The 51,160-nt window shown below is 59.5% G+C and carries 76 protein-coding genes and 2 pseudogenes (2 of these 78 cut by a window edge); 44 read left to right on the top strand and 34 right to left on the bottom strand.

Annotation, left to right across the window (positions count from 1 at the left end):
* From ACQKEK_RS02190 to ACQKEK_RS02200, 3 genes are all read right to left on the bottom strand, one after another.
* A protein-coding gene (locus tag ACQKEK_RS02190; protein ID WP_064481891.1) for an SIR2 family protein crosses the window boundary here: on the bottom strand, positions 1-309 show its beginning. 483 nt of this gene lie to the left of the window's left edge; the window shows 309 of its 792 coding nt (coding positions 1-309); its start codon is at positions 307-309; its stop codon lies beyond the left edge, outside the window.
* Positions 310-317: 8 nt separating this feature from the next.
* Positions 318-866, bottom strand: coding sequence for a non-canonical purine NTP pyrophosphatase (locus tag ACQKEK_RS02195; protein WP_045428952.1), 549 nt, complete (start codon positions 864-866; stop codon positions 318-320).
* A 127-nt stretch (positions 867-993) separates the two neighbouring features.
* On the bottom strand, positions 994-1,437 hold the full coding sequence (locus ACQKEK_RS02200) for a group II truncated hemoglobin (protein ID WP_499140928.1): 444 nt from the start codon (positions 1,435-1,437) through the stop codon (positions 994-996).
* 121 nt (positions 1,438-1,558) lie between these two features.
* On the opposite strand from ACQKEK_RS02200, the gene ACQKEK_RS02205 reads away from it, so the two are divergent.
* Positions 1,559-1,990 (top strand): universal stress protein, encoded by a 432-nt coding sequence (locus ACQKEK_RS02205; protein WP_045428948.1) that lies wholly within the window; start codon positions 1,559-1,561, stop codon positions 1,988-1,990.
* Positions 1,991-2,011: 21 nt separating this feature from the next.
* Here ACQKEK_RS02205 and ACQKEK_RS02210 read toward each other — a convergent pair whose 3' ends face one another.
* Together ACQKEK_RS02210 and ACQKEK_RS02215 are read right to left on the bottom strand one after the other, a co-directional pair.
* Positions 2,012-2,356 carry a YajD family HNH nuclease gene (locus ACQKEK_RS02210; protein WP_064481893.1) on the bottom strand — a complete coding sequence of 115 codons (345 nt, stop codon included), beginning with the start codon at positions 2,354-2,356 and terminating at the stop codon, positions 2,012-2,014.
* Positions 2,357-2,388: 32 nt separating this feature from the next.
* Positions 2,389-3,093 carry a YebC/PmpR family DNA-binding transcriptional regulator gene (locus tag ACQKEK_RS02215; RefSeq protein WP_127838774.1) on the bottom strand — a complete coding sequence of 235 codons (705 nt, stop codon included), beginning with the start codon at positions 3,091-3,093 and terminating at the stop codon, positions 2,389-2,391.
* A gap of 215 nt (positions 3,094-3,308) precedes the next feature.
* On the opposite strand from ACQKEK_RS02215, the gene ACQKEK_RS02220 reads away from it, so the two are divergent.
* Positions 3,309-4,205 carry an EamA family transporter gene (locus ACQKEK_RS02220; protein ID WP_127838775.1) on the top strand — a complete coding sequence of 299 codons (897 nt, stop codon included), beginning with the start codon at positions 3,309-3,311 and terminating at the stop codon, positions 4,203-4,205.
* A 364-nt stretch (positions 4,206-4,569) separates the two neighbouring features.
* Here the strand turns inward: ACQKEK_RS02220 and ACQKEK_RS02225 are convergent, their stop codons facing one another.
* The 5 genes and pseudogenes from ACQKEK_RS02225 to ACQKEK_RS02245 form a co-directional block, all read right to left on the bottom strand.
* Positions 4,570-5,283 carry a methyl-accepting chemotaxis protein gene (locus ACQKEK_RS02225; RefSeq protein WP_486052051.1) on the bottom strand — a complete coding sequence of 238 codons (714 nt, stop codon included), beginning with the start codon at positions 5,281-5,283 and terminating at the stop codon, positions 4,570-4,572.
* Positions 5,284-5,427: 144 nt separating this feature from the next.
* A pseudogene (locus tag ACQKEK_RS02230) lies at positions 5,428-6,492 on the bottom strand (methyl-accepting chemotaxis protein); the annotation flags it as partial.
* 124 nt (positions 6,493-6,616) lie between these two features.
* Positions 6,617-6,937, bottom strand: a complete 321-nt coding sequence (locus ACQKEK_RS02235) for a DUF2025 family protein (RefSeq protein ID WP_128119448.1) — start codon at positions 6,935-6,937, stop codon at positions 6,617-6,619.
* A 145-nt stretch (positions 6,938-7,082) separates the two neighbouring features.
* A complete protein-coding gene (locus ACQKEK_RS02240; RefSeq protein ID WP_499140929.1) occupies positions 7,083-7,760 on the bottom strand; it encodes an MOSC domain-containing protein in 678 nt (225 codons plus the stop codon).
* Between the two features lie 38 nt (positions 7,761-7,798).
* Positions 7,799-7,987, bottom strand: coding sequence for a hypothetical protein (locus ACQKEK_RS02245; protein ID WP_128119446.1), 189 nt, complete (start codon positions 7,985-7,987; stop codon positions 7,799-7,801).
* Between the two features lie 119 nt (positions 7,988-8,106).
* On the opposite strand from ACQKEK_RS02245, the gene dgt reads away from it, so the two are divergent.
* Complete coding sequence (dgt, locus tag ACQKEK_RS02250) at positions 8,107-9,603, top strand: dGTPase (protein ID WP_499140930.1); 1,497 nt, start codon at positions 8,107-8,109, stop codon at positions 9,601-9,603.
* A gap of 345 nt (positions 9,604-9,948) precedes the next feature.
* A complete protein-coding gene (locus ACQKEK_RS02255; protein WP_499140931.1) occupies positions 9,949-11,157 on the top strand; it encodes an ammonium transporter in 1,209 nt (402 codons plus the stop codon).
* A 69-nt stretch (positions 11,158-11,226) separates the two neighbouring features.
* On the opposite strand, the gene ACQKEK_RS02260 is transcribed toward ACQKEK_RS02255, so the two are convergent.
* The 24 genes from ACQKEK_RS02260 to ACQKEK_RS02375 form a co-directional block, all read right to left on the bottom strand.
* The gene (locus ACQKEK_RS02260) at positions 11,227-11,892 is read right to left on the bottom strand and encodes a TetR/AcrR family transcriptional regulator (RefSeq protein WP_499140932.1); all 666 of its coding nucleotides are present in this window, start codon (positions 11,890-11,892) and stop codon (positions 11,227-11,229) included.
* A gap of 132 nt (positions 11,893-12,024) precedes the next feature.
* Positions 12,025-13,161 (bottom strand): tyrosine-type recombinase/integrase, encoded by a 1,137-nt coding sequence (locus ACQKEK_RS02265; protein WP_392853337.1) that lies wholly within the window; start codon positions 13,159-13,161, stop codon positions 12,025-12,027.
* Positions 13,162-13,355: 194 nt separating this feature from the next.
* A complete protein-coding gene (locus ACQKEK_RS02270) occupies positions 13,356-13,577 on the bottom strand; it encodes a hypothetical protein (protein WP_392853336.1) in 222 nt (73 codons plus the stop codon).
* Positions 13,578-13,602: 25 nt separating this feature from the next.
* Positions 13,603-13,842 (bottom strand): hypothetical protein, encoded by a 240-nt coding sequence (locus ACQKEK_RS02275; protein WP_392853335.1) that lies wholly within the window; start codon positions 13,840-13,842, stop codon positions 13,603-13,605.
* A gap of 270 nt (positions 13,843-14,112) precedes the next feature.
* The gene (locus tag ACQKEK_RS02280; protein ID WP_392853334.1) at positions 14,113-14,289 is read right to left on the bottom strand and encodes a hypothetical protein; all 177 of its coding nucleotides are present in this window, start codon (positions 14,287-14,289) and stop codon (positions 14,113-14,115) included.
* Between the two features lie 167 nt (positions 14,290-14,456).
* Entirely contained in the window at positions 14,457-15,191 is a 735-nt protein-coding gene (locus ACQKEK_RS02285; RefSeq protein ID WP_392853333.1) for a hypothetical protein, read from the bottom strand.
* Positions 15,188-15,598, bottom strand: coding sequence for a hypothetical protein (locus ACQKEK_RS02290; RefSeq protein WP_392853332.1), 411 nt, complete (start codon positions 15,596-15,598; stop codon positions 15,188-15,190). Before ACQKEK_RS02290 ends, ACQKEK_RS02285 begins: the two co-directional genes overlap by 4 nt.
* Positions 15,595-15,837 carry a hypothetical protein gene (locus tag ACQKEK_RS02295; protein WP_392853331.1) on the bottom strand — a complete coding sequence of 81 codons (243 nt, stop codon included), beginning with the start codon at positions 15,835-15,837 and terminating at the stop codon, positions 15,595-15,597. Before ACQKEK_RS02295 ends, ACQKEK_RS02290 begins: the two co-directional genes overlap by 4 nt.
* On the bottom strand, positions 15,821-16,468 hold the full coding sequence (locus ACQKEK_RS02300; RefSeq protein ID WP_392853330.1) for an HNH endonuclease signature motif containing protein: 648 nt from the start codon (positions 16,466-16,468) through the stop codon (positions 15,821-15,823). Before ACQKEK_RS02300 ends, ACQKEK_RS02295 begins: the two co-directional genes overlap by 17 nt.
* A gap of 467 nt (positions 16,469-16,935) precedes the next feature.
* Positions 16,936-17,274 (bottom strand): hypothetical protein, encoded by a 339-nt coding sequence (locus ACQKEK_RS02305; protein ID WP_392853329.1) that lies wholly within the window; start codon positions 17,272-17,274, stop codon positions 16,936-16,938.
* Positions 17,274-18,116 carry a recombination protein RecT gene (gene recT, locus ACQKEK_RS02310; protein ID WP_392853328.1) on the bottom strand — a complete coding sequence of 281 codons (843 nt, stop codon included), beginning with the start codon at positions 18,114-18,116 and terminating at the stop codon, positions 17,274-17,276. The genes ACQKEK_RS02305 and recT overlap by 1 nt, the downstream gene beginning before the upstream one ends.
* Positions 18,113-18,946: a PD-(D/E)XK nuclease-like domain-containing protein gene (locus ACQKEK_RS02315; RefSeq protein ID WP_392853327.1), complete on the bottom strand. Its 834-nt coding sequence runs from the start codon at positions 18,944-18,946 to the stop codon at positions 18,113-18,115. Before ACQKEK_RS02315 ends, recT begins: the two co-directional genes overlap by 4 nt.
* Before the next feature lie 2 nt (positions 18,947-18,948).
* A complete protein-coding gene (locus tag ACQKEK_RS02320) occupies positions 18,949-19,119 on the bottom strand; it encodes a hypothetical protein (RefSeq protein WP_392853326.1) in 171 nt (56 codons plus the stop codon).
* Positions 19,116-19,667, bottom strand: coding sequence for a hypothetical protein (locus ACQKEK_RS02325; protein ID WP_392853325.1), 552 nt, complete (start codon positions 19,665-19,667; stop codon positions 19,116-19,118). Before ACQKEK_RS02325 ends, ACQKEK_RS02320 begins: the two co-directional genes overlap by 4 nt.
* Positions 19,668-19,806: 139 nt before the next feature.
* Entirely contained in the window at positions 19,807-20,127 is a 321-nt protein-coding gene (locus tag ACQKEK_RS02330; protein ID WP_392853324.1) for a hypothetical protein, read from the bottom strand.
* 79 nt (positions 20,128-20,206) lie between these two features.
* Positions 20,207-20,512, bottom strand: coding sequence for a hypothetical protein (locus ACQKEK_RS02335; protein ID WP_392853323.1), 306 nt, complete (start codon positions 20,510-20,512; stop codon positions 20,207-20,209).
* Positions 20,509-20,874 (bottom strand): hypothetical protein, encoded by a 366-nt coding sequence (locus tag ACQKEK_RS02340; RefSeq protein WP_392853322.1) that lies wholly within the window; start codon positions 20,872-20,874, stop codon positions 20,509-20,511. Before ACQKEK_RS02340 ends, ACQKEK_RS02335 begins: the two co-directional genes overlap by 4 nt.
* 828 nt (positions 20,875-21,702) lie before the next feature.
* Entirely contained in the window at positions 21,703-22,122 is a 420-nt protein-coding gene (locus ACQKEK_RS02345; protein WP_392853321.1) for a DUF551 domain-containing protein, read from the bottom strand.
* 59 nt (positions 22,123-22,181) lie between these two features.
* Positions 22,182-22,442 carry a hypothetical protein gene (locus ACQKEK_RS02350; protein WP_392853320.1) on the bottom strand — a complete coding sequence of 87 codons (261 nt, stop codon included), beginning with the start codon at positions 22,440-22,442 and terminating at the stop codon, positions 22,182-22,184.
* Positions 22,443-22,547: 105 nt separating this feature from the next.
* On the bottom strand, positions 22,548-22,721 hold the full coding sequence (locus tag ACQKEK_RS02355) for a hypothetical protein (protein WP_392853319.1): 174 nt from the start codon (positions 22,719-22,721) through the stop codon (positions 22,548-22,550).
* Entirely contained in the window at positions 22,718-23,080 is a 363-nt protein-coding gene (locus ACQKEK_RS02360; RefSeq protein WP_499167505.1) for a helix-turn-helix domain-containing protein, read from the bottom strand. The genes ACQKEK_RS02355 and ACQKEK_RS02360 overlap by 4 nt, the downstream gene beginning before the upstream one ends.
* A gap of 149 nt (positions 23,081-23,229) precedes the next feature.
* The gene (locus ACQKEK_RS02365; RefSeq protein ID WP_499167507.1) at positions 23,230-23,469 is read right to left on the bottom strand and encodes a hypothetical protein; all 240 of its coding nucleotides are present in this window, start codon (positions 23,467-23,469) and stop codon (positions 23,230-23,232) included.
* An 89-nt stretch (positions 23,470-23,558) separates the two neighbouring features.
* Positions 23,559-23,924, bottom strand: a complete 366-nt coding sequence (locus ACQKEK_RS02370; protein ID WP_392853317.1) for a hypothetical protein — start codon at positions 23,922-23,924, stop codon at positions 23,559-23,561.
* Between the two features lie 239 nt (positions 23,925-24,163).
* Positions 24,164-25,264, bottom strand: a complete 1,101-nt coding sequence (locus ACQKEK_RS02375) for a S24 family peptidase (protein WP_456155085.1) — start codon at positions 25,262-25,264, stop codon at positions 24,164-24,166.
* 145 nt (positions 25,265-25,409) lie between these two features.
* On the opposite strand from ACQKEK_RS02375, the gene ACQKEK_RS02380 reads away from it, so the two are divergent.
* From ACQKEK_RS02380 to ACQKEK_RS02575, 40 genes and pseudogenes are all read left to right on the top strand, one after another.
* The gene (locus ACQKEK_RS02380) at positions 25,410-26,321 is read left to right on the top strand and encodes a helix-turn-helix domain-containing protein (RefSeq protein WP_499167510.1); all 912 of its coding nucleotides are present in this window, start codon (positions 25,410-25,412) and stop codon (positions 26,319-26,321) included.
* Complete coding sequence (locus ACQKEK_RS02385; protein WP_499167511.1) at positions 26,308-27,099, top strand: hypothetical protein; 792 nt, start codon at positions 26,308-26,310, stop codon at positions 27,097-27,099. Before ACQKEK_RS02380 ends, ACQKEK_RS02385 begins: the two co-directional genes overlap by 14 nt.
* A gap of 169 nt (positions 27,100-27,268) precedes the next feature.
* Complete coding sequence (locus ACQKEK_RS02390; RefSeq protein WP_392853313.1) at positions 27,269-27,805, top strand: ead/Ea22-like family protein; 537 nt, start codon at positions 27,269-27,271, stop codon at positions 27,803-27,805.
* Entirely contained in the window at positions 27,802-28,056 is a 255-nt protein-coding gene (locus tag ACQKEK_RS02395) for a TraR/DksA C4-type zinc finger protein (RefSeq protein WP_392853312.1), read from the top strand. The genes ACQKEK_RS02390 and ACQKEK_RS02395 overlap by 4 nt, the downstream gene beginning before the upstream one ends.
* The gene (locus ACQKEK_RS02400; protein WP_392853311.1) at positions 28,049-28,387 is read left to right on the top strand and encodes a hypothetical protein; all 339 of its coding nucleotides are present in this window, start codon (positions 28,049-28,051) and stop codon (positions 28,385-28,387) included. The genes ACQKEK_RS02395 and ACQKEK_RS02400 overlap by 8 nt, the downstream gene beginning before the upstream one ends.
* Complete coding sequence (locus ACQKEK_RS02405) at positions 28,384-28,581, top strand: hypothetical protein (protein ID WP_392853310.1); 198 nt, start codon at positions 28,384-28,386, stop codon at positions 28,579-28,581. The genes ACQKEK_RS02400 and ACQKEK_RS02405 overlap by 4 nt, the downstream gene beginning before the upstream one ends.
* A complete protein-coding gene (locus ACQKEK_RS02410; protein WP_392853309.1) occupies positions 28,578-28,880 on the top strand; it encodes a Ref family recombination enhancement nuclease in 303 nt (100 codons plus the stop codon). The genes ACQKEK_RS02405 and ACQKEK_RS02410 overlap by 4 nt, the downstream gene beginning before the upstream one ends.
* Complete coding sequence (locus ACQKEK_RS02415; protein WP_392853308.1) at positions 28,877-29,224, top strand: hypothetical protein; 348 nt, start codon at positions 28,877-28,879, stop codon at positions 29,222-29,224. Before ACQKEK_RS02410 ends, ACQKEK_RS02415 begins: the two co-directional genes overlap by 4 nt.
* Complete coding sequence (locus tag ACQKEK_RS02420; protein WP_392853307.1) at positions 29,221-29,448, top strand: hypothetical protein; 228 nt, start codon at positions 29,221-29,223, stop codon at positions 29,446-29,448. Before ACQKEK_RS02415 ends, ACQKEK_RS02420 begins: the two co-directional genes overlap by 4 nt.
* Before the next feature lie 47 nt (positions 29,449-29,495).
* On the top strand, positions 29,496-29,804 hold the full coding sequence (locus ACQKEK_RS02425) for a DUF1064 domain-containing protein (protein WP_499167515.1): 309 nt from the start codon (positions 29,496-29,498) through the stop codon (positions 29,802-29,804).
* Positions 29,805-30,483: 679 nt separating this feature from the next.
* Positions 30,484-31,995 (top strand): hypothetical protein, encoded by a 1,512-nt coding sequence (locus ACQKEK_RS02430; protein WP_499167517.1) that lies wholly within the window; start codon positions 30,484-30,486, stop codon positions 31,993-31,995.
* Complete coding sequence (locus ACQKEK_RS02435) at positions 31,992-32,534, top strand: hypothetical protein (RefSeq protein ID WP_392853303.1); 543 nt, start codon at positions 31,992-31,994, stop codon at positions 32,532-32,534. Before ACQKEK_RS02430 ends, ACQKEK_RS02435 begins: the two co-directional genes overlap by 4 nt.
* Positions 32,535-32,635: 101 nt before the next feature.
* The gene (locus ACQKEK_RS02440; protein ID WP_313284617.1) at positions 32,636-33,127 is read left to right on the top strand and encodes an HNH endonuclease; all 492 of its coding nucleotides are present in this window, start codon (positions 32,636-32,638) and stop codon (positions 33,125-33,127) included.
* 550 nt (positions 33,128-33,677) lie between these two features.
* The gene (locus ACQKEK_RS02445) at positions 33,678-33,992 is read left to right on the top strand and encodes a hypothetical protein (protein WP_392853302.1); all 315 of its coding nucleotides are present in this window, start codon (positions 33,678-33,680) and stop codon (positions 33,990-33,992) included.
* A complete protein-coding gene (locus ACQKEK_RS02450; protein ID WP_392853301.1) occupies positions 33,989-34,198 on the top strand; it encodes a DUF7940 domain-containing protein in 210 nt (69 codons plus the stop codon). The genes ACQKEK_RS02445 and ACQKEK_RS02450 overlap by 4 nt, the downstream gene beginning before the upstream one ends.
* Positions 34,199-34,564: 366 nt before the next feature.
* A pseudogene (locus ACQKEK_RS02455) lies at positions 34,565-34,654 on the top strand (HGGxSTG domain-containing protein); the annotation flags it as partial.
* Positions 34,655-34,771: 117 nt separating this feature from the next.
* The gene (locus ACQKEK_RS02460; RefSeq protein WP_392853339.1) at positions 34,772-35,089 is read left to right on the top strand and encodes a hypothetical protein; all 318 of its coding nucleotides are present in this window, start codon (positions 34,772-34,774) and stop codon (positions 35,087-35,089) included.
* The gene (locus ACQKEK_RS02465; protein ID WP_499167520.1) at positions 35,055-36,320 is read left to right on the top strand and encodes a phage terminase large subunit family protein; all 1,266 of its coding nucleotides are present in this window, start codon (positions 35,055-35,057) and stop codon (positions 36,318-36,320) included. The genes ACQKEK_RS02460 and ACQKEK_RS02465 overlap by 35 nt, the downstream gene beginning before the upstream one ends.
* Positions 36,320-37,771, top strand: coding sequence for a DUF4055 domain-containing protein (locus ACQKEK_RS02470; protein ID WP_392853299.1), 1,452 nt, complete (start codon positions 36,320-36,322; stop codon positions 37,769-37,771). Before ACQKEK_RS02465 ends, ACQKEK_RS02470 begins: the two co-directional genes overlap by 1 nt.
* Positions 37,731-38,798 (top strand): minor capsid protein, encoded by a 1,068-nt coding sequence (locus ACQKEK_RS02475; protein ID WP_392853298.1) that lies wholly within the window; start codon positions 37,731-37,733, stop codon positions 38,796-38,798. Before ACQKEK_RS02470 ends, ACQKEK_RS02475 begins: the two co-directional genes overlap by 41 nt.
* A gap of 92 nt (positions 38,799-38,890) precedes the next feature.
* Entirely contained in the window at positions 38,891-39,235 is a 345-nt protein-coding gene (locus tag ACQKEK_RS02480) for a hypothetical protein (RefSeq protein WP_392853297.1), read from the top strand.
* Positions 39,232-39,612 (top strand): hypothetical protein, encoded by a 381-nt coding sequence (locus tag ACQKEK_RS02485; RefSeq protein ID WP_392853296.1) that lies wholly within the window; start codon positions 39,232-39,234, stop codon positions 39,610-39,612. The genes ACQKEK_RS02480 and ACQKEK_RS02485 overlap by 4 nt, the downstream gene beginning before the upstream one ends.
* 90 nt (positions 39,613-39,702) lie before the next feature.
* Positions 39,703-40,416: a hypothetical protein gene (locus ACQKEK_RS02490; protein WP_392853295.1), complete on the top strand. Its 714-nt coding sequence runs from the start codon at positions 39,703-39,705 to the stop codon at positions 40,414-40,416.
* On the top strand, positions 40,409-41,569 hold the full coding sequence (locus ACQKEK_RS02495) for an SU10 major capsid protein (RefSeq protein WP_392853294.1): 1,161 nt from the start codon (positions 40,409-40,411) through the stop codon (positions 41,567-41,569). Before ACQKEK_RS02490 ends, ACQKEK_RS02495 begins: the two co-directional genes overlap by 8 nt.
* Positions 41,570-41,580: 11 nt before the next feature.
* The gene (locus tag ACQKEK_RS02500; protein ID WP_392853292.1) at positions 41,581-41,745 is read left to right on the top strand and encodes a hypothetical protein; all 165 of its coding nucleotides are present in this window, start codon (positions 41,581-41,583) and stop codon (positions 41,743-41,745) included.
* Positions 41,746-41,748: 3 nt separating this feature from the next.
* Positions 41,749-42,246, top strand: a complete 498-nt coding sequence (locus ACQKEK_RS02505) for a DnaT-like ssDNA-binding protein (protein ID WP_392853290.1) — start codon at positions 41,749-41,751, stop codon at positions 42,244-42,246.
* Position 42,247: 1 nt separating this feature from the next.
* On the top strand, positions 42,248-42,535 hold the full coding sequence (locus ACQKEK_RS02510) for a hypothetical protein (RefSeq protein WP_499167525.1): 288 nt from the start codon (positions 42,248-42,250) through the stop codon (positions 42,533-42,535).
* A 59-nt stretch (positions 42,536-42,594) separates the two neighbouring features.
* Positions 42,595-43,014, top strand: coding sequence for a hypothetical protein (locus ACQKEK_RS02515; RefSeq protein ID WP_392853286.1), 420 nt, complete (start codon positions 42,595-42,597; stop codon positions 43,012-43,014).
* The gene (locus tag ACQKEK_RS02520; RefSeq protein WP_392853284.1) at positions 43,014-43,409 is read left to right on the top strand and encodes a hypothetical protein; all 396 of its coding nucleotides are present in this window, start codon (positions 43,014-43,016) and stop codon (positions 43,407-43,409) included. Before ACQKEK_RS02515 ends, ACQKEK_RS02520 begins: the two co-directional genes overlap by 1 nt.
* 2 nt (positions 43,410-43,411) lie before the next feature.
* Positions 43,412-43,828, top strand: a complete 417-nt coding sequence (locus ACQKEK_RS02525; RefSeq protein WP_392853282.1) for a phage tail terminator-like protein — start codon at positions 43,412-43,414, stop codon at positions 43,826-43,828.
* Between the two features lie 61 nt (positions 43,829-43,889).
* The gene (locus ACQKEK_RS02530) at positions 43,890-44,798 is read left to right on the top strand and encodes a phage tail tube protein (protein WP_392853280.1); all 909 of its coding nucleotides are present in this window, start codon (positions 43,890-43,892) and stop codon (positions 44,796-44,798) included.
* Between the two features lie 9 nt (positions 44,799-44,807).
* Entirely contained in the window at positions 44,808-45,200 is a 393-nt protein-coding gene (locus ACQKEK_RS02535; RefSeq protein WP_392853278.1) for a hypothetical protein, read from the top strand.
* 29 nt (positions 45,201-45,229) lie between these two features.
* Positions 45,230-45,520 carry a phage tail assembly chaperone gene (locus ACQKEK_RS02540; protein ID WP_392853277.1) on the top strand — a complete coding sequence of 97 codons (291 nt, stop codon included), beginning with the start codon at positions 45,230-45,232 and terminating at the stop codon, positions 45,518-45,520.
* Complete coding sequence (locus ACQKEK_RS02545; RefSeq protein ID WP_392853275.1) at positions 45,517-45,882, top strand: hypothetical protein; 366 nt, start codon at positions 45,517-45,519, stop codon at positions 45,880-45,882. The genes ACQKEK_RS02540 and ACQKEK_RS02545 overlap by 4 nt, the downstream gene beginning before the upstream one ends.
* On the top strand, positions 45,879-48,263 hold the full coding sequence (locus tag ACQKEK_RS02550) for a tape measure protein (RefSeq protein ID WP_392853273.1): 2,385 nt from the start codon (positions 45,879-45,881) through the stop codon (positions 48,261-48,263). Before ACQKEK_RS02545 ends, ACQKEK_RS02550 begins: the two co-directional genes overlap by 4 nt.
* Positions 48,260-48,946, top strand: coding sequence for a hypothetical protein (locus ACQKEK_RS02555; RefSeq protein WP_392853271.1), 687 nt, complete (start codon positions 48,260-48,262; stop codon positions 48,944-48,946). Before ACQKEK_RS02550 ends, ACQKEK_RS02555 begins: the two co-directional genes overlap by 4 nt.
* The gene (locus ACQKEK_RS02560; RefSeq protein ID WP_392853269.1) at positions 48,934-50,118 is read left to right on the top strand and encodes a phage head spike fiber domain-containing protein; all 1,185 of its coding nucleotides are present in this window, start codon (positions 48,934-48,936) and stop codon (positions 50,116-50,118) included. The genes ACQKEK_RS02555 and ACQKEK_RS02560 overlap by 13 nt, the downstream gene beginning before the upstream one ends.
* Positions 50,115-50,390 (top strand): hypothetical protein, encoded by a 276-nt coding sequence (locus tag ACQKEK_RS02565; RefSeq protein ID WP_392853267.1) that lies wholly within the window; start codon positions 50,115-50,117, stop codon positions 50,388-50,390. The genes ACQKEK_RS02560 and ACQKEK_RS02565 overlap by 4 nt, the downstream gene beginning before the upstream one ends.
* Positions 50,391-50,438: 48 nt before the next feature.
* A complete protein-coding gene (locus ACQKEK_RS02570) occupies positions 50,439-50,921 on the top strand; it encodes a DUF1833 family protein (protein WP_392853266.1) in 483 nt (160 codons plus the stop codon).
* 46 nt (positions 50,922-50,967) lie between these two features.
* Positions 50,968-51,160, top strand: partial view of a hypothetical protein gene (locus ACQKEK_RS02575; protein WP_392853264.1) — the 5' portion only. 152 nt of this gene lie beyond the right edge of the window; only the first 193 of its 345 coding nucleotides appear in the window; the start codon lies at positions 50,968-50,970; the stop codon falls past the right edge of the window.

A 51,160-nucleotide genomic window follows, 5' to 3' on the forward strand; every position in this document is an offset into this window, starting at 1 on the left:
GTAAATGGCAGGAAACCGGCCCTGGACGATCAACCGGTGAATTTCCGAGTCGCGAATATCGATGTTCTTGTGCCATTCACGGTCCATCCAGCTGCGCAGCGGCCCGATATTCCCTTTCTTGATGCGGTAGTACTCGGCAAGCGAAAGGAAGTTTCCGTAGGTATCGAATACGTCGGGATCGTACTCGAGCTGAGCGGCGATCTCATCGATAAGCTCGCGCCATGGCGGCAGCCCGATGTTGGCGGACACCCCCGAGCCAACAAAGAGAATCAGGCGGTTATTTCTGTATGCCTCCAGAAGCTTTTGCATCAACTACCTCAGCCCCGTCGCAAGTGCGTGATGAAGGCATCCAGAGCGCGCCTGCGCATCGAAAGGTCGTTATGTACACCGCCCAGTTCTGCGAAGGTGCACGAATAGCCGTCGGGCACGAATACGTTGTCCCATTCGAAACCCTGGTCGCCGGCAGGAGTGCGGGAGATCTTGCCGGTGACCTCGCCCTTGAAGAAGTGCCGCTTGCGGCCGTCGCAGTAGCCGATCAACGTCCGTGCTACGGCCGATGGGTCGTCGAGGCTGCCAATCAGATCGGAAAAACGTACGGCGTGCAGACGATCCCAAAAGGTCTGTGTAAGGCCGCCAGGAAAACCGTTCAGGCTGTTGATGAACAGGCCGGAATGCTCGACGAACACCGGCTTGCCAATTAGCTTGAATGCGTCCAACAGCTTGTCACTGACCAGTTGGTTCAGGTCCTCGGTCTGTGTTTCAACGATGCGCACCGGGAACTTGACGATCTCGATACCGCTTTTGCCTAGAAATTCTTCTGCATCGCGAATCTTCTGCTCGTTCACCGAGGCAAAGCGGATCTTCATGGAATTCCCTGGTTGCGTGATTCAGTGTCGCCGTGTTGGCAACGGCCTCACAAGGTATGACGCAGCTATGTGCAAGGGGTTCGGCGGCGTGCAGACGCCAGGCTACTCGAGCCGAGGTACAGCGAGGTTACAGTGGAGCCGACTGCTGGGGGCAGGTGTGCTGGCCTGCTTGGAGAATACGCTCTGCAGGAATTTGCAACTGGGCCAGCAGGTAATCGGCGAAGTCTGCGGAGTATCCCTGCTTGGCGATCGCCAGAGCCATGCATCCGAGCCAGGCATCGCGCTCGGCTTCGCCGACCTTCCAGCGGGTGTGAAATTGCGGAATGTTGATGCTGCCGTAGTGTTCCGCGTAGCGACGTGGGCCGCCCAACCAGCCGCAAAGGAAGGCTGCGAGCCGCTTGCGCGATTCGATCAGGTCGCGTGGATACAGGCGGCGGACGCAGATCGCGTCTTCGCGCTCGTCCATGATCTGGTAGAACGCTTCGACCAGGCGGGTCAGCCCAGACTCGCCACCCGCTGCCTGGAACGAAGCATCGCCTACGCCAAACGGAACGCTGAGAGTTGTACTCATGGTAAGGCCTCGAAATGGCGACAACCGTGGAGATTGATCCAGAGCAACGGATGCGATTTTGGCAGTCGGGCGCGCCGGGATGATGGTCTATGCTGTCGACAAAACTGGTTGGAGACTCGCTATGCGCAACATTCTTCTCGCTTATGACGGTTCGGACAACGCCAAACGGGCTTTGCAATACATCATCGATTTCGCCACCGACGCGCCTAAGCCGCCCGAGGTGCACGTGCTGAACGTGCAGCAGGAGCCGGTGCTCTACGGCGAGTTCGTCACTGCGGGTACGGTTGATGAGTTGAACAAGAGTTTTATCGACAAGTCGAACCGAACCCTTGCAGAAGCCGCTGCGGCACTCAAGACTGCGGGAATTGCGCACCAGACTCACGCCATCCTGGGCAACGTGGCGGAGCAGGTGAACGATGCCGTGCAACGGTTTGGTTGCGACACCGTAGTGATGGGCACCCGCGGCCTTGGCAGCTTTACTGGCATGCTGATGGGCTCGGTCGCCAATCGTGTGGTTCATGAGGTCTCGGTGCCGGTCCTTCTGGTGAAGTGACCGACACCTGTTTTGTCATCCTCAGTCCGGCTTGCGCTTGAGCAAGTCGGCCAGATTGGCAAAAGCCTTGAACGTCTCTTTCGGCCCCAGGTCGCTCCCCGGCCGGGCTTCGGCGTGATACTGGTTGTCGGTATAGCGCGAGTGCTCGTTGTCGTGGCAGTACAGGCAGAGCAACTCCCAGTTGGAACCATCTTCCGGGTTGTTGTCGTGGTTGTGGTCCTTGTGATGGACCGTCAACTCGCTCAGTCGCTTGCCGGAAAACTCCCGCGCACAGCGCCCACAGACCCACGGGTACATCTTCAGGGCCTTTTCACGATAACCCTGTTCGCGCTGGGCATAGGGGGTGTTGGGTTTGTTCGTACTCATCGCTGTGCCTCTAGCTCAACGGTTGATATGCGTTAGCCGGCCAGGCCGACGTAGACATTTTGCACATCGTCATGGGCGTCGATGGCGCTGAGGAAGGCTTCGACTTCCTCAAGCTCGGCTTCGGACAGCGTCGTCACGGGATTCTTCGGGCGGTAGCCGAGCTGTGCCGACTGTACGGTGAAGCCTTGCTCCGGCAGGGCGCGGCAGACCACGTCCATGTCCGTGGCGTCGCTGATGAACAGCGTGGCACCATCCTCAGCAGCTTCGAAATCCTGCGCGCCGGCTTCGATGGCGGCCAGTTCGGGATCGGCATCGGCAGTCGCCGGCGCGGCTTCGATCATGCCGCAGTGATCGAAGTCCCAGGCGACCGAGCCGGAGGCGCCGAGCTGGCCCTTGCGAAACAGCACTCGGATCTCTGCCACGGTGCGGTTGACGTTGTCGGTCAGGCACTCGACGATCACCGGAACCTGATGCGGCGCGAAGCCTTCATAGGTGGTGCGCTCGTAGTTGACGCTCTCACCTAGCAGCCCTGCACCTTTCTTGATGGCGCGCTCGAGGGTCTCGCGGGGCATCGAGGCCTTCTTGGCCTGCTCCACCACCAGGCGTAAGCGAGGATTCATGTCCGGGTCGGCGCCGCTGCGCGCCGCGATCATGATTTCTTTCGACAGTTTGCCGAAGGTACGACCTTTGGCGTTGGCTGCCGCTTCCTTATGTTTCGCTTTCCACTGTGCGCCCATGAATGCTCTCGTGATGGCTGAGGTTGTTGAAGATCGACTGACCGCGATTCTAGCCGTTGCTGCGGCAGCAGGCACGGGCTGTGCGTAACTCGAGCGCCGCGGCAGGACGTATGGCGGGTAAGCCTGTCGACTGTAACGCCCAAATGCCTCCCTGCTGTATGAGTACCGGGTCGCTGCAGGCAGCTTTAATGCGTTTTTGTCTGGGGAACTGTGCCATGGCACCGAAGGACCTGATGCTGGCCCTGGTTGTGATTGTCGTCTGGGGTATGAATTTCGTCGTGATCAAGGTCGGCCTGGATGACATCCCGCCGATGCTGTTGGGGTCGCTGCGCTTTCTGCTCGCGGCATTTCCGGCGGTGTTGTTTATCAAGCGGCCACAGATGCCGCTGCGCTGGTTGTTGGCTTATGGCGGGACCATCTCGCTCGGTCAGTTCGCCTTTCTCTTCTCCGCGATGAAGGTCGGCATGCCCGCTGGCCTGGCCTCGTTGGTGCTGCAGTCGCAGGCGTTCTTCACGCTGTTCTTCGCCGTGCTATTTCTTGGCGAACGGCTCCGTGCAAGCAATCTGGTCGGGCTGATGATTGCCGCTGGCGGTTTGCTGCTGATCGGCATGCAAGGCGACCGCAGCATGACGCTGGCAGGCTTCCTGCTGACCATCTGCGCGGCATCCATGTGGGCACTGGGCAATATCGTTACCCGCAAGGTGGGCAAGGTGAATCTGGTCGGGCTGGTAGTGTGGGGCAGCCTAATTCCACCGATTCCGTTCTTCGCGCTGTCGTGGGTGCTGGAGGGGCCGGAAGCGATCGGGGGTGCATTGCGTGGTTTCGGGATGGATTCAGCGCTGGTGCTGATCTACTTAGCGTTCGGCGCGACCATTCTTGGCTACGGGCTCTGGAGTCGTCTGTTGTCGCGCTATCCGGCCAATACCGTTGCGCCGTTCTCGCTGCTCGTACCCGTCGTTGGGCTGACCTCTGCCGCGGTACTGCTGGACGAGCACCTGGGCCTGCTCCAAGCGGTTGGCGCGCTGCTGGTCATGCTGGGTCTGGTGATCAACGTAGGCGGGGGATGGGTGGTTGGCCGACTGCGCACGGCTTTCGGCAGTCCAGCGGCTTGACAGCAAAGCGCCCCGCGACGGTGTCCGGGCGGGGCGCTCTACCAGCGTTGTGATCTAGCGAGCGGCGTGACTGCCCAACAAAGGTGCGGGTCCGCTGGCTTTATCCCGTTTGGCCGCGCGCTTTTCCTGCGCAGTCTTGAGGGGTTTCTTTTTCGCATTCTTCTTTGTATCCATACCTTTGCTCATGATGTCGCCTCGCTGATGGGTGGCTTAGTGATGCATCCGTGCGTGGGTCTGCTCTGTGGCCAGTGCACCTCGGCGTGAGCGTGAAGATTGAATTAGTCTGGCAGAGCCTACGCCTGCCATGCAGGAATGGATAGCGACATCTAGCGGCGTGGCTAACCAAACCCTTGTGAGCGAAAAATCAGATCTTGAACCGGCCGATCAGCGTCTGCAGCTCACCGCCCAGCTGGGCGAGGCGGGCGGTAGAGGTGGCCGTCTCCCGAGCCGCTTCGGCGGATTGGTCGGCGACGTCGCGCACGCTGAGCACGCTGCGATTGATTTCTTCGGCCACCGAACTCTGCTGTTCGGCGGCGGTGGCGATCTGCTGGTTCATCGCCTGGATGACCGAGACAGTTTCGGTAATGGCTTGCAGCTCCGTGCCCACTTCTCGAGCGAGGGTGACGGTATCGCGAGCCAGGGTGCTGCTGCTGTCCATCATTCCGGATGCCGTGCGGGCGCCTTTCTGTAGGTTGGCGATCAGGGCTTCGATCTGCGCCGTGGATTGCTGCGTGCGTTGGGCAAGTCCCCGTACCTCATCGGCAACCACTGCGAAACCGCGACCGGCTTCACCCGCCCGGGCAGCCTCGATGGCGGCGTTCAGTGCAAGCAGGTTGGTCTGTTCGGCGATGCCGTTGATCACGGTAAGCACGGTGCTGATGCCGTCAGTTTCCTGGTTTAGCTGGGTCATGGCCTCAGCCGAAAGCGTGACTTCGCTGGAGAGCCGATCGATCTGCGACAGGGCGCGCTGGACCACGGTATTGCCTTTGGCGGCCTGTTGATCGGCGCGTTGGGCTGCGCTCGACGCTTCTTCGGCATTGCGCGCGACCTCTTGCACCGTCGCGGTCATCTCATGCATGGCCGTGGCGACCTGATCGGTTTCCTGGCGCTGGCTGCTGACGCCAGCACTGGTCTGCTCGGTCACCGCAGATAATTCCTCCGAGGCAGTGGCCAGCTGCGTGGTGATGCCGCCGATATGCCCGATCAGCGTTTGCAGGTTACCGCGCGTTTTGCTCAGTGCCTGAAGCAATTGGCCGAACTCGTCATGGCGCGGCTCCGGAGCCTGACCGGTCATGTCGCCAGCGCCGATGCGCTCGGCGATCTGCACTGCCTGGTTGAGTGGCTGCGTAATCTGACGGACGATCAGCCAGCCGATCAGGACGCCCAGGACAACCGCCGCCAAGGTGATGCCGATGACCTGAATCTTCTTCGTCTGGGCATCATTGGCGCTTTTCTCCGTCTGGCTGGAGATGATGCTGCGGGCCTGGTCGTAGAGCTTGGCAAAAATGGCCTCCATGTCCTGACGCGCCTGTTGTTGGCTGGCTACGATGGGCGGCAGCTTCTTCACCAGATCGACGTACTCGGTAGCGCTGGCCTTGAGCGTTTTCAGGCTTTCGGCTTGAGGGCCGATCAGCTCTTCTTCCAGCGGTGAAATGGCCGCGTTTAACGCCTCGAATTGCTGGCTCAAGGTCTGTAGGGCGGCTTCGGATTCTTCCATCAGATAACCGCGCACGGTGAAGCGCAGCAGGCGGTTCTGCTTGGAAAGCTCGGTGGTCATCAGGGCAATGTTGGCGATATCACTGGTCGGGTGCAGGACCGGGTTCCCCTGGACGCCGTTCCAGCGTTGTTCCAGATTGGCAATCAGCTTGTCGGTGGTGTTGCCAGCATCGACCCAGTTGGCACGCGTCTGCTTTTTCAGTGCATGCAGCGCGACGAGGTTCTCAAATGCTGCCTGGTAGTCCCGAGCCTGGTTGACGATGGCTTGCAGATACTCGCGGTCCTGCGGCTCCGAAAAGCTGGCCTTTTTCTGCTCTACAAGCTGAGCGATTTTAGCCACCGAGTCGGTGACCTGAGCGACGTACTTCTGGTCGCCACGCTCTTCGAAGCGCACCTGCGCATAGCGGATCTGATTGGCCTCGTTGAGCAGGTTTTCAGCGGTTTGCGCTTTATCGCTTCGTGAAATCAGGGCGTCCATGCTGAGCACGCCGATAGCGGCAACGCAGATGGTGAGCAGCAATACCGCAGCGAAGCCCAGCGCCAGCTTGTAGCTGACTTTGAGATTTTTCATTGTTGTTCCTCAGGCTGGCAGTGCCGATGACGATGGGTCGTACAATGACATCGGCCCGATCTGCCAATACTTGAGGCGGTTGTCTGATGACTTGACTCCGTTTTCGCTCGTTAGTGGCTGTGCATCATTGCCTGACACGTTGCGCCTGGATCTCGGGCAGATCCCGCCTGCGCATATACGCCAGTAACGGCTCTGTGACAGCCAACCGATCATTGATGTTCTGGTCCAGCAGCAACTGGATCAGCTCGCGCTTGAGGATCATCAACTCGTTGTCGACGGTCTGCCAGACGAATTCGCTCGCCGGTGTGATGCTGGTATCGGCGACATCCATGCCGAACGAGTCTTCGCTGAACCGGACGATGTGCTTGCCGCTTTTGCCGTTGAAACCCACAAAACCTTGCAGGCAGTCGGCGGCCTGGCAGATGTCGGCGGAAGTGATGCTCATGTAAACCTCGGTATCGATTCGGGTGGTTTACACGCAGGGCAGGCGTTTGATGTGCTTGGCGACCTTACTTTTGCGGTCGCTCGATGGAAGGCATTGTCGCGGTCAGCGTTGCGTCTGAACAGCGGCACGACGCCGCTTGCCGTCATCAGAACAACGCACCCTGATCCTGTTGCCTGCGTCGACTGTCCAGGCGTTGACGAAAGCGCGTGCGGTATTCGCTTGCAAGCGGCGACAGACCGGCCAGCCAGGCGAGTTCGGTATCGCTGATGTCCTCATTCATGAATCCGCGCCAGACGCGCAAGACGCTGGCGGTCGGGCTCGGCCTGTCGATCAAATGCAGATCAGCTCCAGGGCGAACAGCGCCGGCTTCCAGGGTTCGGTAGAGCCATCCGGTTCTGCCGCTTTTGGCCAGTTGCCGGGCTAGGCCTCGGGCGTCATGTCGTCGGTCCAGGTTGCTGCAAGGCGAGCGGGGCTGACTGACTTCGATCAGGGCGTCACCCCAGCGAAAGCGGTCCCCGATGCAGACCTGGCGTTCATCCAGGCCCAACGTTGAAAGATTCTCGCCAAACGCGGCTGGGCCGATCGCTTGCAAGTGGGGGTAAAGCTTGCACCAATGCCGGTAGTGATCGGCCGGGTAATGGCAAAGGCTGCGATCCGGCCCGCCATGGAAACGGTGATCGGCGACACGGTCACCTTGCAGCCCGTTGAGATCGAGCCAGACGTCATTCGTGGCGCGTTGCTTGTCTATGCCCGAAAGCTTCTCGGTGCCCGGCAGCCGCAGCAGTAGGTCGCGTAGGAAGGGGCCTTCAACCGGCCATTGCATGACGGTGCTCTGATTGGATGAACAAGGGCAAGGGCTTTTCAAGCTTCGTTGAGTCGGGCCAGCTCTCGGCGCACCATGGCGGCAAACTCTGGCGGCTTCAACTGATACAGCTCGGTGGCGACCCAGGCCAGCCAGCGCGGACCCACTATCTCTCGGTGCTCCAATAGCCGTCGCGCTTCGGCTGTTGCCCGCTCGGCATGTTGCTGATGAAACTCCGACCGGCTCATGTCTGCTCCTTTAGCTGAGCGGGCGATTCTAAACGACGAGCCCCGTTGTCGCCCGATTGCTTGGTAAAGCCTCCGAGCCGCGCTAGGCTCGCGGTTCTGTCGTCAATCGAGTTCGAATCATGCCGCGGTCCATCAACTTCAAGGACAAGATTTCCCGCCAGCGACCTTATGGACGCGTCGAATCGGGTCTCAAAGCCTCAGAGGGTGAGCTGTCACTGATCATTGATCAGTTCGAAAGCGATCGCGGCCGTATCATCAACTCCGCAGCGGTGCGCCGGCTGCAGCAGAAGACTCAAGTCTTTCCGCTGGAGCGCAATGCGGCGGTGCGCAGTCGTTTGACGCATTCCCTTGAGGTCCAGCAGACGGGCCGTTTCATCGTGCGCACCTTGTACAAGCAGCTTAATGAGCGAGCAGCGCATTACGGCCTGGATGGGCTGGAAGGCGCATTGGAAAGCCTGGTGGAAATGACGTGTCTGATGCACGACATCGGCAATCCACCGTTCGGGCACTTTGGCGAGTTCGCCATTGGCGAGTGGTTTAAGCGGCACCTGGAAAAACTGTTCGACGCGGCGGTGCCGGACGAGCAGGGCAACAACGGATTGCGCAGCCGCATGCTGATCGATCTCGAACAGTTCGAAGGCAATGCACAAGCGATCCGGCTGGTGGTGAGCCTGCTGCGGCTCAATCTGACTTACACACAGACGGCGGGCCTGCTCAAATACGTGCGAGCCGCTTACGCGCCTAAGCCGGCCAAGGGGACACCTGGTGCCTATCTGCTGAAGAAGCCAGGCTTTTACCTGTCAGAGGAACCTTTCGTCGCGGATTTGCAGGCTGCGCTGGGGTTGCAGCCAGGCACGCGGCACCCAGTTGCGTACATCATGGAGGCAGCCGATGACATCGCCTATTGCCTGGCAGATATTGAAGACTCGGTGGAGAAGGGCATCTTCACCATCGAACAGCTATCACTGCTGCTAATCGCCAAATTCACCGAACATGGCTCGCCCGACGAGCCGGTCGCGAACACCGGCCGCAGTTTTCGCAGCATGGTCGAGTACGCCCAAGCGCGTGCTGCAAAGGAACCGATCAACAAGGTGGGCGAATTTTTCATCTGGCTGCGTGTGAATCTGGTCCACCCGTTGGTGCAGCACGCCGCCCAGCAGTTCATCGAGCATATCGAGGCGGTTTACGACGGCACGCTCGATCGTGCACTGTTGGAGGACGCAAGTCTTGCCAATGCCATCGTGCAGACCTTCAAGGATGTCGCGATGGATCGGGTGTTCTGTCACCGAGAAGTCGAAACCTTGCAACTGCAGGGCTACCGGATTCTGCAAGGGCTGCTCGACGCCTATTCGCCACTGCTGGCTGTCGCACCGGAGACCTTCCAGGCATTGACGGAAGGCCGTTGTCGCAGCGAGCCGCACTTGCAGATGCTTGCCCGCCGACTGCCCAGCCAACTGATCAAGGCCTACCACGAGTCGCTGAAAGCGCACCCTGAAGGCAGTGAAGAGCGGCCATTGTGGGAGTTCTACTACCGCTGCCGGATGTTGCAGGACTTTGTCAGCGGAATGACCGACCAGCTGGCACAGGACGAATACCGCACGCTCTCCGCTTTATAACGTCCGTCTATGCCTGCTGTTCTGGCAGGCATCATCGTCCGCTTCGCCTGTAGCTCACCTCGCGTGCGCCAAAATTGCTCGCGCCGCCGTTTCGTTGGTATAGCGCTTGCATTTGCCTGGTGCGTGCGGATCGAGCGTAGCCCCGTAATGGCGCACGATCGACTGCGAAATCAGGCGGGATTAACCGTAAGTGTCTGAAAAATAACGCTTCGGTTTTCGAGAGACGTCAATCTCGAAAGTCCGCCGCAACAGTTGATGGCAAGCCTTCAACCAATCGTGACGCAAGTTGGTGCGCTTGATTGGTGTGGATTGCTGTTTTGGTGCGCTTTCCATAGGACGTAGTAGATGGATAACCCAAGCAGTGCGGTAGAAGTCCTGATTCACGGTGCCAATACCCTGTTCATCCTGATGGGCGCTGTGATGGTCCTGGCGATGCATGCCGGTTTTGCCTTTCTCGAGGTCGGGACCGTACGCCTGAAAAACCAGGTCAATGCCCTGTCAAAAATCATCGCCGACTTTGCCGTCTCGACATTGGCGTATTTCTTTATCGGCTATTGGGTCGCATATGGTGCGACCTTTCTGCAGCCAGCGGATCAGCTTATTGCCGAAAACGGCTATTCACTGGTCAAGTTCTTCTTCTTGCTGACGTTTGCTGCAGCGATACCTGCGATCATTTCCGGCGGCATTGCTGAGCGCGCCAAATTCGGGCCGCAACTGTGCGCTACCTTGCTGATCGTGGCGTTCGTCTACCCGTTCTTCGAAGGCATCATGTGGAACGGCAATTTCGGCGTTCAGGCCTGGCTGGAAGCGCAGTTTGGTGCCCCGTTCCATGATTTCGCCGGCTCGGTAGTGGTGCACGGTATGGGCGGTTGGCTCGCTTTCGGCGCGGTGATTCTGCTCGGTCGACGCAACGGTCGATACCGCGATGGCCGTCTGGTGGCCTTCGCCCCGTCGAACATACCGTTCCTGGCACTGGGGTCATGGATCCTCATCGTCGGCTGGTTCGGTTTCAACGTGATGAGTGCTCAGACGCTTGAGGGCGTCAGCGGGCTGGTGGCGATCAACTCGCTGATGGCCATGGTTGGCGGAACGGCGGCCGCATGGGCGGTTGGCCGCAACGACCCAGGCTTTCTGCACAACGGGCCGTTGGCTGGGTTGGTAGCGGTCTGCGCAGGCTCAGACCTGATGCATCCCATCGGTGCACTGGCGACGGGCGTGGTAGCGGGTGCCTTGTTCGTCTGGGCATTCACCGCGGCCCAGGCCAAATGGAGGATCGACGATGTGCTCGGCGTCTGGCCATTGCATGGCCTCTGCGGCGTTTGGGGCGGGCTGGCTTGCGGGATATTTGGTCAGTATGCCCTTGGGGGACTTGGCGGCATCAGCCTTATCAGTCAAGTGATAGGCACGGGCTTGGGTGTGCTGGTTGCGCTCGTGGGCGGCTTCCTGGTCTACGGCGTGCTCAGGTCCACTGTTGGCATTCGTCTGAGCCAGGAAGAAGAATTCAACGGTGCCGACCTGTCGATCCACCGCATCGGTGCGTTGAGCCACGACTGACTTGAGGATGCCGGCCGCACGATGCGGCCGGCTTTTGGTGATTCGGGTTGATTGCCGCTGTGCGATCCCTTAGCTGCCCGTTCGATCGACCGTGTCGGTCTCGCCGGCATAGGCGCGCATGAACAGGGCGACGCAATCCTCGACATGCCGCTTCCCATCTTCGGCGTCCGGTCGCTCGGCATAGCCGATCAGCAGACGAAAATGAGCGGCGCCTTTAATCAACGAACAGAAATGTTCCGCGGCGCGCATCGGCTCGGGCACATCCAGCAACTGGCACCGGTGCGCCTGGTCGAGCAGCTGCTCCAGATCGAGCAACAGCTTCTGTGGGCCTGCATCGAAGAACATCCGCGACAGCGTCGGGTTCTGGGCCGCCATTGCCACCATCAGTCGGTGCAGGCCGATGGATTCGGGGCTGATGACCAGCTCGTGAAAAGCCTGGGCAATATCCAGCAGGACCGAACGGAACTCACGGCCATCCTCCAGCACGAACAGCCGGCGCGGCAGGCGCGTCTCGCAGGTTGCCTTTACCGCAGCGCCGAACAGCGCCTCCTTGTCTTTGAAATGACTGTACAGCGTGAGCTTCGATACGCCGGCTTCGGCGGCGATGGCGTCCATGCTGCTGCCTTCATAGCCATTGCCGAGGAACAGAGTTTGGGCAGCCGCCAGGATCGCTTCGCGCTTGGCGGGGTCCTTCGGACGGCCTGGGCCAGACGGTACGGGTGAGCTTTCGGTCATGGGCGTTTTTAATACTAGACTGGTGAGTTCGGTATTTTTACTATACCGCGAAGTTCAAACAAAAGGCTGTGCGCCTAGTGCGCCGTGGCTTTGCTTGTTTGCCGCTTCGCTTCTGTACCAATTTCGTACCGTTTAGCTGTTTTTCAGCTTGTCCAGCTCAGCCCAATCAGCGCTCGAAGAGATCCACTTGGCGTAGTGCTTCAGCAGCGTTTCGATGCTGTTGCCAAGCTGCTGCGCGATGAAGGCCGGGGCGATGCCGGCAGACAGGCAGACCGTCGCGTAGGTGTGTCGCGTATCGTACTGCCGCCGCGGACGAATGCCCAGCCGCTTCATTGATTGCTTCAGGTGATAAGCCGTGCTGACCACGTTGGTGATATGCCCTTTGCCGCCACTGGTGGGGGCGAAGACAAACTCATTGTCCTTGGTCAGCTCCCGCATTTCGTTCAGCGCCTCAATGGCTTGATCGACTAGCAGTACCTTGCGAATGCGCTTGGTCTTAGTGTTCTCTCGGACCTTGCCTTTTTCCAGGGTGGCGCGAATGCGGATGGTTCGCGCCGACAGGTCTACATCAGACCAGCGCAGGGAAAGCTGCTCACCTGTCCGCAGGCCCGTATAGAACGCCAGCTTGAAGAATGACGCATAGGTCAGACGAGCTCCGGTCTGATGTGCGTACAGGTCGGCCAGGATCGCGTCACGCTCTGCCGGTGTGAATGGGTCGATATCGCGTTCGGCCTCACGGGCCTTCTCGACAGAGCGCATCGGGTTCTCAGTTATCACGCCATCCTTGGTCGCCGCCTCGAAGATTGCCTTCGCAGCCTGTACCGCGGCGTTGCGATCGGTCGCCGAGTTCCATTCGATCCGCGTCATCAGCACGCGCACGTCAACGGGCAGGATCTCGTCCAGGCGCGTTGTTGCCCAGTGCGGCATCCAGTATTTGTTGAGGACTCGCAGGTAGTTGCGGCGCGTGTTAAATACGATCTGCCGGCTATCCAGCCATATCTGAGCGAAGTGGCCGAAGGTCGGAGTGATGCGTGCCAGGGTGTAGCGGGAGGAGGGGAAGAGCTCGGCATACTTGTCGTCCGTGAGCATACCGAGCTTGATCAGCTGCGTTACCTGAGCTCGTAAACCTGCTGCTGCTGCAAATCCCTTGGGCGTCTGAGGATAGGGGAGCGTTTCGCAGCGGCGCTCTTTCTTCCATGTGAAGCGGATGCGGACGGAGCTGCCGGCGATCTCGACGCCCTGGGGGAGCCCCACTGACTTTCTGCCCATTCGTTGTACCTCTCCAGGCTGTACATGATGCAGCCGTCAATCTTCTCCCATACGCCAGGCGGCAACACGCCGCGCTGACGCTTCCTCTCCAGCGCCTTCTGAGTCGTTCCGATCAGTTCGGCCAGCTTCCTTTCGTACACCTTGTCCACTGGCAGGCCTTCGATTGGCTCCGGTTTCTTGTGTGTGCTCATAACTCACTCCTTCCACTTCGCGCCGGCCGCTTCGATGGCGTCTTGCACGTCTGCGCGGTAATACGCGATATCGCGGATCGTTGAAGGGTCAGGCAGCTGAATAACCATCTGCTCGCCCCGCGCCCGCCACACATTCCGCATCTGGTCCTTCACGTCCTCGAACAGCGCGCAGAATGGCTGCTTGATCCACCACGCCTCGAACTCGGCATCGGTCTTGTCGTTCATCTCTATCTCCTCCCGCATATCGGGGCTAGGCGGCTGGTTGCTTTGGCTGAACGATGACTTCGTGCGTATCGGCGCACTCCCGGCAAAGCGCGGCCATGTCGCCTAGGTAGTCGAGCTTGTAGCCGGCCCCTTTAACCAGCTCATCCTTTATTGGGATGCCCCATGGGCCGTTGCCGTCCTTGTCCGGGTATTCGTAGTTGAGGTTGGCGTCGTAGAAACACTTCCCTCCGCACTTGTCGCACAGGTAATAATCGGCTGCGGCCATGGCAACAGTTCTCCTCACCCACCGACTCTCGCCGGCAGGCTGTAATGGTGTGGGGGTTAGGTGGGGTGATTACCTGACTTCGGGTCAGTCCATCAGGCGCTCAAGCAGGTCTTTATTGTTGAGCTTGTGGCACGCGGCATCGCTGTTGCCCTTGTTGATCCTAGGCTCATCGCAAGAGCCCCACTCGTCCCGGTACACGCAGAACGCTTTCACTTTGCAAACGCATGGATAACTAGGGATTTGCCGAATTGATATGCGCTGTCCGTCCATTCACGCCTCCTTCGCAGCCAGGGCGGCGTCGATGCCTTCGCGCAGCCCGATACGGCCGGCAATGTCGATGATCCAGCCGTCATCCATGTAGATCGTGTCCACCATCTGTTCGTCCAGCCGGTCGAGGAGAGCCTTGTCCTTCCGCAGCCCCTCGACCTCTGCCAGGGCTTCCCCCATACGGCCAGCGTAGTGTTCTCTCGCAGCAAGACAATCGTCACGGTCGGCTCGCAGCCTATCCCGCTCGGCGGTCACGGCTGAGAGGGCGGCGGATATCCTTTCGATCTCGCACCCTGGGCATGGGTTGTAGCCACTCGCTGGACTGGCAGCGTGCTTCGTACATGCGCTCATGCGTCACCTCGTTGGGCGGATAGGGCTGAACGTGCGTCATCCCAAGCTTTGCGCGATGACGAGAGTACGTCGCAAACGTGCTGGTCGAGCGTTACCCCTAGCCGCTGCGCAAGGTTGAAAGCGATGTTCGATAGAGCTGCGCCTGCGTTCAATAGCGGCTCAATGTCGCTCTGCTCCGGCTGCGGGGCGGTCTGCGCGATGGGGGCGGCGAATAGACGCTGAACACGGCGTGGAAATTCAGCGGCCAGCCCAGCCTGTTCAATATCGTGGTCAGGACCGGAGCCCTGATAGACCGGGCTAGTACCGCCATTGGAGTAGACCCAGCGCCAAGCCACAGACTGCTGCTCGGTCTGCGCGGGGCGGGTCGTCCAACCCCACCAAGCATCGCGTACCTCCTGTTCGGAGTAGAGGTCGCCGTCCCATTTGCTGGCAACTTCGCTGGCGTCCATGTCGGCATATTCGGCGTATGCGCGCTCGAATTCCTTGCGCTCCCGCTCATCCTGCGCCGGGGCTGGATCTACAGGCTCGGCCTGCTGGGATAGGGCGGCTACGAATGCCGGCCGGTCGTGGCCAACTTCGCAGATGGCGGCAAGCCTTTCGCGTGTCAGCACCTCGCCTTCCTGCGGCGCCCTGGATAGTTCAGCCAGCACACCGCGCAACCGCTCGCACTCCGCCTTCACCGCCCCCAGCTCAGCGCCGATCCGGCTGGCTGCCTTCAGTGTGTCGTTCATTGATCCGTCTCCTTTATTGTGGCCAGCGGCAGCCCGCTCATTGCCAGCGGCTCGTCGTAGCTGACGCCCATCATCTCGGGCCACTTCCGTTGCTCGCCGGGCTGGATTGTTCCGGCGTCAAGCGCTCGATCCCATGCCAGCCTATGCCGGATGACCTGATACAGATCCCACGCTATGCCGTCGTCTCTGCGCCGGGTCATCTCCGGCATGAGCGATGTGGCGAGACGCTGTATCTCATGCCGCGTGGCGTGAACTCGATCCCAGTCGCGCTGGTCGTGGTAGCCGGGTAATCGCTCAATGGCGTGGTTTATCTGGCCGATCTTGATCCGCGCTAACAGCTCGCAGGCCTCTTGCAGTTCGCCGGCCTGCTGCTCGGTTAGGGTTAGGGTGTAGGTGCGGCCGCTCATTGATTGATGACCCGGCGCAACGGTTCGCGTGGGGCTATGCGCGGCTCAACATCGATGAACCCCGAACCGCGAAAATCGCCATCGGTAGCTCGGGCCATGTCCACTTCCAGTCGTGCAGTGGCGTTCACCTCGCCCGCTACCATCGCAACGGCCTTGGCTTGATCCACGCTGATATCGCCGTCCATTACTTTGCGCATCGTCTCGCCGAGAATTGCACGCAGGTCAGATAGGGTGTTCATTGGCTTTCTCCAGGTTGTTCAGCTTGCGTCGGAACCAGCCGAGCGTCAGGGCTGTGCTGCGATATTCGGGCGGGTAGCGGTCGATTGAGTTGCGACGCATGTTGTCAGCGCGGGTCAGCGCTAGAAGGTTGTCCGGAGACATGTTTTCGCGATTCTTGTCTTTGAAGATGACGATCATGCCCTCAGGCAGAGGTCCGTTTTCCTCCTCCCAAACGATGACGTGAGCGGCTTTCCAGTCGGTTTTTTTGTCTCCGGTGTCTGCCACCTTGCGAAACAGGATGCCGTCCTTACTGGTCCGCTCTGCGCCGATGGGGCGCCATGTGTTTGATGACCTCTCGCCGAGCTTGAATTGCGTTTCCTTGGCGCGGCCTCCTGCCTGCCATCCCTTCAGTCCTGCGTTCCATGGCTTGTCACCTTTCTTGATTCGCCCGCACCCGGTGATTGCCTTGTATGCCTCGGTGCGCTTCAGTCCAAGCTTCTGCACTCGGTTATAGACCGAGCTGGTACTGCGCCCCATCTGCTGCGCTACATCGCCAAGCGGTAGCGTCTTCCATAGCTCAACGAGGTGGGCATCTTCAGCGCCGCCCCATGCTTTCCATCCGGTTTTTCTGCGGCCTGATTCAGGGTTCATGCTGCCTCCTACGCTGCCCACCTAGTGCGGTACTGAACGATGTCTCGCGCTGTGCTGATGCCGCATCCGTAGCGCTTGGATAGGGTCTGATATCCGCCTCGCCCTGCCTCGTAGTCGGCTCGCATCTGAGCGACTTGGGCGTCTGTGAGCTTGGCTTTCTGGTGCCATTGGCCAATTCGGTGGCCGGTGTGGTTGCGTGGGCCGTTCATGCTGCTGCCCTCTTGGCCCTCGCGTATTCAACCTGCTTGGCTGCTACGCATTTGCGGCACTCGCTGCGCCGATAGCCACGCGCTGGCAGGAATTGATAGTGCGCATCATCGTGTGGCTTCCATTGATCGCACTGAGGACAGAGTTTTTCGTTTACGCCCGATTCCGAGACACGCTTTATCAGCCTGCCGAGTCGGGTACTGGTAGGTTTGGCCATGTTTATTGTCCGGGGAGGTGGGCGCGCTGGGCGCCCGGGTGGGTCAGATCAGAAGGGAGCGGGCGCCGCGGTAGGGGTTGGCGAACGGTATGTCGTCGTCGAAGTCATCGGCCGGCGCGGGCTGGCGGGGCGCCGGTTGACGCGCTGCCTGCGCTTGTGGGTGTCCTTGCTGTTGATCGTCGCGCGGCTCGAAGAGGGCAAGCCAGATCGAACCGTCCTCGTCGACCTTGCAGCCTGCCGGGTTGAAGAAGGCGTCCATCTTCATGCGAAAGCCTTTGTCGGTCTGGATGACCGCGCCGACCTTGCGGCTGATGTACTTGGTTTCGCCGTTCTTCTCGTACTTGCCGACAGTGGCTACGACGTCATATTTGTGCTTTGCCATTACTGCTGCTCTCCGTTTTGGTCGTTGACCACTTCAAAATCCCCATCGAATACGTACTCGTTACCCTGCGGAATGCCTGCCTCTGCGGCTTCGTCCAGAGTGACGGCGCGCTGAATCTCGACCGACACTGGCAGGTATTTGAAGAGGCGGCGGATAACGGTCTTCTTGGCCATCTCCTCCCAGTGATTTACCCACGGCCCGGATTTGCCGGCCTTGCTCTGCGCGCGAACCGCCTCGACTTGGGCGCGGCTCATGACCTCGAACTGGACGCCGCCGCCTTGCAGCCGAGCAACGGCATAGACGTGGGTGATTTCGCCGGCGTTTTCGCCTTCGAACGGCTTGTGCTTTAGGTCCTCATGCAGGCCAAGCTGATAGTCGAAGTCGTCTTGTTCTCTGACTGCGCGGGCGGACAGGCTGATGATCTGGCCAGACCGGCGCGCCAGGTCGATCATTCCTCGGTAGCCGATGATCAGCTGAGCCTCGGTTCGGACAGTTACCCAGCGGTCACCTTGCTTTTCTCGCTTATCAAACGGGAGGATGTATGCGTGCCCCAAGCTATTGCCTGGCTCAAGACCAAGCTGCGCGCACTGAATGACCGTCCCTAGAAAGCTGGTTCTGTCGCAATTCGCCAACTCCGGCGTCTTGCGGATCTCGGTCGTTACGATCCGCGCCATCCGCTCAGCTGTCATATGCTTCGGCAGCGCTGCGGCGAATTGCTCCTTCATCTTCGGGCTTGCCAACATGGCGGCCAGGTTGTCTGCGGGGCTGCGCGGCTTTACCGGTGGGGTTGCCGTCTTCTGCATGTCTTTCTGCGAGAAGGGGGCGACGTTTTCAGTGCTCATCTGCGTTCCTTTGCCCAGTAGGGCAGGCTGAGTGTTTCGAGTCCTGACCATTCGCCGGTGCGTATGCAGTCGGCGTAGGTGGCCATGTCTTCGAGGTAGGTGTCTCGACCGATCGATTTGGCCTCCTGGTCGAGCGTGAAGATGCGCACCGGGTACTTGCCGCACTCGATGCTGGTACTGACGACGAGGAACACGAACGCCGCCGGCTGCTCGCCGAAGTGCGCTGCGTAGCCGTCGCAGTAGAAGGGGTCTTGAACGTGGTAGCGGTAGTCGTAGACAGACCGGGCGAACTTATCCATGTCGGCTGTCGTCTTCACGTCAGTGACCCAGCCGAGCGAGGGGATTGTCTTATCCGGCCGGCAGCGCGCCAGAAGGCCCGTGCTGCGTTCCTTCCAGTAGATGCTGGCCTCTGCATCGCCCTCGGCTTCAACGAGCCACCGTGCGTGTGGGTGGGCCATCACGCTTTCGCGGATCAGATGAACCTTTCGGCCTTCGTCGGCGGTTAGGATCGTCTGCCCGGATAGGCCGGCCTCGAACTCCTCCCACTTTTCCTTTCCGGCCTTCGTGTTGCGCGGCGCATCGGCTGGGCCTATCGCGTATTCCTCGCTGAACCGGTGCGGCTCTAACAGGATGGCGTGGACAGCATCACCGACATTCAGCGCCGACTTTTTTTCCTCGTCTTCGGGCGCCGCTTTGCTCCACTGGTACAGCGCTGGGCTCTTGTGGATGAGGTCAAGTTGCGACTTAGAAATGCCAGGCCCCTTGTGATAGGCCTCGTTGCTTAGGTCGCGGTAGTAGCCTGGCGTAATCGCCTCGACTGACGCATTCATGCTCAACCTCCAAAAAAGTGATTCATCGCCACGGCCTGATAGGCGAGCAGCACAAGCAGCCCGGACAGGACCGTGAAGCCGATAACTGCAAGCCATGCAGCCGCGAATGAATGGCCTGTAGGCGTGTCGTCTTGCGGGCCGGTGTCGTAGGGGAGGGGGATGGAGAGGGTCATGGGGTCACCTTGCGGTAGCCGGCGTCGTGTAGGGTGCGGCAGAAGTCGGCCCGAGACATCATTCCGAGCTGCGTGCCCGGCAAGTAAGGGTCGAGCGCCAACATTTCCTTGATCGCCTTCTCCCGCTCTTCCGCCGCGATCTGCTCGGGCGTGCGGATGGGCTTGAAGGTGTAGTTCTCGGATGCAGAGCACTGTTCGTGCTTCAGTTTCACGTTCCAGAGAACCATGCATCCGCCTGAGTATCGGACCTGAACGACTCCTTGAGCGCAGCCGTTATGCCATGCCTCACACACCGTCCCAACTGGCGGCAGGCCTTCGCCTGACCATGGCGCCGGCCTGTGCCTCTGAAACGCAATTTGGCTCTTGGTGGCGTTGTGCATATGAGGGCCTGTGCCCCCGCCGAATGGATATGGTCCATAGCCGCCCTGGCTTTGCAGTGGCAGGTACTGCTTGTCGTTGAACCACACTTCTTCAATGCCAAAGCTGCCATTCATGAGGCCGTAGCCGGTAGCCCACTCTGGTGCCTTGCTCCAGTCGATCTCTTTCATCCCGTTGCTCATAGCGGCACCCCGTTGTTGAATCGATCAACCAGGCCGTACACAGCGACCCATCCTGTAAAGGCCAGCAGGGCTAGTGCTAGGCCCCGCCACCATGCGTAGCGGAGTGAGCGTTGACGTTGTGAGGCCATCACATAGCCCTCCCGATAGCGGCAGCAGCGCGGACGATGGCGCGGCGGGTGGCGGCTAGTCGATTGCCGCCACACTCATGTATCGACTGGGTAGCGAAGACAGATTTATCGTAATCATCACTCGCCGATACCGTGCCGCTTCCGTTCATGCATATGGTGAAGCCAAGGGATTCAGCCAGCCGCAGCGCATCGCCGTCGTCGGTGAGTGGGTTCCAGTAAATTCCTCCGCCGCCTGCAATCCATGCGCCTGGATCATCTATTCGGATGACTTCAATCCCGGCTGCCTTAGCCGCCATCTCAAGCAATTCGCGGTCATCCATCACACACCCCCCATAAGGCCGACGTATGCCAGCGATCCAAGGAAGGCGGCGATAGGGAGGAGGAGGGCTGCTTCCTTGGCTATGTGCATGGCTGCTCTCCAGGGCGAGTGGCAAGGCGCATAATCTCGCCTTCTTCACTGCATACAACGGTGTCAATCTCGCCTTTGCCGTCATCCGTCCATGTGAAGAACTCGGGAAGCTTGAAGCCGAGGTGACCGGAAATATCCAGAGACTCTGAAGTTGCTTCGAGTAGTTCGCTCAGCGCTTTAGTCTGAGCGAGGAGCGTGCCTAGCTCGCGGCAACAGTCCTGAATGCGGTCTGACGGAACCTTGTGGAATATGTCGTGTATGGTCAGTAGCTCGTACCGCTTCACTTCCTTGCTCATGCCGCCTCCTCGTGCTTGATCTCTTCGGCCTTGCTGCGCATCTGCGCGGCCCGGTGTTCGATGAATGCTGCTTGCTGCTTGTCGATGGCCATGGCCAGTTCGCCCAGGTACTCGGCTAGATCGGGGTTGAATCGCCCGATAAGGCCGCGATGGCTCTCCCAGCGCTGATGCCCGACCAGCCCCGGCACGAGCGAGGCGACCAGTTCAAGCGGCTGATCCAGCTTGTCGGAGGCGAATGCTGCGTATGCGGCAAGGGTGTCGGCGTCGTATGCGTCCAGCGCCTCGCGCACCAGGTCAGCGTCCGACTCGCTGTATTCCGGGCACGGCTGCTCGCGGCGCCCTATGGGTCCGTGTTGCTTCATGGGTGGTTACCTCGATGTGCCCGGACGGGCGGGAAGGGGTGATGCAGTGGCATCGGGGAGCCAGCTGGCGGGGTCCTTTATCAGGGCGTGGTACCCCGAAGCGCTGGAACCCTCTTACCCAACTGCCAACTGACTCTCCGATGCCGGCTCGTAACGTGAGCCAATCGGCCATCCCCTCGGGCAAAGCTGTGGGTAATCCCGTAGATGGCTGCCGGGGTTTTCTGCAATCGAGGCACTGTCCGGCTGATCCTCGTCGCGGGTATCCCGTAGGCCGGCCGCGTTCCGGTGTGATATGTGGCGCTGCCAGCACCGGGCGCCCTCGGTTAATCGCAGACCTGATGGTCTGGCCTGGCTGGCTCAGGAGGGGGTTACTTGGTGCGGGCTTGGCAATCTCGTGCAAGCTGGAGAAGGTTTCGCGTCGTCAGCCTGAACCCTTCAGTGTTAGGGAGGTGCTCATGCTGGTGGCCTTCAGGGTATGCTTCAAAAGGCCCATGCCACATCCAGCTCGAACGCCACTCGGACCAACAGGTGTATGCGTCACAGCCTTCACCCCAATAATCCACGCCACCGCCGACGCTCCAAACGTGGCTGACGCGGACGCCTTGGTCCCACGCGGATTCCATAATTTCGCGGTCCAGCCATACACCGTGGAAAAGCGATGGCGCAATCTCTACTAGTCGCTTACTAAGCTTCTTTTCGACGCGAGGCTTCATTTGTCTTTTCCGGTTGCGCATCACTTCTCTCTCCTCTCCCTAACCCACCACTCCAACGCGCAACAGGCGAGGAATACGGTGAGCATTAGGGATAGATCTAGTGGGGTGGGCATGGTTAGGCGCTCGGCGGTGCGGGCAGTGGCATCCAGTGGGTGTATGGCGCCCTCTCTGACGGTCCATGCCAGTCGATGTCGTCGCCGCCCTTGGCGATGCAGCACCAATGCTCGTAGTGCTCGCCGTGCTCAACCCAGTAATCGCCATCCGATTCAGGGTCGATGCCGTCGAAGCTGATCCGCACGCTATCCGGCCAATCGCCAGGCTGAGGCGGCGTGTACACAAGGACGGTTACGCCCGGCTCAGGCAGCCGCTCCTCAACGCTTATCCATTGAGATTGCTGAGGGGTTGCAGCAAGGAGCGCTTGGTAGAACTGCCAGTAGCTGCTAAGTCCGCGCCAGTCCTTGGCGTGTTTGCATAAGAACTTTCGGAGCTGCAGGTCATCTGCAAATGGCGGCTTGATTTCGGTTCCATTGCTCATCTCAGCCTCCTATGTGCTGATAGGTGATGCGCCCTGTCTACAAGGCGCTGAAGGATTGGTTAGGCGGCCGGAAGCTTTCCGCCAGCCTGCAGCAACTCAGCGCACTGCCGAGCAAATGGCTGCGGGTTCATGTGCACCTTCAGGGTCAGCGCTCGTTGCGCCTTCATGAAGTCGCTCAGGGCGATTTCCATCATCGCAATGGGGTCATCCTCCATCGCTGCCATAGCCTCTTCAGGTCCGCCGAACCACTTAGCCAGGCGACGTGCGCATGATTCAGCTGCGTCGTTTACGGTTTGTTCGCTTACGCCAAAGTCAGTCATCTCCGTTCTCCGGTTGTCTTCCCGTTGAGCCCTGTTGCCAAGGCTCAGCAGTGAATGCTCCGTGAACTACTAAGGGATCCTTGGTAGTTCGATCTCCGTTGCGCGCTAATGCAGGACGCGCGCTCCGGCTTCTTCGTTGTCGCCGCCTGCCATGCTTTTCAGCGCCTCATGCAAAAGCTCAGCTGCGTACTCCCTCACGCTCATTCCTGCCTCCTCGGCTTGAATTTCGAGCTCGATTTGCATCTCTTCCGAAAGGGGTGGAACTCGTATCGTCTTCATGCCGCCAGCTCCGCCTCTTCCATCCGCTTAGCTCTAACCACTAGCTGCGAGCGGGGTGCGTCTGGACGGCGAACGGGGCGGGGCTGCGTGTGCTCACCGCCTACCAGTAGGGCTAGGACGAGTGGGGCGATGATTCCGCGCCGCATGGCTTCTAGGCAGAGGCCGCGAGTGGTGCGGGCGCCGAGTTTGTATCGTGCTCGGTCGAGTGTTTTTTCTGCCGTCGATGGCGCGCAGTTCATGCGGTCGGCTATCTCGTTAACCTTAAGGTCGAGCATCGCCAGCATCGTGGCCAGCAACTGCCGAGGAGCCAGACCTTGACCGAGGCGGCCTTGCCATCCTTCTACTTGGATCGTGTCCATGTGGTTCTCCTTGATTTCGGGTTTTGCTGTTTCCCGATGCAGCCTGTTGCCAAGCTGCATGAGTGAAATCTGGTGTCTCTCGCTGCGCCGTCCGGGTCATCCTCACGGTTCGGTCATCACCTCGCGCACCTTCCGCCCCTCTACGGCTTTCAGTACGCGCCGGTCGCCTTCTGGCGCAGCGTCTTGTTGATCCTGACTTTCTGTCGCCCCACAGGATCTGGCCGGGGCTGTCTTGCCGATCGCTCGGCTAACTGTTCATGGCGCATGTTGTTAAAGAGCGTGGAAGACTCGGCTTCCGGTGTTGCTCGCCGTGTTCCTTGGCGTTGAGGTAAATTTACCACAGGGAAAACATGCGTCAAGCGTTGGTGGTAAATATTTTTGGTAAACATTACCGGTCTCCGGGGAAAGGTCTGGCCTCGATATCAAATCGCAGGCACAAAAAAACCCGCCGAAGCAGGTTCTTTTCTTGAATTGGTGCTCAGCCAGTGAGCCAGGCCACACTAAACGCCCTCCCAATCACCATGGCTTTACCTCTGTCGTGCGCCGCTAGCGTCTCCGTGTGATGGGGTGGGTAGGCGGCTTCGAGCTGTAGCGCGCCGCCTGGGAGGTCTGTGGTGCGGCAAAAATGCAGCTCGCCCTCCATATCAATAATGAATGCCTCGCCCTGCCTCAGTCCTTTGTCTTCGCAGTCCAGCAAGATTTCCGCGTCAAAGGGCATGGCCGGCGAGGCGTCAAGCTTTGCTAGCTTCAGCTTCCTGACGTTCTCCTGGCTGACCCCGCTTTTCACCAGGTCATGCCTGGTGATCATGTTGTCGCACCGATTGGTGCAGGTTGAACAATCCATCTCTACTCCTTGTCCAGCATCCAGCCACAAAACATTACAAATGTTAGTGGCGAGCGGCCATCAGTGTTCGCAAATTTATCTATCAGGCGTTCTATGACCTGATTTGTTTTCTGTATCGGCGAGGGGAGCAGGGTGCCGATGATGGCACCCTCAGAGAATTCAACCAAAGATTTGATAGGTCGACCGGCTGTCGATTACTGCGAGGGATTGACGCGGGGAATAGGGCTCTAAATAGGCCCTCAGAAGAAGGACGCGCCCCACCAGACGCGGCCGATGATACGGATCTTGTGGCGCTCAATTTCCTCCGGGCCGTACTCCTCGTCGGGATGCTCGTCCCGGTTGAAGCTGCGAATACGCATTCCGCCGCCTGGTAGGCGGTACAGCTGCTTAACGCGAAGCTGGCCGTCATGGTCGATCGCGTACATATCGCCGTCCTGAATACGGGTCATGCCGCGATCAATGCTGATGGTCGCGCCGTTACGCAGCACAGGCTCCATTGAGTTGCCTGTCACTGTCACGCAAACCGCGTTGGCAGGCTCTACGCCGCGACTTCTCATTGTCCTGATACCAAAGCGCATCTTGCGGCTTCCCGCCTCGTGGATAGCCGTTCTGCCGCTTCCAGCAGACAGCTCGACTTCCTTTAGGAAAGGCAGCTCTGCCTCGTCGCTATCAACTGGGGTGTCGTCATCCCATACGCCGACCGGCTCCAGGGTGTAGGTCGCTTGCTTGGGTTTCGCCTGCGCGGCTTCCGAGGCATCCAGATCGCGATCCAGCCAGCCGTTATCGAGCCCTAGTTTCTGCTCGATGCTGCGCGCCATCTCTTCGCCAATCCCTCGGCTGTGCTTGTTCGAGGAAAGCATGCGGGAGACGTAAGAGGGCGTCCGGTTTATCGCGTCTGCAAAGTCCGCAGCAATGCCTCCGAAGCGCTGTTCGATGAGCTGGCGAACCCTGATTTTGCGGAGATCTGAAGTATCCATTCGGCTATTTAAAACCGAATTTTCCGCCGGGGAAATTACCTTGACTTGACCATTACCACAGGTAAACTGCTGGGTAAATGTACCAGCAGGTAAACGCGCATGGATCTCGCCACCTACACCAAGAGCCTCCCCCGCGGCGAGAAACAAAAGCTCGCTGCACGTCTCGGTGTCGCTCCCACTTATCTCTCCCGCTTGATCTCCGGCCAACGTGGCATCACTGCCGAGCGCGCCATCCAGATCGAACGTGTAACTGGCGGAGCTGTTAACCGCCGCGACCTCTGCCCCGACTTCCCCTGGCAAGAGGCTTCCTGATTCAGAGATTCCCGGCTTAGTCATTTGAACGTCCATGTCAGTGGTTTCCATGGGTTCCAGATTAGGCCAAGCGGTAAAGAAGTGAAATCGGGGATCGGATGCTGTTTTTTCATCCAGTACCCAAACAGCAGGCAATAAAAAACCCGGGATGACGGCCCGGGTTCTTCAACAGCAACACAACTTGACGAGGCCAATTATGGCAGCACTACACACGATAAGCAAAGGGCGGTTGCGTATGCAGCTCCAAGAGATCGCTGGCGATGCCGTAGCGTTCTACCCAGCCTTCCGTAAGGTTCTGGGCCTGAATGCTGCGGCCACTCAGTTCCTGTCTCAAGCGGTCTACTGGACCGAGCGCACTGATGATGGCTGGTTCTACAAGACCACGGAAGAGTGGAATGAAGAGCTGGGCTTGACCCTCGAAGAGGTTAAGGGCGCCCGCAAGAAGTTGAAGTCTATCGGGCTCCTGACTGAGCAGCGCAAAGGCATCCCGGCCAAGCTGTATTACAAGGTCGATACTGATGAACTTCTCGCAGTCTTGTCTGGGGAAAAGCCACTAACAGTAGTGGTGAAAACCCCCAAACTGGAGGTGGTAAAACCCACTAGCAGTGCAGTGGAAAACCCACGATCTATTACAGAGACTACACAAGAGACTACAGCAGAGACTACTTCACTTGCGCTGCTCCCCGCTGTCGCGGTGAAGAAGCGCCAGCCGAAGCAGAACGTTGAAGCTGAGCAGGCACGGCAAGAAGCCTGTCGCGAAATCTGGGGCTCGTACGCACAGGCCTACGTTGGCCGCTACGGTGCGATGCCGGTCCGCAACGCCAAGGTCAATCGCCAGGTTGTCGACCTCTGGAAGCGCCTCGGCGCCGAAGCTGCCCCGGTCGCTGAGTTCTTCGTATCGATCAACGACTCGTACCTGATTCGCAACTGCCACGACCTCGGCTCGCTGCTGACCAAAGCTGAGTCCTACCGCACCCAGTGGGCTACTGGTCGCCAGATGAACGGCCGTACTGCCCGCCAGCTGGAAGACACCCAAGCCAACATCAACGCCGCCCAGGAAGCTGCCCGCCGCATTCAGGACAAAGGGGGCCGCAATGAATTCCTCTGATCGCATGAACGTCGACCAACTAGCAGCACTGGCCGGTGCCATCTGCGCAACTGCCGAAACCCTTGGGCAGACCGTAAGCGCCACTGCCGCCGAACTGATGGCCGAAGACCTCGCTGATTACGCTCCCGCTGACGTGAAGGCCGCGCTGCAGGCCTGCCGCCGCGAACTCACCGGCAAGCTGACACTGGCCGCCATCCTCCAGCGCGTACAGGCCGCCGATGGCCGTCCAGAGCCAAACGAGGCTTGGGCGCTTGCACTGGCTGCATCGGATGAATTCGATAGCGTTGTGCTGACCGATGAAATCCAGCTCGCCCTGGGTGCTGCCCGCGCCATTCTCGACGCTGGCGACAAGGTGGGTGCTCGCATGTCCTTCCTGTCCGCCTATCAGCGCCAAGTCGACACCGCTCGCCGTGAAGGCAAGCCGGTGAGCTGGAAGCTGTCGCCCGGCTTCGATCAGCAGCGCCGTCTGATGGCCGTTGAGGAGGCTGGCCGTCTCGGTCGTCTGCCTGCACCGGTCGTTCATGAGTACCGCGCGCAGCTGACCCACGAGCCGGTCACTCAAGACGGCGCCGCGATTGCTGGCCTGATTACCGGCCACGTTGCAATGCCATCCCCGGAAGTTCGCGCCAAGTTGCGACTGGTGAAAGAGGCCGTCGAGGAAAGCCAGGCTGCCAAAGAGAAAGCCCGCCTCGCTGAAATCAAGGCGATGCAGGAACGATTCGAGGCGAAGCGCGCAGCACAGCTAGAAGCACTCAAGGCGCTGGAGGCCAAGGCATGAACCGCTCCCACTCCCCAACGCCTCCACAACTGGCGCGAATGAACGAATACAAGGCCCTCGGCTACCGAGTCGACGCTGAGAAATCAAGCGAATCGATAGAGATGACCAGGGGCGCACACCGGATAGCTATCTGCTGGAACGGAACGGTTAAGGCGACGGGGGTGAGGGGATGAGCAAGTGGAATGAGCTGAAGAAGTTGGCTGAGGCAGCGACGCCGGGTCCGTGGAGTTACGACGGGTCTTATATCTGCCCTGCACGGGTCGAGGGCGAAACAACATACGTCGAATCATGGAGCGCCATCGCTGACTCGCACCAGATGGAGAACGTGAGATTCATAGCTGCCGCCAACCCCGCCACGGTCCTCGAGCTGATCGCGGAGAACGAGCGGCTGAAAGCTGACAAGAACACCGTCGACTGCCGGTTCGAAGTAAGCCGCGACACGCTGGAAGTGATTCGCGGCTGTTTGAGGCAGGCTGAATCAGAGATCGACCAGATGAAAGCTCATGCTGTTGAGCGTAGAGGAGTATCGCGCGCCCTGCACGAGGCGGTCAGCGCTATCTACTTCGACGACAGCAGCGATTACGAGTCTGCGCTATGGGCGGTAGTGCGCAACCTTGCCCCCGAGCTGATTGAGGAGCTGGAGAGCGATCCATCAGCGGTTTGGCACAAGACAGAAGCCTTGGCGAAGCAGGAGGCCTCGAAATGAGTTCCCTTCACGAAATGGCCGAAGCCCTGGAGCAGAGCCGCAACATGCCTGACCCCGCCGACCGGGCGAGTGGCATAGAGATTCTGGACCGGATCAGCGGCGTGGCTGTTGTGCGCGAGAAGCTGCAGGGGCAGGGCTCCGACGAATGTCTCGAGTGCGGTGTTGAGATTCCCGAGGCCCGCCGCCGCGCTGCGCCGTGGGCTACCTGCTGCATCGACTGCGCTTCGCTGAAGGAGCGTCGTCATGGATGAGCAGATCGAAAAGCCGCTGACCTACATCCGCGACCGAGCCCGCCCATACGCCGACGCCAAAGCATCCCGCGTGTATCTGGAGCAGTTCCGCAAATGCAAGAAGTCGATGCTCTTCATCGAGGCCGAGCAGAAGGGCGTCAAGACCATTGCCGAGCGTGAGGCATACGCCTATGCGCACCCCGAATACCTAGAGCTGCTGGAAGGGCTGCGCGTGGCCGTAGGCGAAGAGGAGCGGCTGAAGATGCAGATCACTGCGGCCCAGCTCCGTATCGACCTGTATCGCACCGAGCAGGCCAACCAGCGCACCGAACGCAAGGGGTACGGCGCATGACCTGCAAGCTCTGCAATTCAGCCAATACCACATCCCTCGGTATGCGCACCCCGCACACCTACTGCAACACCTGCGGCGGACACGACTACGAAGGCCAGCTATTCGACCGCAAGACCTGGGACGCCTGGGTCAATGGCGATATCGAGCGCCCGGCACGGGAAGAGCAGCTGGATATCTTCGGGGAGGTGGCATGACCAAAGCCGAGAAAGCCCACCTATCCCGCGTCGCCTCGCTTGGCTGCGTCGCCTGCTACTTGCAGGGCACACCCGGCACGCCCGCAGAGATCCATCACCCGCGCGCCGGTCGCGGCAAGGGCCAGCGTGCCAGCCACATGGATGGCATTCCACTTTGCCCGGCGCATCACCGTGGCACTGCGCACCCCGCCGTGCCGAGCATTCATCTCTCGAAGCTGGCCTTCATTGAGCGATTCGGAACTGAGGAGAAGTTGTTGCAGTTGGTGCAACAGCTCACAGGACAGGAGCAGGCGGCATGAACGGCCACATCATCCGCAACACCGGCTCAGCCGTAACCGTAGAGATGCCGTCAGGCGAGCGCGTCGAGGCCCCTTCGGTAGTTGCCGCGCTGGACATGGTTGAGCAAAGCCGCTCGTTGCAGAAGGAGGGGTTTGGCCAGATCAACACCATCGACTGCCGAGACCCGCGCACCGTCGAGTGGCCGGATGTGGCGTTCGATGCGGAGCGGCACCTGTACTTTGCGCCGGAGTGCCAGCACCGCTATCGGTTTGATTATGAGTTTCCTTCTCAGGAAGGCCCGCCAGGAAAGGTATTTCAATGCGAAGACTGCGGGCGGATCAAGGTTGGGGGCGACGATGAATGACCTCCTCCGCGGCGAAGCGTGGATTAACAGCGGACGGCCTGATTGCCAAGGCCAATGCGGAGCAGCTTGCCGGGGTAATCGCGGACAAGCTGAGGGATCGGTGCAAATCGATGGGCCTGCAGCCGTGGCGCCAATGGGTATCGGCCGAGCTGGCAAAGATGAGCCCGCTGCTTCGTTCGATGGTTCGTGCGGCGCTGGCAGCCAAGGCGAGGGGGAGTAGATGACCGCAGCAAGACGCATGCAAGCCCTGGGGCGCCTCCCGGTCGGCCAGATGAACAAGACCGAAGAGGCGTACCGCCAGCACCTAGAGGCCCGCAAGTTTGCCGGCGAGATCGCTTGGTACCGCTTCGAGGGAATCAAGCTGCGCCTGGCAGACAAGACGTTCTACACGCCGGATTTCGCCGTGATGCTGGCCGATGGCTCGATGGAACTGCACGAGGTCAAGGGCGCACCGGGAATATTTACAGATGACGCAAAGGTGAAGGTCAAGGTGTGCGCTCAGGACTACCCGTTCCCGGTAATTGTCGCGTTTCCGATAGCCAAGAAAAGAGGCGGGGGTTGGGAATTTGTGAGGTACTGATAAAGCGATTCTGGTAATATAAAGCGGTAATGGTTTGATAAGAGGGCATTACCGTGCACTTCAATGCAATAGATATAGCAGGGCAGCGATTTGGAAAGCTCATCGCGCAGGAACAGGATGGTCGAGACGCTCAAGGTCGGATCTTTTGGATCTGCCGCTGCGATTGCGGCGAAATCAAGAGGGTGCGCACCTCGCACCTCAGGAGTGGAGCAGTGGCATCGTGCGGGTGTGACCGGTACCGCCGCGTTGCAGAAAAGGTCACTACGCACGGACATGCGTCTGGTGGAAAGGTCAGCCCCATCTACACGTCATGGGCGCAGATGCACGCCAGATGCAGCAATCCAAACCACAACCGCTATCACCGGTATGGCGGAAGAGGGATCAAGGTCTGTCCGCAATGGGCAACGTTTGAAGGGTTCTTTGCGGATATGGGCGCGTCTTGGTCGTCTGGGCTTTCAATCGACCGGATCAACAACGACGGCGATTACGAGCCAAGCAACTGCAAATGGTCAACACCGAAAGAGCAGGCCAGCAACCGCAAGACTTGGCGCGGAGGGAATCGCAAGTAAGAGCAGCTACTCCCCCGCCGACCAATACCCGTTCCGCATCATCGCCGTAACCGCCAAGACCAAAAAGGCGGGCGGCGGCTGGGCCATTGAAGAGTTTTAAGGGGAAATCAATGCTCGCATGTCCTAAGTGCCTGAACACAGGCAGCACGCTCCACTCATACCGGGGCACCAATCGCCGCCTGTGCTGCACTGGCTGCTCGCATATCTACAACGAGAAGCGGGGCGTGGACGTGCCTGAGCTGGAAGGGAAGGCCGAGACCTACGTCATAACGTCGGCCGTTAATGCCACCAAGGCACACGCCGGCTTCCTGAAGACGCTGCAGCTCTATTGCTCACTGCGCGGTGCGCGGCTGATCGTTATCCCGATGCGCTACAAGAACCCAACCCGTCGCGATGAGGTTGGCGAGGATGACTGGTGGGATGCCCGCCTGATGCCGTACATCACCCACGAACGCACGAAGCTGGCGAAGGGGCTGGTTGTGCTGGCTGACATCAAGATCCAGCCGACCGCCGTGAAGCCGCTGCAGGGCTGGCTGACCGTTTCCGGCCGTGACTGGGCGATCCTGGGACACACAAAGATTGCATTGGAGTCTGTAGCGACACGCCTGGGCGACCATGCAAAGCTGGTGATGACCACTGGTGCCTGCACCGTTGAGAACTACAGCGACACCAACGCCGGCAAGAAAGGCGAGTTCCACCATACGCTTGGCGCCGTCGTGGTCGAAGTGGACGGGCCGCGCAACCACATCCGCCACATTTGCCCGATGAAAGACGGCAGCTTTATCGACCTCGACACGAAGTACACCGTGAAAGGGCCTGAAAAGGCACCGCGCGCTGAAGTGCTGACGATGGGTGACATTCATGCGGAGATGGCAGACCCGGTTGTTACAGAGGCAACCAGAGCCCTTGCCGGCCTAGTGCAGCCGAAGCATCTGGTGCTCCATGACGTGCTGAACTTCGGATCGGCCAGCCACCACAACAAGTTTTTCGAGAAGTTCAAGCGGCACGTCGACGGCACATCCAGCGTACTGCATGAGCTGAAGAAGACTGCGCGCCACGTAGATGATCTGGCCACCTTTGCCGATCAGACGATCATGGTGAACTCGAACCATCACGATCACTTCCGGCAGTGGTTGGAGAAGTCCGAGAACGCCCTGGATATCGAGAACACCCTGGTATTCCACGAAACCAAGGCCGTAATGCTCCGCTCCATCGTCGACGGCTCTTACTGCGACCCGTTCAAGTATTGGATGGACAAGCTGATGAGCGCTGCCGACCGGGTGAAGTGGCTGAAGCCCGACGAGTCGTTCATGCGCTTCGGCATCGACTTCAGCAACCACGGCGACAAAGGGCCAAACGGCGCACGCGGTAGCACGCAGGCGTTCGCCACGGTCGGCGCCAAGGTCACCCACGGCCATGGCCACGGCGGCCGGATCATCGACGGTGCCCATTCGGTCGGCACCAGTTCGCTGATGAACATGGGCTACAACGCCGGGTCGCTCAGCGGCTGGACCGCAACACACGAGATTACCTATGCAAACGGTAAGCGGGCGCTGATCCATTGCGTCGGCGGGTCATTCTTTCGCCGCGATGCGGCAGCAGTACGGGGAGCAGCAGCATGAAATACCAAAACGTCGTATCGGCAGTAGTTCGCGCCCTGGCTGCGGAAACCATCAATAGCGCGGGAGGGTGCGATTTTGAGCCTAAGGTTCAGGCTGCTCGAATCCCTGGGGAGATTAGCGGGAAGGAAGAGTCGTTCTTGACTGACTGCTGGGTACATGGGCGGCTGCATAAGGCGTTGCCGGTAGGCCTGTGGCTGGCTCTCGTCGCAAAGTACAGCACCCATCTGGAGCGCAAGCACGACGCCATGCAAGCGCTCGCCGGCTCCATCAAGTCGCCCGCGCCGGAGCGGTTCGTACAGTGTGCCGTGGCCACATGGGCATTCCCTAAGCTGCCGGGCGTGGAAGGGAAGCGCAGCACGAGCGTCCTGCCGGCTGCATGGTACGACATTAACTCTTGGGATGATGGCGGCAAGCCTGACTCAACGCTTTACCGTTGGCGGTCTGCGATCCGGCGCAGCCTAGAGGGCCAGGTCAACGAAGCGCTGATTCACGCGCAAGAAATACTCGACCGCGAAGGCCTGATCCGCTGCGCTGCATAAGGTATAATCATCGTGCGTGGCTAGGCTTAGCGGCCGAAAAGGAGTTGTCTCACTCCCTGCCACGTCCTCACATGAGACGCATCGAATAGGAGACGTTCGATATGCTCACTCAAGAGCGACTGAAAGAAGTTCTTAGCTACGACCAGGGCACGGGCCTATTTTCTTGGCGCAACGACATGCGTAACGGTTCCAAGGCTGGACAGGCTGCAGGATGGGTGTCTGCTGGCGGCTACGTCTACATAGGTATTGATCGGGCTCACTACAGGGCTCACCGCCTAGCCTGGCTGTACGTTCACGGAGAGTTCCCGAAGTTTGTGATCGATCACGCAAACGGGGTAGCTACTGACAACCGGATTTCAAATCTCAGGCCTGCGACCCAGACACAGAACATGCACAACAAGAGGGCAGCAAAATCCTCGAAGACAGGCGTTAAAGGCGTCTGCTATTGCTCCTCGACGGGCAGGTATCAGGTGAAGATCACGGTTGATGGCAAATACAAGCACATTGGCCGTTACGATACGGTGGAAGAAGGCGCGGCGGCATACGCTGAAGCAGCCAAACGCTACCACGGAGAATTTGCAAGAACAGCTTGACTGCAATGAGAAAACGATAGAGTATGTGCCTATCTTGGTCATTTCACGCGTTGAGATGGTCAAGCCTCAGTTCGTTGCCAGGTTTGGCTCTCGGGTTGGGTTGCTTTCCTAAAGGGTCAGTTTTGGTCGACGGTCCCTTTGGTTAGCGTTAGTGTTTCAAGAAAGCCCCAGCAGAAATGTCGGGGCTTTTTTTATGCGTCGAATTCGGGCGGAACACGGCTGATGAAGGCCTCGCCATCCTGCGCCCATCCATTCGCACCGTATTGCAAGATCAGCGCACCAATGTGCAGATAATGCGCAATGCAGTGCAAACCAAATCCCCGGCCTGCTTGCGAATCGGCCTAGCGCCACACCGCAGCACACTGTGCGACTCGATAACGAGTATCGCCCTGCAGACGTGCGGGGAGTCGGGATCTACAGACGGCCGTTGCCTCTGCCTTCGGGTACGCAGCGGTTCTTACTTTCCGGCCCCTTGCCTTTGACTGCTTCCTAGCTCCGAGCGGATAGCGACAGGTAAGAGCGGCCGGACCTATTACTTCGAGACTCCACTATGACCGACAGCCATGAGGGCAGGACAGTGCATGAGCGAGTCGGAGCACTGGAGCAAGAGGCAGCCGTAACCCGGCACCGCCTTGACAGATTCGACAAAGACCACGCCCAGTCGCCCAACCGCCTGACCAAGCTTGAACAACAGTTCGAGCACATGACCCGCCAGCTCACCGCTATTGGTGAGAGCCAGGACGAGGTAGCAGGGAAGGTAGACACGCTGAGCAGCAAGCTTACCTATGGCATTGGTGCCGGGTTCGCGCTGGTAGCCGTGTTCGACAAGATATGGCCGCTCATCTCAAAGGGCTTTGGCTCATGAACCTGATTCCTGAATGGCGCAAGTCCTGGCGACTGACCAGTGTGCAGTTCGCAATCATCACCGCCGCACTGAACGCCGCTGCCGGTACATGGGTAGCGTTCGACGGGCATATCAGCCCCATCGTATGGGCTGGCGTGAACATGGCGCTGGGTATGGCTGCCGCTATCGCCCGAGTGATTCCTCAGCCGAAGGTGACAGAGCAATGAGCCGTCTTAAGTTTGAGTTCAGTGCAGCGGACATGCGGGACGAACTTCGTCCAGAGCATGGGCCCCAGACCTGGCCGTGGTGGCGCCTTGTGTCCTTCGGGTGGGTCAGGTTCGGATCGCCGACATTCTCTGGGCGGCGTCTATGGGTTTACACAAGATGGGGCGCCATGTTCGCAACGGTTTATCTAGACCGCAGACCATGAGACGCCTGTACGCCTGCCTCCTATTCGCCTACCTGATCGCCTGCCTATTCGGCCTGCTCATCGCTGAGGCGTGGAGATGGGGGAGGAGAGAGTGGAGGCGAACGCCATTCGAACGACGTTGAATGAATCATTAGCGACAACACCCCTTGAATGAGGCTATCCCATGGCCCTATGCGGCGCTAAAACGCGCGGCAACGGGGAACCATGCAAGCGTCACGCAGTACCGGGTTCCTCTCGCTGCAAGCTACACGGTGGGGCGTCCTCGAAAGCCAACAAAGGCAATCAGCACGCCGCCAAGCCTGGCTCCATCTACAGCAAGTTTCTGACGGACGAAGAAAACGACACGCTAACCCGCATTGAGCTTGGCAGGGTGGACGATGAGCTTCGCCTGACCCGCGTTCGCCTGATGCGTGCCCTGGCTCGTGAGAGCGAGTTCGGCAACACCCTTGAGATCGACAGCGAGAAGGTCGACAGCAGCGAGACAGGCGGAACGACAACCAATAGCAAGGTCCGTGACTACTCGGGGCTGATTGATCGCCTGACAGCGCGCATTGAGAGCCTGGAGCGTACCCGCGCCGAGCTGCTGAAGACTAACCCGCCAGAGCTGCCGCCAGTGGCCCGAATAGAGATCGAGGTGGTAGGTGGAAGGACGAGTGCTCAGGCTCCAAATGACGGAGCCGCAGGCTAGGTTCTTTCAGCTGCCCGACAAGTACCCGGCGTTCGTCGGCGGCTTCGGTACGGGGAAGACGGAGACGCTGGCTAACTGCGCCATTCGTGACGCGCTGGACTCATCGTCTGCACTGATCGCTCTTTACGAACCCACTTACGATCTGGTTCGCCTGATCCTGGCGCCGAGGATGGAGGAGAAGCTGTCCGACCTCGGCATCCGGTACAAGTACAACAAGCAAGAGAACATCATCTACACCAGCTCCGGCCAGTGTGGTGACTTCGTGCTGCGTACACTGGAGAACCCGGCGCGGATCATCGGCTATGAGTCGTACCGCGCGCACGTGGATGAGATCGACACGCTGAAGAAGGCTCAGGCCAAGCTCGCCTGGCAGAAAATCATTGCCCGTAACCGGCAGCGGCCTGATGGCATCGAAAGCCCGTTCAACCGCGTGTCCGCCTACACCACGCCGGAAGGCTACCAGTTCGTTTACGACACCTGGGGTCGCAACCCAAAGCCCGGCTACGTGATGGTCCAGGCGGCGACCTACAGCAACCCGTTCCTACCTGATGACTACGTTCAGTCTCTGCGTGACAGCTATCCGCCCGCACTGATCGACGCATACATCGAAGGCCGCTTCACCAACCTGACAACCGGCAGCGTTTACCCGGACTTCAGCCGCACGCTGAACCACTCCAGCGAAACACTCCAAGAAGGCGAGCCTGCCCTTATTGGCATGGACTTCAACCGTCTGCACATGAGCGCCGTCATTTACGTGATGCGCGATGGCTGGCCTGTTGCGGTCGACGAAATCACCGATGGTCGTGATACGCCTCAGATGGTCGAGCTGTTCCTTGAGCGCTACAAGCGCAAGGGGCATGCCGTGACGATCTTCCCCGACGCCAGCGGACAGAACGGCAGCAGCAAGAACGCCAGCGAGTCCGACCTGAGCATTATCAAACAGGCCGGTCTATCCGTTCGCGTGAACGGCACAAACCCGGCCATTGCCGATCGTGTGAACGCCGTAAACGCGCTGATCCTGAATGGAGAAGGCCAGCGACGGCTGAAAGTGAACACCCATCGCTGCCCGCATCTGACTGATGGTCTGGAACAGCAGGCATACGACAAGAACGGAATGCCGGACAAGTCGAGCGGAATTGACCACGTGCTAGACGCCGCGGGTTATCCGATTGCCAAGCTGTTCCCGATCATCAAGCCCGCCACCTCAATCACTATGGGATTTGCCCGATAATGGCCGACGTCGAATACAAGCGCCCCGAATACGAGGCAGCGCAAGCCCGTTGGCGCCTGGTGCGCGACGTTTGCAAGGGCTCCGAGGCTGTGAAGGGTGCGCGAGAGCTGTACCTGCCCAAGCCGAACCCGCATGACACCAGTAACGAGAACAAGCAGCGCTACGATAACTACCTGGCGCGGGCTGTGTTCTACAACGCCACCGGCCGCACTCGTGATGGCCTAGTCGGCGCTGTGTTCCGCGTGGTGCCGACGCTGACAGTTCCGGCCCTGCTCGACTACATGGCCACCGATGCCAATGGCGCCGGTATCAGCGTGTACCAGCAGTCACAGACGGTCCTTGCTGACGTGCTCGAAACGGGTCGCTCGCTGATCATGGTCGACTTCCCTGCCGTTGAGTCTGCCAGCCGGGCCGATATGCAAAGCGGCAAGGCGCGGGCCACCATCACGGCATACCCAGCCGAAGCGGTCATCAACTGGCGCACCACGAAGGTAGGCGCACGTCACATGCTGTCCCTGGTCGTCCTGCGCGAGACGCACGAGACTGAGGATGGCTTCGGCATCAAGACCGAACCGCAATACCGTGTGCTGAGCCTGCAGGAAGGCATCTACACCGTCGATGTATGGCGCCGCACTGGTGGCGAGGGTGAGTTCGGGATCGCCGAGAGCTACAACCCACGCCGCAGCAATGGTCAGCCCTGGTCGGAAATCACGGCTTTCTTCGTCGGCGCACAGAACAACGACACGTCCATCGATGAGTCGCCGCTGTATGACCTGGCAGAGATTAACGCAGGGCATTATCGCAACAGCGCCGACTACGAGGACGCTGCCTACCTCTGCGGTCAACCCCAAGTGTTCATGGCCGGGCTCGATGAGCAGTGGGTCACGATGCTTGAAGAGAAAGGCATCTACTTCGGCTCGCGGGCCATCCTGCCGCTGCCGCAAGGTGGTTCGGCCGGCATCCTGCAGGCTCAGGCCAACACCATGATCAAGGAGGCGCTTGATACCAAAGAGCGCCAGATGATCGCCTTGGGTGCTCGTCTGGTTGAGCAGGGTAGCGCCACGAAGACCGCCACCGAGGCCGCATCGGATAACGCCGCAGAGCACTCCGTTCTGTCACTGGTCGCGTCCAACGTGAGCGAGGCCTACACCAAGGCGCTGCAGTTCGCTGCAGAGTTCATGGGCGCCTCTGGCAAGTGTGTGTATGCGCTGAACCAAGACTTCATCGAGGCTCGCCTTGATCCGCAGACCCTGGCCGAACTGGTCAAGTCCTGGCAGGCCGGCGCGATCACTGATGCTGATCTGTGGGCTCAGTTCCGACGCTTCGGGCTGATCGACGCCGAGAAATCGGACGACGATATCCGCGAAGAGCTTGCCAGCAGCACGTCTGGCCTGAACTTGGACGACGACAATGGCGACGGCAGAACTACTGATCCAGTCGGCAACGCGTAATGCCGTCCTAATCGAGCGCTTGAAGTCGGGAGAGGTCGAGAAGATCGATCCCTTCCTTCGGCGCATCGACAAGGACCTGCGCGACAGGCTCAGCCGCGACACGCTCACTGACTACAGCCGGGCGCGCCTTGAAGGGCTGCTGAAATCGATTGACGCGATGCTTGCCAAGATTCACGGCGAGTTCACGTCTCAGCTGATGCTGGACCTGTTCGAGATTGGCGCCTATGAGGCCGAGTTTGAGGCAAGGTCGCTCGATCAGGTGCTAGTCAATATCACCGCAGCGGCTCCGACCGTTAACGCGATACAGGCCGCCGTGAAGGCTCAGCCGCTCAGCGTGACCGGGCAGGATGGCGGCAAGCTGTTGGAGTCGTTCATCGAGGATTGGACGCAGGCTGAGCGTAACCGGGTGACCGGAGCGATTCGGCTTGGCTATGTCCAGGGCGAAACGAATCAGCAACTGATAAATCGCATTCGCGGCACCAAGGCGCTGAAGTACAGCGACGGCCTGCTCGCCATCACTCGGCGCAACGCTGAAGCGGTTGTAAGGACAGCAATTCAGCACGTCGCAATGACTGCTCGACTCGAAACACTGAAGGCGAACCCTGATGTCGTTACAGGATGGAGATTTATCGCCACCCTTGACTCCAAAACTTCTTCTCAGTGTCGCTCGCTCGATCAAAGGGTGTTCGAGATGGGCAAAGGGCCGATCCCTCCGCTGCATATCCGATGCCGATCCAGCATCACGCCAGAGCTTGACGCCAGATACAGTTTCTTAGATGACGACGCTACGCGGTCGAGCAAGGATGGCTATGTCGACGCGAAGACAACGTATTACGAATGGCTCTCTGGTCAGCCCAGCGCCTTCCAAGACGCGGCGCTTGGTCCGGTACGGGCAAAGCTCTTTCGCGAAGGCGGGTTAAGCGCTGAGCGATTTGCTGAGCTTCAACTTGATAGACAGTTCAAGCCTTTATCGCTGGACCAGTTAAGGCTGCTGGAACCACTCATGTTCGAAAAAGCCGGGCTGTAGTAGAATAACGGAGCGGCTAGGGGGCACCCGAAAAGCGATTACCTCATCGCCTGCCGCACCCAATCAGAGGTCATCGGATAGAGGTGTTCGATATGACAGAGCAAGAAGTTTTAGCGGTTATCAAACGTAATATTCGCGAGCAGATGAATACCTATGGGTATGACATTGCGGGGCGCACCGACCAAGAAGCGCTTGAGCGTTTCGGTAGTGCATGCTCAAGCACAGCGTTAATCCTGATAGCTATAACGGGCGGCTACCACCAGAAAACCGCTAGGCTTTACCGGTTCCTAGAGGGGATGCGCGAGCGCGGCCTGCTAATGAAGCAGAGTCTGTCTGGTGGCCAGTGTAAATGGTGGCCGGTAGGGTTTGCCGACGAGCTTCGCGATACTCCAGATGCGACACCAATCGCCCCTTACCGCGCGGAGACTGTGCGATGAGCGATTTGATTGGTTCGCCAAAGCAAGTCAAGTGGGCTGAGTCGATAATTGTTGAAGCTAAGGCCAGCATCGAGAGGGCTGCACAAGCAGCGCCACAGTTCAAGACGGCATGCATTGCCCTGTCGTTCGCGCTTGACGAAATAACGGATGCGGCATGGATCATATCCAGCCGCAATAACCTTGGGCTAAGCGTCGGCGCGGTCTATGGCACAGGCGAGCCAACAGTCGGGCCTATGAGCATTCGAGACCATCAGCTGCTTAGAAATGAGCACTGGCGAAATCCCGCGCTCAGGAAAGGCAGGTCATCGGTTTCCAGCCAGACCGCAGATTCAATTAAGCAATTGTTTGCCGAGGCGCAGAGATCACAGCTGGCATAACGAAACCACCTCACCGAAACCCGGCCACTGCGCCGGGTTTTTTATTGCCCGCGAACTGGGTTCGGGGCACACCACATCCCAGGGGGATACATGCTTGATTTTGAACGCGACAGCCTGGAAGGGCTGGATGAAGGCCTGCAGGGCTTTTACGAAGAGAAGGGCGGCAAGTTCCAGCTCAAGGTCAACGGCATCCCGCAGGGCGAGGACGTGTCGGGCCTGAAAGCCAAGCTCGAAGAGCTGCTAGGCGAATCAAAGGCTGCCAAGGCGAAAGCCCGCGAAGCCGAGGAAGCCGCCAAGAAGGCCGCCGAGGAAGCCGCTCGCAAGAATGGCGACGTGGAAGCCCTCGACAAGTCCTGGCAGGAAAAGCTGAGCAAGCGCGAACAGGAACTGCTGGCAGAGCGCGAAGGCTTGGCCGGACAGATTAAGAACCTGACCGTTGGCCGCGCGGCTACCGACCTTGCCGCCGAACTGGCTGTGCAGGGCAGCGCTAAGGCCCTCCTGCCGCACATCCAATCGCGTCTGAGCATGGATATCCGCAACGGTGAGCCGACCGTCGTCGTTCTCGACGCCAACGGCAAGCCCAGCGCGGCGACCCTGGCAGAACTGAAAGCAGAATTCACCAACGATCCGGCCTTTGCGCCACTGATCGTCGGTACACACGCATCCGGCAGCGGGGCTGGCGGTGCAAAACCGGGCAGCGGGGCTGCAACGGACACCAACACTCAGGCCGAAGCCGCCAAGAAGGCGGGCAACGTGGCCGGTTTCATCTCCGCACACCTGACAAAGGTAACTGATAATGGCTAACGAAAACCTGTCCTCGACCCTGGCCTCTGTCCTGAACGACAAGGTCATCAACGAGGCGTTCGAGATCGCACGCTCCAACCGCACCGGCATCCTGCAGACCGTCCAGTTCGGCGCTGCTCGCGTACCGTTCGAGGGCTACAAGCTGTCCTGGCTGGATATGCGTGTCGACGCCACCAGCTCGGCGACCACTGCCGAGGCCCTGGCGGCTGCTACCACTGTTGCAGTGGCTGACGGCACCAAGTTCCGCGCTGGCATGACCATTTCCCCGGTCGGCTCGGATGAAGTGCTGCTCGTGACTGCGGTTTCCGGTAACAACCTGACCGTGACTCGCGGCTTCGGCGGCACCACTGCTGCGACCATCGCTTCCGGTACCGTTGTCGTGATCGACTCCGTGGGCCGTGAAGAAAACTCCGGCGCCGAGAACGACGGCATCTACCAGCCGGACCCGGTTGAGAACTTCTTCCAGACGATGGATACCGCCGTCGAGTTCTCGCGTCGTGCGCTGGCGACCATCCAGTTCGGCAACACCAACGACCTGAGCTTCCAGGTTTCCGAGCGCATCCGTCAGCTGACTATCCAGATGGACCGCGCCCTGGTTCGTGGCCGTCGTGCAACCGCCACCATCGGCGCCAAGACTGTCAGCTATACCGGTGGCCTGCGCTTCTTCCTCGATCAGGCCGGTGCTGTCAACGTCGACAACGCAGCCGCTGTGCTGACACTCGACGCGATCAACGCCATCAACGCTGAAATCGTGACTCGTGGCGGCACTGCGAACACCATCGCGGTAGGCATCAAGCAGGCTCGCCAGCTGTCCAAGTTGGTCTCGGCCAACTACGATAGCAACCGTCTGTCCGATTGGAGCGCGGACGAGGGCTCCATCCTGCAGCTGCCGAGCGATCTGCCGCTGGTGGGTAACGTCAACCGCATCGTGGTCGACACCAACCTCGACGACAAAGAGCTGGTGATTTACGACGCCGGCATGATCTCCATCGTCCCGATGGCGAACGGCAACGCTTCCGAGTCTGGCAACTGGCGCACCCTGGACGCCACCCAGCCAGGTCAGGACGGCGAGCGCACTCGCATCATCGGTGACTTCGGTATGGAAGTTCGTCAGTCCAAGACCCATATGGCGCGCCTGCGCAACATCGGCTAAGGAGAATCGAAATGGTAGTGGTCGGAACTCCCGGCCTCTACCACTTCGCCGGAGAGCTTGTGCTCGTGCCGGCAAGTGGGGAGGTCAACGTGCCAGACAAGGTGGCCGAAGAGATGAAGTCTCGCGGCTTTAAGGGCAAGCCAGGCAAGCCCGCCAAAGAACCAGCCAAGGAATAACGTATGGCACTGATCACCGAGGACGGCAGCGGGAAGCCTGACGCCGAAAGCTACGCGACTGCCGCCGAGCTGGTCAGCTATGCCGCGAACTACGGCGTGACCATCCCAACCACTGTAGAGGCTCAGGAGGCGCTATTGCGTCGGGCCGCACTACAGATGCAGGTCATGGGCTGGAAAGGCCGCAAAGCGAGCGCTGCGCAGTCTCTGGCGTGGCCTCGCGCTGATGTCGAGGTGGATGGTGAGATTCTGCCGTCGACCTACATTCCGGCGCGTATTCAGTATGGCCAGATGGCTTTGGCTGCCGAGATTTACGCTGACGACATTGACCCGCCTGCCCAGCGTCAGGGCGCAGTGGTTCGCGAGCGGGTAGAGGGCGCCGTCGACGTGCAGTACGCCGACAACAAGTCGGGTTATCTGCTGCCGGCCGCGCCTGATCGCCCGAGTCGCGCGCAGTTCGCTGACTACCTGAAGACGCGTGGCTTGTTTGCCGTGAGGGCGTGAAATGCAATGGGATATAGATGCCTTCGTTGCTGATATTATGAGCCACCGACCAGAATCAGAGGCAGCGGCCATGACAATTGCGAAGACCATCAGCGAATACCGCGACACCAAGCAAGCTATGCAGGCCATCATAAACCGCCACATGCAGGCCGCTTTCGCCGAGATCAAGCAGGAGTTCGGCGACGCTCCTACGAGCGTATCCATAAACATGCTTGCGCAGCAGGATATGAGCCAGCAATACCCGACCGGAATCTATGTCGGCTGCGAAGTGAGTCTTGGCGGAGAGTAATCGCCGCGTTCAAACCGAACCCGCCAAGTGCGGGTTTTTTATTGTCTGGAGAAAAGTGGATGGACGCTTTCTATGATCGGATGGCGGCAACCGCTCTTCGCCTGCTGAAAAAGCGCGGTCAGTCAGTTGTTTTGCGCGATACCGCCCCAGGTGAATACGATCCGATCACGGGCGGCTCGACGCCGGGTGCAGTTGCGGAGCAGATCGGCAGCGCATACCTGGGCGACTACAGTTTGCGAGAGTCAGGCGCGGCTAACCTAGCAGGCAGCGACATACGCCAGAACGATAAAAAGATCATGCTCGCTGCGGGCGATATAAGAGCGCCGACGCTAAGCACGAAGATTCTCGCCGATGTATTCGAGCGGAACGACGAAGGCGAGCTTGTATATCTTCGAACCGATACCTGGACCGCCGTGAACATCAAAGAGATCAACCCGGCCGGCACTCCGCTGGTGTACGAAATCCAGGGGAGGCGCTGATGGCATTCGCTGACGATGTGCGGAAGTTCTCCGTTGCGGCTGGCGAGTCGAGCGACGGAATAGTTCGGGCTGTGACGCTTTCGCTTTTCAATGGAATTATTCGTGACACGCCCGTTCGGGATGGGCGACTCAGAGGAGACTGGCAAACCACTGTCGGCCAGCCAGCATCCGGCGAGAATGGGCGAATAGATAAAGGCGGTAAGGCCGCAATGGCTGAGGTCGTCGCTAAAACGCCTGCAGGTGCCGGCCAAGAGACCTACATCAGCAACTCCATGCCTTACGCCGAGATCATCGAGAACGGCGGGTCGCAGAAGGCACCCGAAGGGATGGTGAAGCGCAACATGGACCGCATAGCGCGCAACCTGAAGAAAGCCATCCGAGATAACAAGGTGTGACCATGAGCGAGAGCAAGATTCACTCGGCGCTGGTGGCTGCTTACGTCGCGTCCGGTGTCATGCCCAATGATCGAACGGCATTCGAGGGCAAAAGCTTCACGCCCCCGACCGGGCAAAGCTGGGCTCGCCTCACTGGGCTCCCGACCGGCCGCGCCCCTGCCGCACAAGGTAAGAATGCCGCGCAGGAGTGGACCGGTATTCTGCAGATCGACGTATTCCACCCGAAGAACATCGGCCACGCCGGCCTTCTGACTGACGTCGACACGCTGCTGGCCTTCTTCGGGTCGGGCAAGCGCCTCGACTACCAAGGCCAGGGCGTACTGATTCGCCGCGCTGAGCGCTCGCAGATTCGCCAGGAAGATGTCTGGCAGTCGGTCAGCATCAGCATCTACTGCACCGCCTGGTCATTCCCGGCGTAACCACAAACACGAACACCGCAGCCCGCCTTGAGCGGGCTTTTGCATTTCTGGAGACCGCAAAATGCCCTATGCACAAGGCGTCAACCAAAACACGTACATCAAGCTTGAGGGCGTCGGCGGCGCGCTTGACCCTGCAGTCGCCTGGATTCCGCTGCGGCTGATCAACAACGGGCTGAGCCAGTCTGTTGAAGAACTGGAGTCGGACGAGATGCTGCCTGGTCGCCACATGGCCGAGTCGCGCAGTGGCGTTTCCAGTGTGACGGGCGACCTCGAAGCCGAGCTGACCTTCAGCACCTTCGATATGCTGCTCGAAGCGGCGTTTCACGGCACATGGACCACCAACGTCTTGAAGACCGGCACCACGCGCCGCAGCTTCGCCATCCTCAAACACAACGAGGACATTGGCCGCTGGCTGATCTACCGCGGCTGCGAGGTCGGCACCGTTGCCATTGATTGCCCGCTGCAAGGCAAGATCGGCGTCACCTTCTCCATGATCGGCAAGAAGGAAGAGGCCTACGTCTTCGACGGCGTGACCGAGTCCATCGCCAATCCGACCGAAACCGTGATGATGACCACGTTCGAAGGCTCGCTGACGGAAGGCGGAACCGGCCTGAACCACGCCACGGCGCTGAGCCTGACGCTGGAGAACGGCATGGAAGCGATCTACCGCCTGTTCTCTCGCGATGCCTACGACATCAAGCTGGGTCGAATCAACGTGAACGGCTCGCTGTCCGCCTATATCGAGGACGACCGCCTCAAGGCCAAGTACCTTGGCGAGACGAAGACCCCGCTGGTTGTCACTCTCACAGACGGCACCAACAGCTACGAAATCAGCATGACGCAAGCCAAGCTGACCACATCGAGCGAAGAAGGCAGCGGCGACGATCCGATCATTCAGTCCTACGACTACCGGGCGTTCAACGATCCGGCAGTGGGAACCGAAGTGACCATTACCCGCATTGCGGCATAAGGGGTTCGCATGAAACCGAGTGACTTTTTCACTCGTGCCAAGGCGAACGAGGGGGAGCGCATGCCGCTCTCCCTGCCTGATGGCACGCCGACAGATGATTGGCTTCAGATTCGCGGGGTTGATTCCGATCAGTGCCGCCTGGCTGCCGATCAGTTCCGCCGCGAACTGCTGGTCGCCACTGCGCTAAAAGATGAGGCCGAGAAGGCGGAAAAGACCGAGCAGGCACGCCTCAAGCTGAATGCCGCGTTGGTCATTGGCTGGTCATTCGAGACGGAGTTTAGCGAAGCCGCGCTGCTGGAACTTCTTCGTGAGGCGCCCTACATCACAGCAGAGGTTGACCGTTTCGCGAGTGACCGCCGCCGTTTTTTTGGGAAACGCTCGACGGGCTCAGTAAGCGCCTGATCGAGCACGCCGAGCATCAGCTTGGCCTGTTGAAGCCTGCAGGGCCGCGACCAAAGACCGGTCCGGACAAGCGAATCACCATCCGCGCCCAGCTGGAAGCAATCGCCGAGAAGACCGGCAAACGGCCAGCCAGCCTAGATGGTCCTGATTGCCCGCCCGAACTCGCCTATGTGTGGGAGTGGTACTGCTCAGCCCGGCCTTTCGAGTCGATGGCTGAACTGAAGGCATGGGCTGATCTGTACGGGATGAGCCTTCGGCCCTATGAGATAGACCTGCTGCGCCGACTGGCTGCGGTGGAGCACAAGGTAGCCATGCAATGAAGCCCCAGGACTTCTACACCCGAACACGCGCAAGCGCTGGGGTTCGCGTTGAGTTTGTGGACCCTGAGGGAAACCGCGAGTGGATGCGCGTCCGGTCTGTGATGAGCGCCGAGTTCAAGCAGGCCAGCGAAGACGTAGTGATGCAGGCCGTGAGCGATGGGCGCCTATCTGCTGATCAGCCATTGCTTCGCAAACACCACGCCAGGCAGCGCCGGGCAATCCTCGCCGCCTCACTGATCGCCGAGTGGTCCTTGCCTGCCGATATCGACGCCGCAGAACTACTGGCCTCTGCGCCTCGCTTACGCCGGCAAATCGAACTGATTGCTGAAAACCACGCTTTGCACTTTGGAGTTGCAGAATGACTGAATATGCAAAGCTGGTTGTCAGCGTAGACAGCACGCAGGTCGGCAAGGCCAGGACCGAACTCGACAAGCTGCCGGCCTCCGCCAATCGCGCGGAAAGCTCTGTTGGCAAGATGGGCAACACATTCGCCAAGGTCGGCGGGATTCTGGCGACCGCCATCAGTGTTCGGGAAGTGGTCCGCGCCGCCGAGCAATACACCAACCTGACCAACCGGTTGCGTTTGGTGACTGAAGGCAGCGAGCAGCTAGCTTTCGCCCAGGCCTCGGTGATGCGAGCGGCGCAAGAAACTTATCAGCCACTCGAAGTCACCGCCGAGGTCTACCAGCGGATTGCGCAGAACGCCAAGAAGCTAGGCCTCAACTTTGCCGACGTTGAGTCAATCACCAAGACGGTCAGCCGCACAATCGCATTGAGCGGCGCCGATACGCAGGCAGCTTCCGGCGCGATGCGTCAGTTCGGCCAGGCGCTGGCCTCCGGCTCGCTGCGCGGCGATGAGCTGAATTCAATTCTCGAAGGCACGCCTGCACTGGCACAGGCCATCGCGCGCGGGCTCGGCGTTACGACCGGTCAGCTGCGGCAGATGGGCGCCGACGGCGAGCTGACAGCAGACAAGATTATTCGCGGCCTTCAGAGCCAAGAGGCAGAGGTCGCCGCGCTATCGACCACGCTAGAGGTGACCGCGGCGCAGGCTGCGACAACCTTCTTTAACTCGTTGGTTGGCGTCATCGGCAAGCTGGACGAAGCAAGCGGGGCGAGCAAGGGTTTCGCCAGCGCGGTTCTGGAGCTTTCTGGAGCACTTGACCGGTTCAGTTCCGGCGAGTTCATGGATTTCTTCCGCGACAGCAAGCAAACCGCCGAGGGTTTCAATAACGAGATCAGCGTCACGCTCTCTCGCATCCGCGACCTGCAGGACGTGCGCCGGAAGCTGGACAAGAACGATCCAGAAGACACGGCGTTCTTCAAGTTCAAGCTCTACGACCGAGAGGAAATCGACGCCGAGCTTGCCCAGCTTAACGGGCAAATCGATCGCTTCCAGAAAGCGCGAGACAGGCTGATCGGTGTCGGCGAGAAATCAGGGGAAGAGACGCCGAAGGGCGAAGACTCTGGCATCAGTGTCGAGGTATCCAAAGCGACCAAAAAGGTCATAAAGGAAGCCGAGACGGCAGCAAGGAAGCTCGACGCGCTCTATAGCAACACTGAAACCGAGCTGGGCCGGCAGATCGAGCTGTATGGCCAAGTTGGAGAAGAAGCGCGGCTTCGCTACGAACTCGAAAGCGGATCTTTGCAGGGCATAACCGGGCAGCGCGCGAACTACCTGATGGATCTTGCTCGCGAATTGGACGCCAAGCGCGACCTGACCGAGCAAGAACAGATCCGCATCGACATCCTCCGCGAGTCCGGGCAGCTGCGGGCAGCCAACGACGCACAGTTCGAACTGGAGTACGCCGAGAAGATTGCCGAGTACGAGCGGCAAGGCAACGTAGAGGCACTGCAGCGCCTCGAAACACTGCGCCGCATACGCGAGGTGCAGATGAGTGCTGCGCAGGCGCCTGGAACCGTTGAGGGGGTTTCACAGGCACCAGACGGCGGCGGTATTGACGCTGCGGTCGGCGGCGCAGGAAGCGAGTTCATCCGCCTGCAGGAAGAGGCGGCTGCGCTTGAGCAGTGGCGCATGACGGAGCTTGAGAAGCAGCGGGCCTTTCTCGAGACGAAAGCCATCACCGAGGAAGAGTATGCGACCCGAATCGCCAACATCCATGCGCAGCATCAGCAGGAAGTCAGCGAGATTGAGTCGGCGCGACAGCAGGTAGCGCTTGCGGGGGCTTCCGATCTGTTCGGCAATCTTGCGGATGTCACCAAGCAGTTCGCTGGCGAGCAGTCCGGCATCTACAAAACGATGTTCGTTGCACAGAAGGCTTTCGCTATCGCTCAGTCGATGATCGCCATTCAGCAGGGTATCGCGCTCGCTGCTGCTAACCCGTTTCCGCTCAACTTGGCGGCAATGGCGTCGGTCGCAGCGGCTACGGCCGGACTGGTGAGCAACATCAGCTCGGTGGCTATGTCGTTCGAGGGCGGTGGGTTCACTGGCAGTGGCCCGCGTACTGGCGGCCTGGATGGTAAAGGCGGGTTCATGGCCATGGTCCACCCGAACGAGACCATCATCGACCACACCAAGCAGGGCGGCGGAAAGTCAGGAGGCGGCGGGCTAAACATGACCGTCAACTTGATTGAGGACGCTAGCAAGGCGGGAACTGTCGAGAAGACGCAGAGTGATGACGGCTCGTGGAACGTTAATGCCTTTGTTGCCGACCTTTACAGCGACGGGCCTGCCGCCAAGGCAATCAGTCAGAAATTCGGCGTTCAAGGAGTTGGCAGATGATCCAGTACCCCGCAGAACTGCCATACCCTGACCTGTCCGGCTATGCGCTAGAGCACGCGCCGAACCTTTCACGAACGGCGATGCAGAGCGGCAGAGCCAGGCAGCGGCAGAAGTACACCAGCGTTCCCAGCTTCGTGACGCTTTCCTGGGGTATGTCTCAGAAGGAATTCGAGCTATTCGAAGCATGGTTTCGCTGGGAGCTGAAAGAAGGTGCTGATTGGTTCACCGGCTGGGCACAGACTGGCGGCATCACAACGCAAACCGTGATGCGTTTCGTTGGCTCGGACAGCGCTCCGGCCTACATGGCGCGCATGGACGGCCCGGACTACTGGAAGATCAGTTGCCGGCTTGAGATTCGCGAGAAGCAGACCTTCGCCGACGGCTGGCAGCATCTGCCGCAATACATCCTCTTCCCGTCTCTGCTGGATATGGCGATCAACCGCGAATGGCCTGAGTTCGTTTTTGACTACGCCACCTACGCCGAAGCCTTGGCTGATCTCGATAACCTCGCGACGGGCGATGTGGTCACAATTCGAGCCGACGAGACGCAGGCGGGCCAACCTTCGAGCTATGAAGCCTACGTGGCGCCGCCTAGTACGCTGATCCTCGATTTCGCTAACGGCGCTTACTACGTCTACGACAAGACAAGCACTCTGACACTGGTGACCGTATGGGCGCAGTAGCTTTTTCCGACCTGATCACATTCAGCCGCTCCAGTGGCGGTGGCCGCTTCAACGCGCAAGGCGTCTACGAATGGCTACCGGCTAACACGCGGCGTATCGACTACGACCCGGTTACAGGAGAGTGTCGCGGCCTGCTGATCGAGGAGCAGCGCACCAACCTGCTGACGTATAGCAATGCGTTCGGGGATGCTGCTTGGCAGAAAACAAGCGCCACAATCAGCTCAGGCGTGGCAATCGGCCCTGACGGCCACGCATCCATGTCTGCGATCACGGAGACAGACACAACAGGATGGCACGGCATACAACAAACTGTCAGTTCCGCCAACGGCTTAGCTGTGGTTGTTAGCGTATATGCCAAAAAGGGCGCTAGAGACTGGCTATATATGCGGTCTGGGTCAACTAATTGGGGTGCAGTATTCTTCGACTTGGCAACAGGAAATGTAGGCGGCGATTATGCTGGAGGAAGCACGCCGCCTTCCGTCGTTGGAAAAGGGATGGTTCACGTAGGTGGAGGTGTTTATAAGTGTTGGGCGGCCTTCTCCTCGACGGATACGCTACCTGTCCGATTGTTTGCCTCCGATCACGGAGGCAATATCCACGGGTATACTGGGAATCCGGGCAGTAAAGCAATCTACATCTGGGGCGCCCAACTCGAAGCCGACTCTTTCCCCACTTCGCATATCCCAACTTTAGCCGCCCAGGTAACCCGCACAGCTGATATCGCGTCGGTGAATACGCTGTCGCCATGGTTCAACGGCGTGGAGGGCACGTTGTTTGTGGAGGCTGGCATGTCTTCTCCCAACCTGCCGAACTGGCGCAGGGTGCTGGAACTGGCAGCATCTGGAACAAGTTACATCGCTTCATTCCAGACAAACAACGCAAACGGTCTGAGTATCTACACGAATCAGGATGGAGTGGCCAGGACAGTAAAGGGAACGACCACTCGCGCCTCAAATAACAAGATGGTGGTGACGTGGGATAGCGGCTCTCTGTCGGGGTCGATCAATAGCGAAAGCATAGGGGCGTTGACACTGCCGCAGGCTGTTTCGCCCATTTCTCTATCCATCGGCGGTTCGATCATGAGTGGGTACGCATGGTCTGGCCATATCAAAGCCATCCGCTATTTCCCCAAGCGTCTCTCCGGCTCCGAACTACAGGCGCTCACCGCATGACTATCGACTACTACATCAGCACCGCTGACGAACAGGCCATGACCGAAGCCCTTGCTGCGGCTGGAGTCACGGACGACGAGGGGAATCCTCTGCCGGGCCACGCCGTCGAGGTCATCGGCACTTGGTCCGAGCGCACCGGAGGCACGGACGAGGAACCCGTCTACACCGAGCTGCCGGGCTGGCACGTCAACGTCCGGTCGGTTGAGTCGGTCGAGTGGCCTGCTGGAGTGACGCTCAGCGAGCCGAAAACGCCGTGGCGGGTGTGGGGCTGACGAAATACACAGGCCGCGTAAGCGGTTTTTTTACGTCTGGAGAAAACTATGACCATCCTCGAACAGGTTTATGCCTCGGGCGGTGACGTGATCATTTCCACGCTTGAGCTGTCGTGTGACGCGTGGGAGGAGTCGATCCTGTTGTGCGATGGCTTCGAGGATCAGCATTGCATCACCGAGGATGGCCGGGCGCTGACGTTCCAGGCGTCAGGCATGGCAGTCGCGCTACCCAAGCGAGGCAACAGCGGCAATCAGTCGCTGACCTTTGCCATTGATAACGTGACGGGCGAGGCTCAGGCGCTGATTGATCAGGCGCTTGAGGCGGAAGAAAGGGTAACCATGACGTATCGGTCGTATCTGGCTAGCGATCTGACGAGCCCCGCCGAGCCGCCCTATCGAATGTCTGTGATTGGCGGCGAGATTAAGGGGACGGCGATTCAGATACAGGCCGGGTTCTACGACTTAATCAACAGCGCCTGGCCGCGCGATCTGTACACAACAGAGTTTGCTCCAGGGCTTAAGTATCTGTAATTTGATCAGGCCCGCAGGGACGCCTGCACACTCAAAGAGATACGCCATGGATAACAAACTGAAGTTCGCATCGATCCTACTTGCCGTTGCCGTTGTCTCGGGCTGCGCCACGAAGCACTACGGGCGTGAGCCGGTCGTGACTGCTGGCGAAACTGCTCGGCTTGACTGCAATGCGGTGGCTATTGAGATCGCGCAAACTCACGGATTCATTGAGCAAGTGAACAAGGAAAGTCAGTTTG

This window comes from Pseudomonas sp. NPDC077408 (genome assembly GCF_050269105.1).
Lineage (GTDB): Bacteria > Pseudomonadota > Gammaproteobacteria > Pseudomonadales > Pseudomonadaceae > Stutzerimonas.

Bases quoted from the DNA above. Each gene is read 5' to 3' on its own strand.
- ACQKEK_RS02195 (WP_045428952.1), bottom strand. From the start codon at position 866: ATGAAGATCCGCTTTGCCTCGGTGAACGAGCAGAAGATTCGCGATGCA.
- ACQKEK_RS02200 (WP_499140928.1), bottom strand. From the start codon at position 1,437: ATGAGTACAACTCTCAGCGTTCCGTTTGGCGTAGGCGATGCTTCGTTC.
- ACQKEK_RS02205 (WP_045428948.1), top strand. From the start codon at position 1,559: ATGCGCAACATTCTTCTCGCTTATGACGGTTCGGACAACGCCAAACGG.
- ACQKEK_RS02210 (WP_064481893.1), bottom strand. From the start codon at position 2,356: ATGAGTACGAACAAACCCAACACCCCCTATGCCCAGCGCGAACAGGGT.
- ACQKEK_RS02215 (WP_127838774.1), bottom strand. From the start codon at position 3,093: ATGGGCGCACAGTGGAAAGCGAAACATAAGGAAGCGGCAGCCAACGCC.
- ACQKEK_RS02220 (WP_127838775.1), top strand. From the start codon at position 3,309: ATGGCACCGAAGGACCTGATGCTGGCCCTGGTTGTGATTGTCGTCTGG.
- ACQKEK_RS02225 (WP_486052051.1), bottom strand. From the start codon at position 5,283: ATGCATGAGATGACCGCGACGGTGCAAGAGGTCGCGCGCAATGCCGAA.
- ACQKEK_RS02235 (WP_128119448.1), bottom strand. From the start codon at position 6,937: ATGAGCATCACTTCCGCCGACATCTGCCAGGCCGCCGACTGCCTGCAA.
- ACQKEK_RS02240 (WP_499140929.1), bottom strand. From the start codon at position 7,760: ATGCAATGGCCGGTTGAAGGCCCCTTCCTACGCGACCTACTGCTGCGG.
- ACQKEK_RS02245 (WP_128119446.1), bottom strand. From the start codon at position 7,987: ATGAGCCGGTCGGAGTTTCATCAGCAACATGCCGAGCGGGCAACAGCC.
- dgt (WP_499140930.1), top strand. From the start codon at position 8,107: ATGCCGCGGTCCATCAACTTCAAGGACAAGATTTCCCGCCAGCGACCT.
- ACQKEK_RS02255 (WP_499140931.1), top strand. From the start codon at position 9,949: ATGGATAACCCAAGCAGTGCGGTAGAAGTCCTGATTCACGGTGCCAAT.
- ACQKEK_RS02260 (WP_499140932.1), bottom strand. From the start codon at position 11,892: ATGACCGAAAGCTCACCCGTACCGTCTGGCCCAGGCCGTCCGAAGGAC.
- ACQKEK_RS02265 (WP_392853337.1), bottom strand. From the start codon at position 13,161: ATGGGCAGAAAGTCAGTGGGGCTCCCCCAGGGCGTCGAGATCGCCGGC.
- ACQKEK_RS02270 (WP_392853336.1), bottom strand. From the start codon at position 13,577: ATGAACGACAAGACCGATGCCGAGTTCGAGGCGTGGTGGATCAAGCAG.
- ACQKEK_RS02275 (WP_392853335.1), bottom strand. From the start codon at position 13,842: ATGGCCGCAGCCGATTATTACCTGTGCGACAAGTGCGGAGGGAAGTGT.
- ACQKEK_RS02280 (WP_392853334.1), bottom strand. From the start codon at position 14,289: ATGGGGGAAGCCCTGGCAGAGGTCGAGGGGCTGCGGAAGGACAAGGCT.
- ACQKEK_RS02285 (WP_392853333.1), bottom strand. From the start codon at position 15,191: ATGAACGACACACTGAAGGCAGCCAGCCGGATCGGCGCTGAGCTGGGG.
- ACQKEK_RS02290 (WP_392853332.1), bottom strand. From the start codon at position 15,598: ATGAGCGGCCGCACCTACACCCTAACCCTAACCGAGCAGCAGGCCGGC.
- ACQKEK_RS02295 (WP_392853331.1), bottom strand. From the start codon at position 15,837: ATGAACACCCTATCTGACCTGCGTGCAATTCTCGGCGAGACGATGCGC.
- ACQKEK_RS02300 (WP_392853330.1), bottom strand. From the start codon at position 16,468: ATGAACCCTGAATCAGGCCGCAGAAAAACCGGATGGAAAGCATGGGGC.
- ACQKEK_RS02305 (WP_392853329.1), bottom strand. From the start codon at position 17,274: ATGGCAAAGCACAAATATGACGTCGTAGCCACTGTCGGCAAGTACGAG.
- recT (WP_392853328.1), bottom strand. From the start codon at position 18,116: ATGAGCACTGAAAACGTCGCCCCCTTCTCGCAGAAAGACATGCAGAAG.
- ACQKEK_RS02315 (WP_392853327.1), bottom strand. From the start codon at position 18,946: ATGAATGCGTCAGTCGAGGCGATTACGCCAGGCTACTACCGCGACCTA.
- ACQKEK_RS02320 (WP_392853326.1), bottom strand. From the start codon at position 19,119: ATGACCCTCTCCATCCCCCTCCCCTACGACACCGGCCCGCAAGACGAC.
- ACQKEK_RS02325 (WP_392853325.1), bottom strand. From the start codon at position 19,667: ATGAAAGAGATCGACTGGAGCAAGGCACCAGAGTGGGCTACCGGCTAC.
- ACQKEK_RS02330 (WP_392853324.1), bottom strand. From the start codon at position 20,127: ATGGATGACCGCGAATTGCTTGAGATGGCGGCTAAGGCAGCCGGGATT.
- ACQKEK_RS02335 (WP_392853323.1), bottom strand. From the start codon at position 20,512: ATGAGCAAGGAAGTGAAGCGGTACGAGCTACTGACCATACACGACATA.
- ACQKEK_RS02340 (WP_392853322.1), bottom strand. From the start codon at position 20,874: ATGAAGCAACACGGACCCATAGGGCGCCGCGAGCAGCCGTGCCCGGAA.
- ACQKEK_RS02345 (WP_392853321.1), bottom strand. From the start codon at position 22,122: ATGAGCAATGGAACCGAAATCAAGCCGCCATTTGCAGATGACCTGCAG.
- ACQKEK_RS02350 (WP_392853320.1), bottom strand. From the start codon at position 22,442: ATGACTGACTTTGGCGTAAGCGAACAAACCGTAAACGACGCAGCTGAA.
- ACQKEK_RS02355 (WP_392853319.1), bottom strand. From the start codon at position 22,721: ATGAAGACGATACGAGTTCCACCCCTTTCGGAAGAGATGCAAATCGAG.
- ACQKEK_RS02360 (WP_499167505.1), bottom strand. From the start codon at position 23,080: ATGGACACGATCCAAGTAGAAGGATGGCAAGGCCGCCTCGGTCAAGGT.
- ACQKEK_RS02365 (WP_499167507.1), bottom strand. From the start codon at position 23,469: ATGTTTACCAAAAATATTTACCACCAACGCTTGACGCATGTTTTCCCT.
- ACQKEK_RS02370 (WP_392853317.1), bottom strand. From the start codon at position 23,924: ATGGATTGTTCAACCTGCACCAATCGGTGCGACAACATGATCACCAGG.
- ACQKEK_RS02375 (WP_456155085.1), bottom strand. From the start codon at position 25,264: ATGGAAACCACTGACATGGACGTTCAAATGACTAAGCCGGGAATCTCT.
- ACQKEK_RS02380 (WP_499167510.1), top strand. From the start codon at position 25,410: ATGGCAGCACTACACACGATAAGCAAAGGGCGGTTGCGTATGCAGCTC.
- ACQKEK_RS02385 (WP_499167511.1), top strand. From the start codon at position 26,308: ATGAATTCCTCTGATCGCATGAACGTCGACCAACTAGCAGCACTGGCC.
- ACQKEK_RS02390 (WP_392853313.1), top strand. From the start codon at position 27,269: ATGAGCAAGTGGAATGAGCTGAAGAAGTTGGCTGAGGCAGCGACGCCG.
- ACQKEK_RS02395 (WP_392853312.1), top strand. From the start codon at position 27,802: ATGAGTTCCCTTCACGAAATGGCCGAAGCCCTGGAGCAGAGCCGCAAC.
- ACQKEK_RS02400 (WP_392853311.1), top strand. From the start codon at position 28,049: ATGGATGAGCAGATCGAAAAGCCGCTGACCTACATCCGCGACCGAGCC.
- ACQKEK_RS02405 (WP_392853310.1), top strand. From the start codon at position 28,384: ATGACCTGCAAGCTCTGCAATTCAGCCAATACCACATCCCTCGGTATG.
- ACQKEK_RS02410 (WP_392853309.1), top strand. From the start codon at position 28,578: ATGACCAAAGCCGAGAAAGCCCACCTATCCCGCGTCGCCTCGCTTGGC.
- ACQKEK_RS02415 (WP_392853308.1), top strand. From the start codon at position 28,877: ATGAACGGCCACATCATCCGCAACACCGGCTCAGCCGTAACCGTAGAG.
- ACQKEK_RS02420 (WP_392853307.1), top strand. From the start codon at position 29,221: ATGACCTCCTCCGCGGCGAAGCGTGGATTAACAGCGGACGGCCTGATT.
- ACQKEK_RS02425 (WP_499167515.1), top strand. From the start codon at position 29,496: ATGAACAAGACCGAAGAGGCGTACCGCCAGCACCTAGAGGCCCGCAAG.
- ACQKEK_RS02430 (WP_499167517.1), top strand. From the start codon at position 30,484: ATGCTCGCATGTCCTAAGTGCCTGAACACAGGCAGCACGCTCCACTCA.
- ACQKEK_RS02435 (WP_392853303.1), top strand. From the start codon at position 31,992: ATGAAATACCAAAACGTCGTATCGGCAGTAGTTCGCGCCCTGGCTGCG.
- ACQKEK_RS02440 (WP_313284617.1), top strand. From the start codon at position 32,636: ATGCTCACTCAAGAGCGACTGAAAGAAGTTCTTAGCTACGACCAGGGC.
- ACQKEK_RS02445 (WP_392853302.1), top strand. From the start codon at position 33,678: ATGACCGACAGCCATGAGGGCAGGACAGTGCATGAGCGAGTCGGAGCA.
- ACQKEK_RS02450 (WP_392853301.1), top strand. From the start codon at position 33,989: ATGAACCTGATTCCTGAATGGCGCAAGTCCTGGCGACTGACCAGTGTG.
- ACQKEK_RS02470 (WP_392853299.1), top strand. From the start codon at position 36,320: ATGGCCGACGTCGAATACAAGCGCCCCGAATACGAGGCAGCGCAAGCC.
- ACQKEK_RS02475 (WP_392853298.1), top strand. From the start codon at position 37,731: ATGGCGACGGCAGAACTACTGATCCAGTCGGCAACGCGTAATGCCGTC.
- ACQKEK_RS02480 (WP_392853297.1), top strand. From the start codon at position 38,891: ATGACAGAGCAAGAAGTTTTAGCGGTTATCAAACGTAATATTCGCGAG.
- ACQKEK_RS02485 (WP_392853296.1), top strand. From the start codon at position 39,232: ATGAGCGATTTGATTGGTTCGCCAAAGCAAGTCAAGTGGGCTGAGTCG.
- ACQKEK_RS02490 (WP_392853295.1), top strand. From the start codon at position 39,703: ATGCTTGATTTTGAACGCGACAGCCTGGAAGGGCTGGATGAAGGCCTG.
- ACQKEK_RS02495 (WP_392853294.1), top strand. From the start codon at position 40,409: ATGGCTAACGAAAACCTGTCCTCGACCCTGGCCTCTGTCCTGAACGAC.
- ACQKEK_RS02500 (WP_392853292.1), top strand. From the start codon at position 41,581: ATGGTAGTGGTCGGAACTCCCGGCCTCTACCACTTCGCCGGAGAGCTT.
- ACQKEK_RS02505 (WP_392853290.1), top strand. From the start codon at position 41,749: ATGGCACTGATCACCGAGGACGGCAGCGGGAAGCCTGACGCCGAAAGC.
- ACQKEK_RS02510 (WP_499167525.1), top strand. From the start codon at position 42,248: ATGCAATGGGATATAGATGCCTTCGTTGCTGATATTATGAGCCACCGA.
- ACQKEK_RS02515 (WP_392853286.1), top strand. From the start codon at position 42,595: ATGGACGCTTTCTATGATCGGATGGCGGCAACCGCTCTTCGCCTGCTG.
- ACQKEK_RS02520 (WP_392853284.1), top strand. From the start codon at position 43,014: ATGGCATTCGCTGACGATGTGCGGAAGTTCTCCGTTGCGGCTGGCGAG.
- ACQKEK_RS02525 (WP_392853282.1), top strand. From the start codon at position 43,412: ATGAGCGAGAGCAAGATTCACTCGGCGCTGGTGGCTGCTTACGTCGCG.
- ACQKEK_RS02530 (WP_392853280.1), top strand. From the start codon at position 43,890: ATGCCCTATGCACAAGGCGTCAACCAAAACACGTACATCAAGCTTGAG.
- ACQKEK_RS02535 (WP_392853278.1), top strand. From the start codon at position 44,808: ATGAAACCGAGTGACTTTTTCACTCGTGCCAAGGCGAACGAGGGGGAG.
- ACQKEK_RS02545 (WP_392853275.1), top strand. From the start codon at position 45,517: ATGAAGCCCCAGGACTTCTACACCCGAACACGCGCAAGCGCTGGGGTT.
- ACQKEK_RS02550 (WP_392853273.1), top strand. From the start codon at position 45,879: ATGACTGAATATGCAAAGCTGGTTGTCAGCGTAGACAGCACGCAGGTC.
- ACQKEK_RS02555 (WP_392853271.1), top strand. From the start codon at position 48,260: ATGATCCAGTACCCCGCAGAACTGCCATACCCTGACCTGTCCGGCTAT.
- ACQKEK_RS02560 (WP_392853269.1), top strand. From the start codon at position 48,934: ATGGGCGCAGTAGCTTTTTCCGACCTGATCACATTCAGCCGCTCCAGT.
- ACQKEK_RS02565 (WP_392853267.1), top strand. From the start codon at position 50,115: ATGACTATCGACTACTACATCAGCACCGCTGACGAACAGGCCATGACC.
- ACQKEK_RS02570 (WP_392853266.1), top strand. From the start codon at position 50,439: ATGACCATCCTCGAACAGGTTTATGCCTCGGGCGGTGACGTGATCATT.